Genomic DNA, 57,671 nt, shown 5'->3' on the forward strand with positions numbered 1-57,671 from the left:
CACCAGCACCGCCCCCGTCGGAGGAGCCCCGCCCACCCCCGCCGGAGGAGACCCGTGAGCCCCCGGCGGAGAAGATCCGACCGGCCCTGGACGGCAGGTGCGCTCGGGCCCTCCTTTCGCATAGGGTTGACGGCTGCCCAGTGCCGTTAAGAAGGGGGCCTCGGTGGCCGCGCAGGATGCCGCTGTCGAATCGCTGCGGGACCGGGAAATCGGTGTCGAGCAGGAACATCTCGACCGTGTTTACCGCCGTCTCGAAGAGAAGATCGACGAGGCGGAATTCCTCATGAACGACGCCGTCAAGCGCGGCCAGGTCGGTACCCCCGGCGCGCTCGCGGAGCGGGACGCCCAGGTGTTCCGCGCGGGGATCCACCTCAACCGGCTGAACAGCGAGTTCGAGGACTTCCTGTTCGGGCGGATCGACCTGCTGCTCGGCAAGGACGGCGAGCGCGGCCCCGACGGCGCGTACACCTCCGTCGAACCGGCCGACGACGCCGTGCGCGAGGACGCCACCGCCGACATCGCCGAGACGCTGCACATCGGCCGGATCGGGGTCCTCGACTCCGACTACGCGCCGCTGGTGATCGACTGGCGCGCCCCGGCCGCCGCCCCGTTCTACCGCTCCACGCCGAAGGACCCCGGCCGGGTCGTACGCCGCCGGGTCATCCGGTCCAAGGGCCGCCAGGTCCTCGGCGTCGAGGACGACCTGATGCGCCCGGAGCTGACCGCGTCCCTGGGCGGCGAGAAGCTGCCCGTCATCGGGGACGGCGCGCTGATGGCGGCGCTCGGCCAGGCCCGCAGCCACACCATGCGCGACATCGTCTCCTCCATCCAGGCCGAGCAGGACCTGGTCATCCGGGCCCCCGCCGCCTCCGTCACCGAGGTCACCGGCGGCCCCGGCACCGGCAAGACGGCGGTCGCCCTGCACCGGGCGGCGTACCTGCTCTACCAGGACCGGCGGCGGTACGCGGGCGGCATCCTGATCGTCTCGCCCACCCCGCTCCTCGTCGCGTACACCGAGGGGGTGCTGCCCTCGCTCGGCGAGGAGGGCCAGGTCGCGATCCGCGCGATCGGCTCGCTCTCCGACGACGCGGCGGGCCTCGACGGCGCCACCGCCTACGACGAGCCGCCCGTCGCCCGGATCAAGGGCTCCTCCCGGATGCTCCCCGTGCTGCGCAAGGCGGCCCGGGGCGCGCTGGAGCGGGGCAGGCCCGCGGCCCCCCGCCAGGAGGCCGGCCAGCTCTCCTTCGGCGAGGAGCCCGAGGACGCCCCGGCAGCCGCCGTCGCCACCCCCGACCGGCTGCGCGTCGTCGCGTTCGGCGCCCGGATCGAGCTGGAGGCCGACGAGCTGCGGCGCATCCGCGACAACGTCCTGGGCGGCACCGCGCCGGTCAACCTGCTGCGCCCGCGCGCCCGCAAGCTGCTGCTGGACGCCCTGTGGAACAAGTCGTCCGGGCGCGGCCGGTACACCGATCCCGAGCTGGCCGCCGAGCTGCGCTCCTCGTTCGACGAGGACGTCTCCACCGAGACCCCGTTCCTGGAGTTTCTGGACGCCTGGTGGCCCGAGCTGACGCCCCGCCGGGTGCTGGCGGCGATGGCCGACGAGCGGCGGCTGGCCCGCTGGTCCCGGCGCGTCCTCAACCAGGGCGAGGTGCGCCGTCTGGCCCGTTCCCTGCGGCGGCTCGACGCGGCGGGCGAGGGCCCGCTCTCCGTCCACGACGTGGCGCTGCTGGACGAGCTCCAGGCGCTGCTCGGCACCCCGGCCCGGCCCCGGCGCAAGCGCGAGGCCGATCCGCTGGACCAGCTCACCGGTCTGGAGGAGCTGATGCCGCAGCGCGAGGAGACCCAGTGGGAGCGGGCCGAGCGGCTGGCGGCGGAGCGCACCGAGTACGCGCACGTCATCGTCGACGAGGCCCAGGACCTCACCCCGATGCAGTGGCGCATGGTCGGCCGCCGGGGCCGGCACGCCACCTGGACGGTCGTCGGGGACCCGGCCCAGTCCTCCTGGTCCGACCCGGACGAGGCGGCCGCCGCCCGCGACGAGGCGCTGGGCTCCCGGCCGCGCCGCCGCTTCACCCTGACCGTCAACTACCGCAACCCCGCGGAGATCGCCGAGCTGGCCGCGAAGGTGCTGGCGCTGGCCATGCCCGGCATGGAGTCCCCGACGGCGGTGCGCTCGACCGGCGTGGTGCCGCGCTTCGAGCCCGTACGCGGCGGAGACCTGGCCGCCACGGTCCGCGCCGAGGCGGCCCGGCTGCTCGCCGAGGTGGACGGCACGGTCGGCGTGGTCGTCGCGATGAACCGGCGGGAGCAGGCCCGCGGCTGGCTCGCGGAGCTGGGTGAGCGGGTCGTGGCGCTGGGCAGCCTGGAGGCCAAGGGCCTGGAGTACGACGCCACGGTGGTCGTCTCGCCCGCGGAGATCGCCGACGAGTCCCCGGCGGGCCTGCGGGTGCTGTACGTGGCGCTGACCCGGGCGACCCAGCAGCTCACGGTGGTCTCGGGGGAGCGCGACCTGCCGGACGCGGACGGGGTGCCGGACCTGCTGCGGGACTGACGGGCACCGGCGCCGGGCCCCGCCGGAAAGGGGCCCGAGCGGGTTTCGTACGTCAACCCGTCGCACGGGAATCACTTTTCCGGGGTCTTTGTTACCGTGGTACTGGCACCGGCTCGATCCAAGCCCCCGGGCCCAACCTTCGTCGCTACGAGCGACCACTTGCCGCGAGGCGAGCATGGCGGGCCGGTGCCACCTCAACGGAGAACGAGAAGAACCGAAGAAGACAGACCCGCGTCACCTGTTGGTGGCGCGGGTCTGTTCTCGTTCACGGGTCCCGTCCCGTTCACGGGTCCCGGTGTTCCGCCGGTACGTGCCCCGGCATCCGGTTCCCAGCTCCCGGTTTCCGGCCCCGGTGTCCCGCTTCCGGGCCCTCCGGCCGCGCTTCGGGCCGCTTGGGGGTTCCGCCGAACGGGTGGTTTCTCGTATGGTGGAAACTACTTTCCGAAAGGCGGCAGTCATTACCGGCTACCAGCCGGTAGGTGCGACGATCGGGAAGCACATCCGGAGCGTGGGTTCCGTATGTGCGGCAATGAAGCTCAGGAAAGCGAAGGACTCGGCCATGGCAACGGCGCCCAGCGTCTCGTACTCGATGACGGTCAGGCTGGAGGTGCCCGCGAGCGGCACCGCGGTCTCCCAGCTCACCACGGCCGTGGAGTCGTCCGGGGGCTCGGTCACCGGCCTCGACGTGACCGCCTCCGGCCACGAGAAGCTGCGGATCGACGTCACCATCGCCGCCTCCTCGACCTCGCACGCGGACGAGATCGTCGAGGGTCTGCGCGACATCGACGGCGTGGTGCTGGGCAAGGTCTCCGACCGTACGTTCCTCATGCACCTCGGCGGCAAGATCGAGATGGCGTCGAAGCACCCCATCCGCAACCGTGACGACCTCTCGATGATCTACACCCCCGGCGTCGCCCGGGTCTGCATGGCCATCGCCGAGAACCCCGAGGACGCGCGCCGCCTCACCATCAAGCGCAACTCCGTCGCAGTCGTGACGGACGGCTCCGCCGTGCTCGGCCTCGGCAACATCGGCCCGAAGGCCGCGCTGCCCGTGATGGAGGGCAAGGCGGCCCTCTTCAAGCGCTTCGCCGGCATCGACGCCTGGCCGATCTGCCTGGACACCCAGGACACCGACGCCATCGTCGAGATCGTCAAGGCGATCGCCCCCGGCTTCGCCGGCATCAACCTGGAGGACATCTCCGCGCCGCGCTGCTTCGAGATCGAGGCCCGGCTGCGCGAGGCCCTCGACATCCCCGTCTTCCACGACGACCAGCACGGCACCGCGATCGTCGTGCTCGCCGCCCTCACCAACGCCCTGCGCGTGGTGGGCAAGAACGCCGACGACGTACGGGTCGTCATGTCCGGCGCGGGCGCGGCCGGCACGGCCATCCTGAAGCTGCTGCTCGCGGCGGGCGTCAAGCACGCCGTCGTCGCCGACATCCACGGCGTCGTGCACGCCGGACGCGAGGACCTGGTCGACGCCGACCCCGACTCGCCGCTGCGCTGGATCGCCGACAACACCAACCCCGAGGGCGTCACCGGCACCCTCAAGGAGGCCGTCGTCGGCGCCGACGTCTTCATCGGCGTCTCCGCCCCGAACGTGCTGAACGGCGACGACGTCGCCGCGATGGCGGACGGCGCGATCGTGTTCGCGCTCGCGAACCCGGACCCCGAGGTCGATCCCGCGATCGCGCGCCAGACGGCCGCGGTCGTCGCCACCGGCCGCTCCGACTTCCCCAACCAGATCAACAACGTGCTGGTCTTCCCGGGCGTCTTCCGCGGTCTGCTGGACGCCCAGTCCCGCACCGTCAACACGGAGATGATGCTCGCCGCGGCCGGTGCCCTCGCCGACGTGGTCGCCGAGGACGAGGTCAACGCGAACTACATCATCCCCTCGGTCTTCAACGACAAGGTCGCGGGCGCCGTCGCCGACGCCGTCCGGGCCGCTGCCAAGGCCGCCGGAGTCACCGCGCCCACCTCCTCGCCGACGGTCTGACCCAGGGCCCGGCCGTTCGGATCGGGTCGGGCTCGCGGGGGCCGACCCGATCCGAACGAAGACCCTCGCCGTTTCGGTCCCCTTTCGGGGGGTACGCGCGAAGTACCCCGGGCCGCACCCGCCCGCGCCGCACGGCGCGTCGCGGGTCGCGGCGCCCCAAACGCCCCTTTAGGGTGGGCGGGCAGCGGGCCCCGCGGGGCCCGGCATCCGCTGCGGACCGCTCGGCCAAGTCGACGGAGCGTCACCACGGGCAGACCGTGGCGCTTTTCATTGACCCCGAAGGGTTCCGGATTGGCTTTCCCGCCGCTGGTGGGGGCAGGATGCGTAATCGGGCGAGAGGGTCTGACATCAGACCCGGGTCCGGGGACTGTCAGAGGGCCCTGGCAGCATCGGCTTCGATCTCACGCCTCACAGGCAAGAAGAACACGGGAGTAACAACATGAACCGCAGTGAGCTGGTGGCCGCCCTGGCCGACCGCGCCGAGGTGACTCGCAAGGACGCCGACGCCGTGCTGGCCGCGCTCGCCGAGACCGTCGGTGAGATCGTCGCCAAGGGTGACGAGAAGGTCACCATCCCCGGCTTCCTGACCTTCGAGCGCACCCACCGTGCCGCTCGCACCGCTCGGAACCCGCAGACCGGCGACCCGATCAACATCCCCGCCGGCTACAGCGTGAAGGTCTCCGCGGGCTCGAAGCTCAAGGAAGCCGCCAAGGGCAAGTAGTCCCCAGGGCAGCACCGCCGAGGGCGATCAGCCCCAGGCACCCCGCCGAGGGCGCATGACCCCGAGGCACCACGAGGGCGGCCACTCCCCACCGGGAGTGGCCGCCCTCGCGCATGCCAGAGGCACATGCGCCCCGCACCTGCCCGTCCTGCGAGCGCCCGGGGAGCGCCTGGGGAACGCTCGGGGAACGCCTATGGACGGCCCGGGAGGCGGTGCGTTCCCGTACCGCACCACGAGCGTGAGACGCCCGAGAACTGACGCGCCCGCGGCCCCGGCCCCACCGGCGTGAAGCTCCCGCGCCCGCCGATCTGACGCGCCCGCGGCCCCGCCGGCGTGACGCTCCCGCGAACCCGCCCCCGCCGACGTGAGCCCCCGCCCCCCCGACGTGACGCCCCCTCGACCACGTCCGGCCCGTATCCGCCCCGCGTGCGCGCCCCATACGCGCCCGGTGGCTGCGGATGCATCCGCGCGCCCTCGACGGCCCTGCCCTCCGCGCCGCGCGGCCCGTACACGGCGTATACGGCGTACGCGGCTGGGCCCACCGGATCCGCGTACGCAGCTGGGGCCCGCCGATCCGCGCCGCCCCGGAGCCGCCCGCACGGCCTTCCAGGGCCCCTCTGACGCCCGACAGCCCGCCGCCCCGGCTCCGAGACCGGAACCGGGGCGGCGGGCTGCCACGAGGGCCGCGCGGTGCGCAGTGCTGTGTGCGGCAGCACTGTGCGCCCTACGGGCGCGTGGGAAGGGTCAGACGAGCGAACCGCCCGGCAGTTCGACCTTCGCCCCGAGCTTCTCCAGCTTCTCCATGAAGTTCTCGTAGCCGCGGTTGATCAGGTCGATGCCGTGCACCCGGGAGGTGCCCTGCGCCGCCAGCGCCGCGATCAGGTACGAGAAGCCGCCCCGGAGGTCCGGGATGACCAGGTCCGCGCCCTGCAGCTTGGTCGGGCCGGAGACGACCGCCGAGTGCAGGAAGTTGCGCTGGCCGAAGCGGCAGTCCGAACCGCCCAGGCACTCGCGGTAGAGCTGGATGTGCGCGCCCATCTGGTTGAGCGCGGAGGTGAAGCCGAGCCGCGACTCGTACACCGTCTCGTGGACGATGGAGAGCCCCGCCGCCTGCGTCAGCGCCACGACCAGCGGCTGCTGCCAGTCGGTCTGGAAGCCGGGGTGCACGTCCGTCTCCAGGGCGATGGCGTTGAGCGCGCCGCCCGGGTGCCAGAAGCGGATGCCCTCGTCGTCGATCTCGAAGGCGCCGCCGACCTTGCGGTAGGTGTTCAGGAAGGTCATCATCGAGCGCTGCTGGGCGCCGCGCACGTAGATGTTGCCCTCGGTCGCCAGCGCCGCCGACGCCCAGGAGGCCGCCTCCAGGCGGTCCGGGAGCGCCCGGTGGGTGTATCCGTCGAGCCGGTCGACACCGGTGATCCGGATGGTCCGGTCGGTGTCCATGGAGATGATGGCGCCCATCTTCTGCAGTACGCAGATGAGGTCCTCGATCTCCGGCTCGACGGCGGCGTTGGACAGCTCGGTGACGCCCTCGGCGAGGACGGCGGTGAGCAGCACCTGCTCGGTGGAGCCCACCGAGGGGTACGGCAGCCGGATCTTGGTGCCGCGCAGCCGCTGCGGGGCCTCCAGGTACTGGCCGTCCGCCCGCTTCTCGATGGTCGCGCCGAACTGGCGCAGCACCTCGAAGTGGAAGTCGATGGGCCGGCCGCCGATGTCGCAGCCGCCGAGCCCCGGGATGAAGGCGTGGCCGAGGCGGTGCAGCAGCGGGCCGCAGAACAGGATCGGGATGCGCGACGAACCCGCGTGGGCATCGATGTCGGCGACGTTGGCCGACTCGACGTGCGAGGGGTCGAGGATCAGTTCGCCGGGCTCGTCGCCGGGGCGGACCGTGACGCCGTGCAGCTGGAGGAGCCCCCGGACCACCCGTACGTCACGGATGTCGGGAACGTTGCGGAGGCGGCTGGGCCCGCTGCCGAGCAGCGCGGCGACCATGGCCTTCGGCACCAGGTTCTTGGCGCCTCGGACGCGGATCTCGCCCTCCAGCGGGGTGCCGCCGTGGACAAGCAGGACATCGTCTGTGCCGGTCATGTATCTCGCGTTCCGGAGTGGTCGGGCAGGGGGCCAACGAAAAGGGTAATGGCCTCCTACCCCCGTTCCGTAAGGCGAAGGGGGGTGCGCGGAGATCGTGGATCGGCCGTGACACCCTCCGCGCACCCGATCTTGCGGAGGGTCACCGTCCGGATGGGCGGCCGGGGCGCGCGGCCCGGTGCGCTCCCCGTGCCCCCGTGCGCCCTGAGCTGCGCTCGCTCTTCTGAGGGCGGCATCACGCCCACCCGGCCCCCGCCGCGGGCGAAGATGCGGGATCATTCGTGCCATGACCGAGGTGTCCTCGCTCACAGGGCGACTGCTCGTGGCCGCACCCGCCCTCACGGACCCGAATTTCGACCGCGCGGTGGTGCTGCTCCTCGACCACGACGAGGAGGGCTCCCTCGGCGTGGTCCTCAACCGCCCGACCCCGGTCGGCGTCGGCGACGTGCTCGCGGCCTGGGCCGCCCTGACCGGTCAGCCGGACGTCGTCTTCCAGGGCGGGCCGGTCTCGCTCGAATCGGCGCTCGGTGTGGCGGTGATCCCCGGGGGCGAGGGGCCGCTCGGCTGGCGGCGGGTGCACGGGGCGATCGGCCTGGTCGATCTGGAGACCCCGCCGGAGCTGCTGGGCCCGGCCCTCGGATCGCTGCGGATCTTCGCCGGGTACGCGGGCTGGGGCCCCGGTCAGCTGGAGCGCGAGCTGAAGGAGGGCGCCTGGTACGTGGTCGAGTCGGAGCCCGGCGACGTCTCGGCGCCGCACCCCGAGCGGCTGTGGCGCGCGGTGCTCCGCCGCCAGCGCAGCGAGCTCGCGATGATCGCCACGTATGCGGACGATCCGTCGCTCAACTGACCGGACGCCCCTCCGTTCGAACGGGGGTGACCCTTCCCTCAACCGAAGGCCGTCTCTTTCAGTACCCTTGGCGGTTATGAGCACTCTTGAGCCCGATCGCGGGGCAGGTACGGGGACCCTCGTCGAGCCGACGCCACAGGTGTCGAGGGGCGACGGCGACCACGAGCGCTACGCCCACTACGTCCAGAAGGACAAGATCATGGCGAGCGCCCTGGAGGGCACTCCCGTGGTCGCGCTGTGCGGCAAGGTCTGGGTACCGGGGCGCGACCCCAAGAAGTACCCGGTCTGCCCCATGTGCAAGGAGATCTACGAGTCCATGGGCGCCGGCGGCGACAAGGACAAGGGCAAGGGCGGCAAGGACAAGAAGTAGGTCCGGCCCCTCCGTCCACCGCGAGGCCCCCGGGGGCGTACGACACGTACGCCCCCGGGGGCCTTTCGCGTGCCCGGACACGGAGGGTGACCTTTCCGTCGCGTTGCACGGGCTGCATCCGCTGGTCACAGAGTGGTCGAGACCACTTGTCGTCGCCGGAACGCCGCTCTACTCTCCTGCCAGTTGTGCAGAACGAAACGCACGTTGCACATGTTGCAACGAATGACCGGTAGGGGTTCCGGATGAAGCTTTCTGCCCGAATTGCCGCCCCGGCTGCGGCGCTTGTGCTGGCCGGCCTCACCGCCACCGCCTGCGCGCCGCAGACCTCCGACACGAGTGCGAAGGGTGACGACAAGAGCGGCACGCTCCGCGTCTGGCTCTTCCAGGAGGTCGGCAACAAGCCCAAGGAGAAGGTGGTCGACGCGGCCGTCGCCGACTTCGAGAAGGCCCACAAGGGCGCGAAGGTCGAGATCGAGTACATACCCGTCGACACCCGCGCGCAGCGCATCAAGGCCGCGTTCAACGACCCCAAGAGCGCCCCCGACCTCATCGAGTACGGCAACAGCGACACCGCCGCCTACGTCAAGGACGGCGGACTCGCCGACATCACCGAGGAGTTCGGCGCCTGGGACGAGGCCAGGGACACCGACCCGATCGCCAAGCAGTCCGTCACCGTCGGGGACAAGGTCTACGGCGCGCCCTACTTCGTCGGCGTCCGGGCCCTCTACTACCGCACCGACGTCTTCAAGGACCTCGGCATCAGCGCCCCCAAGACCCAGGCCGAGCTGATCTCCACGGCCAAGAAGATCCACAAGGCGAAGCCCGACCTCTACGGCCTCGCCGTCGGCGGCGCGTACACCTACGGCGCGATGCCCTTCATCTGGGCCAACGGCGGCGAGCTCGCGGGCGAGACCGACGGGAAGTTCACCTCCGGCATCAACAGCGAGAAGGCCCGCAAGGGCATCGAGGCGTACACCTCCCTCTTCGGCGACGACAACTGCCCGGCCGCCAAGTGCGCCTCCATGGGCGGCAACGCCACCGTGACCGCCTTCGCCTCCGGCAAGGCCGCCATGGCCATCGGCGGCGACTTCAGCCACGCGGCCGTCGAGGCCGGCTCCGTCAAGGGCAAGTACGCCGTCGTCCCGCTGCCCGGCATCGCCAAGAACTCCATCGCCCCTGCCTTCGCGGGCGGCAACAACCTCGGCGTCCTCAAGAGCAGTTCGCACCGCACCCTCGCCGTCGACCTGATGAAGACGCTGTCCGGCAAGAAGACCCAGGCCGCGATGTTCGACGCGATGGGCTTCCTGCCCACCTACACCGACGTCCTGGACAACGCCGCGAAGAAGGAGCCCTTCGTCGCCCCGTTCGTCCGGACCCTGGGCGCCGGCGCCAAGTCCGTCCCCGCCTCCCCGGCCTGGGGGCAGATCGACGCCTCACTGGTCCTGCCGACGATGTTCCAGGAGATCGTCTCCGGCCGTAAGGACGTGGCGACCGCCTCGGACGACGCGGCGAAGAAGATTGACGCGGCCTTCACCGAAGCCGGCTGACGATGACCACGCACACTTCTCCGCTCAAGGCCACGCCCCCGGGCGCGGCCGGGGCGGGCGACGGCGCACCCGCCGCCCGCCCGCCCCGGCGCGGCCGGTCCGCCTCGCCCCGGACCCACTCCGGCTGGACCCCCTGGCTCTACCTGCTGCCCGCCCTCGTCCTGCTCGCCGGGCTGCTGGTCTACCCGATCTACCAACTCGGCCTGATCTCCTTCCTGGAGTACACCCAGGCCCAGGTCAGCGGCGGCGAACCCACCACCTTCCAGGGGTTCGGCAACTACACGACCCTCTTCAACGACAGCCAGTTCTGGCAGGTCCTGCTCGCCACCGTGGTCTTCGCCGCGGCCTGCGTGGTCTCCACCCTGTTCGTCGGCTGCGCCCTCGCCGTGCTGCTCACCCGCGTCCGCGCCCTGCCCCGGCTCGCGCTGATGATGGCCGCGCTCGGCGCCTGGGCCACCCCCGCGATCACCGGCTCCACCGTCTGGGTCTTCCTCTTCGACCCCGACTTCGGACCGGTCAACAAGGTGCTGGGGCTCGGCGACTTCTCCTGGACGTACGGCCGCTACAGCGCCTTCGCGCTCGTGCTGCTCGAAGTCCTGTGGTGCTCGTTCCCGTTCGTGATGGTCACCGTCTACGCGGGCATCCGTGCCATCCCCACCGAGGTGCTGGAGGCCGCCGCGCTGGACGGCGCCTCCCAGTGGCGGATCTGGCGCACCATCATGGCGCCGATGCTCAAGCCCATCCTGATCGTCGTCACCATCCAGTCGATCATCTGGGACTTCAAGGTCTTCACCCAGATCTACGTCATGACCAACGGCGGCGGCATCGCCGGCCAGAACCTGGTGCTCAACGTGTACGCGTACCAGAAGGCGTTCGCGTCCTCGCAGTACAGCCTCGGATCGGCCATCGGCGTCGTGATGCTGGTGATCCTGCTGGCCGTCACGCTGGTCTATCTGCGCCTGGTGCGGCGCCAGGGGGAGGAACTGTGAGCGCGACGACCGACCGTGCCGTACCGACGCGTCCGGGAGGCGGCGGTGGCATGCGCGCGCTGCTCCGCGTCAAGCGCCCCGGACGGCTGGCCGCCGAGGCCGCCGCCCTCCTGATCGCCGTCGCGGTCGCCTTCCCGCTGTACTGGATGGTGCTCTCCGCCTTCAAGCCGGCCGGGGAGATCCAGTCCACCGACGCCCGCCCCTGGACGCTCGCGCCCTCGCTCGACTCGTTCCGCCGGGTCTTCGAACAGCAGGACTTCGGCCGCTACTTCCTCAACAGCCTGCTGGTGGCGGGCACGGTGGTCATCCTCTCCGCGCTGGTCGCGTTCCTGGCCGCCACCGCCGTCACCCGCTTCCGCTTCAAGTTCCGCACCACCCTGCTGATCATGTTCCTGGTCGCGCAGATGGTGCCCGTCGAGGCCCTGACCATCCCGCTCTTCTTCCTGATGCGGGACTTCGGCCAGCTCAACACCCTCGGCTCGCTGATCCTGCCGCACCTCGCCTTCTCGCTGCCGTTCGCGATCTGGATGCTGCGCGGCTTCGTCAAGGCCGTCCCCGAGGCCCTGGAGGAGGCCGCCTACATCGACGGGGCGAGCCGCACCCGGTTCCTGTGGCAGATCCTCTTCCCGCTGGTCTTCCCGGGCCTGGTCGCCACCAGCGTCTTCTCCTTCATCACCACCTGGAACGACTTCCTGTTCGCGAAGTCCTTCATCATCAGCGACACCTCCCAGTCGACGCTGCCGATGGCGCTGCTGGTCTTCTTCAAACCCGACGAGAACGACTGGGGAGGGATCATGGCAGGCTCGACGGTGATGACCATCCCCGTACTGGTCTTCTTCGTACTCGTACAGCGACGCCTCGTCTCCGGACTGGGCGGAGCGGTTAAGGACTGACGTCATGACACCCGAGAACCCCCTCGTCGCGGGCGCCGTGGACCCCGCGGCCCTCGGTCTGGTCCCGGCCCCGCGCAGCCTGGCCGCGGCCGCCGCCGGACCGTACCCGCTCGGCTACACCACCCCGCTCACCGCCGGACCCGGCACCCAGGGCGTCGCCCGCTGGCTGCGCGCCACGCTCGGCCCGGCCACCGGGCTGCCCTTCCCCGAGGGCGACGGCACCGGCACCGGCCCCGGCGACGGTTCGGGCACCGGCTCCAACGGGCGGGGCATCGTGCTCGCCCTCGACGAGGCGCTCGCCCCCGAGGGCTATCGCCTGGCCGTCGAGGCGAACGCCGTACGCATCACGGGCGGCACCGCGGCCGGCGTCTTCCGGGGCGCGCAGACCCTCTGCCAGCTCCTCGGCGCGGACGTCTTCCGGCGCGCCCCGCTCACCCCGGGCCGCACCTGGGAGATTCCGCCGGTCGTCGTCGAGGACGAACCCCGCTTCGGCTGGCGCGGCATGATGCTCGACGTCTCCCGGCACTTCCTGCCCAAGGACGACGTCCTGCGCTACCTGGACCTGCTGGCCGCCCACAAGCTGAACGTCTTCCACTTCCACCTCACCGACGACCAGGGCTGGCGCGTCGAGATCAAGCGCTACCCCCGCCTGACCGAGGTCGGCTCCTGGCGCGCCCGCACCAAGTACGGCCACCGGGCCTCCGATCTGTGGGACGAGACCCCCCACGGCGGCTTCTACACCCAGGACGACATCCGAGAGATCGTCGCCTACGCCGCCGAGCGGCACATCCGGGTCGTCCCCGAGATCGACATCCCGGGCCACTCACAGGCCGCGATCAGCGCCTACCCCGAACTCGGCAACACCGACGTCGTCGACACAGGCGCCCTCACCGTCTGGGACACCTGGGGCGTCAACCCGAACGTCCTCGCCCCCACCGACACCACCCTGCGCTTCTTCGAGGGCGTCCTGGAGGAACTGCTGGAACTCTTCCCGGCCGAGACCTCGCCGTTCGTCCACATCGGCGGCGACGAGTGCCCCAAGGACCAGTGGAAGGCGTCCCCCGCCGCCCAGGCCCGGATCGCCGAACTCGGCGTGAAGGACGAGGAGGGCCTCCAGTCCTGGTTCATCCGCCACTTCGACGCCTGGCTCACCGCCCGGGGCCGCCGCCTCATCGGCTGGGACGAGATCCTGGAGGGCGGCCTCGCCGAAGGGGCCGCCGTCTCCTCCTGGCGCGGTTACGCCGGCGGCATCGCGGCCGCCGAGGCCGGGCACGACGTGGTGATGTGCCCCGAGCAGCAGGTGTACCTGGACCACCGTCAGGACGGCGGCCCGGACGAGCCGATGCCCATCGGCTACGTACGGACCCTGGAGGACGTCTACCGCTTCGAGCCCGTCCCGCCGGGCCTGAGCGAGGAGGCGGCCCGGCACGTCCTGGGCGCCCAGGCCAACGTGTGGACCGAGGTCATGCAGAACCGGGACCGCGTCGACTACCAGGTCTTCCCGCGCCTCGCCGCCTTCGCCGAGGTCGTCTGGTCCGCCCTCCCGGCCCCGGCCGACCGGGACTTCGCGGAGTTCGACGCCCGGATGAGCGCCCACTACGCCCGGCTCGACGCGCTCGGCGTCGACTACCGCCGGCCGGAGGGCCCGCTGCCCCGGCAGCAGCGCCCCGGCGTCCTCGGCCGCCCGATCGAGGGGGCCCCGCCGGTCGTCTGACCCCGCACCGGCCCGTCGGCCGCAGCCGTCCCCCGGGACCGCTGCGGCCGACGCGCGTCCGGGGGCGTCCCGTGTCCTGGGTGCGTGGGTGCGTGGGTGCCCGGGTGCCCGGGTGCATGCGTGCCTGGGTGCCGGGCCCGGGGCCGCCGGGGTCGGACCGTCCCGGGTGCGCGAAACGCGTAAGTCGTACAAGCGTCGCTGAAGAGTGGCAATTCACCCTCGGCGCAGAAGACCTGCCAAACCGGAACATCCCGCAGGTCAGGGACGGAACCGCCCTTCGCGGACCCTCGCGTCGGTCCGGTCGGAAGATGTGCCAGAGTTGCCACGTCCGGGCTGTGAACACGTACCGTACGGCGGAACAGGCCAGAGCGCCGGGAGACCGGGAAGGGGCAGCTGGGTTGACCACGCACGCACCGCAGGCGACGCAGTCGGTGACGCTGCCGGCCTCGTTGGACGAGGCCGTGGCGGCACTCGGCGCCATGCCCGCAGCCGTACCGGTCGCCGGGGGCACGGACTTGATGGCGGCCGTCAACAAGGGGCTCCTGCGCCCCTCCGCGCTGGTCGGCCTCGGCCGGATCAGCGAGCTGCGCGGCTGGCACTACCAGGACGGCCACGCCCTCCTGGGCGCCGGACTCACCCACGCTCGCATGGGCCGCCCCGACTTCGCCGCCCTCATCCCCGCCCTCGCCGCCTCCGCCCGCGCCGCCGGACCGCCCCAGATCCGCAACGCGGGCACCCTCGGCGGCAACATCGTCACCTCCGCGCCCACCGGCGACGCCCTGCCGGTGCTGGCCGCGCTGGAGGCCGAACTCGTCGTCGCGGGGCCCGGCGGCGTCCGCCGCGAGATCCCCGTCTCCCACCTGCTGGCCGGCCGCGAGATGCTGGAGCCCGCCGAGCTGATCGGCTTCGTCCGCGTACCGCTGCTGCACGCCCCCCAGGTCTTCCTGAAGGCCACCGGCCGCACCGGTCCCGGCCGCGCCACGGCCTCGGTCGCCATCGTCCTGGACCCGGCCCGGCGCGGCGTGCGCTGCGCGGTCGGCGCGATCGCCCCGATGCCGCTGCGCCCGCTGGAGGCGGAGCACTGGATCGCCTCGCTGATCGACTGGGACGGCGAACGCGGCCTGGCCCCCGACGCGCTGGCCGCGTTCGGCGAGTACGTCGCCGCCGCCTGCGTCCCGGACAACGCACCACCGGCCGACGGTGCAGAGGCCCCGCCGCTGTCCCCGGCCGTCCTGCACCTGCGGCGCACCGTCGCCGCGCTCGCCCGACGCGCGCTGGGGAGGGCACTGTCGTGAGCAATGAGGAAGACCCCCGCCGGCCCGACCGGCACGACCAGTACGGGTGGCAGGGGCACTCCGAGGGCCCGGACTCCGCGTACGGGGGCTGGGAGCCGACCCCGCAGGGCGACGGCTTCGACGCCGACGCGACGGCGGCCGACGCCACCGCGTTCGTGCACATCCCGCCGGAGGACCTGGCGGACATCCCGCTGGCCGCGCCCGGCCACGGCTACGTGCCCCCGATGATCGTCCCGCTGACCCCGGCCGCCGGCCTGGACCCGGCGGCGACGGGCAGTTGGGTGACCCGGACCCGGAGCCAGCAGGCCGAGGCCGAGCAGCGCGCCCAGCAGGCCGCCGACCAGGACACCGGCGCGGTCCACTGGCCCGATCCGAACCAGCAGGGCGGCGTCCCGGGCGACTACCGGGGCCCGTACGAGGACACCTCGCACGCCACGGCGCAGTGGAACTTCACCGACGCCCTGGGCGCGCCGCAGGCCGCCCCGGAGACCGGGCACCACGGGGCCCAGGACGCGTCGGGCCACGAGGGCCACGGCGGGCATGCGGACCACGCGGGGCACGAGAGCCACGGCGGGCATGCGGACCACACGGGGCACGAGGGCCACGGCAGGCACACGGACCACACGGGGCACGAGAGCCACGGCGGGCACACCGGACACGTGGGCTACTCGGGTCTCACGGACGCCTTCGGGCACACCAGCGCCCTCGGCCACACGGGTCACGCCGACCACACGGGTCACGCTGATCACACGGGTCACGCCGACCACACGGGTCACCTCCCGCACCCCGGCGACTTCGGCCCCGCAAGCCCCGGTGGCCCCTCCGACCCCGCAGGCCCCACCGACCTCGCGGGTCCTGCCGACCCCACCGACTCCGCCGGCCGCACCGTGGCGTGGCCGTCCCCCGCGACGGACGGCGACCTCCCCGGGGTGCCGGGCGAGCCGCCGGTCGCGGCGCCCGCGCAGCAGTGGTACCCGGACAGCGCCCGCCCCGCGACGCTGCCCGGCGGCGCCCCCGCGCCCTGGGCCACGCAGATCCCCGAAACGGAACCGGTCCCGGCACCGGAACCGGAGCCCGAAGCCGACCCCGTATCCGCCCCCGAGGCGCGGCAGGCCCCGGAAGCGGAACCCGCAGCGGCCGACCCGGCGGACGACGCGACCGGACAGCCGGACCACGCGGACGACGCGGCGCACCCGACGTCCCCGACAGACCCGGAGGGCGCGGCGGGCTCGGTGGACGCGGAGGACGCTCCCGCCGCCGACGCGTCCGGACCCGACGCCCCCGACCTCCCCGCCGACGCGTCTCCCGCTGAGCCGGGCGTACCGGACGGGGCGGTCGCCGACGCCGAGCCCGACGTGCGGCCGGTACCGGCGGAGGCCCCGGCCATCCCGCACCCGGAACACGGGCCGGGACCGGAAGCGGAAGCGGAACAGCACCACGCACCGGAACACGTACCGGAACCGGAACGCCACCACGGACCGGAAGCGGAAGCCGAACCGGAGACGGAGACGATCCTCACCCCGGCCCCCGCCCCGCTCGACGCCCCGAGCGACCACCCCGCCACCTCCTACGTCCTGCACGTGAACGGCATGGACCGCCCGGTCAGCGACGCCTGGATCGGCGAGTCCCTGCTGTACGTGCTCCGCGAGCGCCTCGGCCTGGCCGGGGCCAAGGACGGCTGCTCGCAGGGCGAGTGCGGCGCCTGCAACGTCCAGGTCGACGGCCGGCTCGTCGCCTCCTGCCTGGTCCCCGCCGCCACCACGGCGGGCAGCGAGGTGCGGACGGTCGAGGGGCTGGCCGTGGACGGCGAACCCTCCGACGTCCAACGCGCCCTGGCCGCCTGCGGGGCCGTCCAGTGCGGCTTCTGCATCCCCGGCATGGCGATGACCGTCCACGACCTGCTGGAGGGCAACCACGCCCCCACGGAGCTGGAGACCCGCCAGGCCCTCTGCGGCAACCTCTGCCGCTGCTCCGGCTACCGGGGCGTGCTCGACGCCGTCGCGGACGTCGTCGCGTCCCGCGAGGCGAGCGCCGAGGCGGCGGCCGCTCCGGACACCGCCCGCATCCCGCACCAGGCGGAGCCGGGCGCCGGCGGCGTACAGCAGGGACCCCACCCGCACGAGGGAGAGGCGCTGTGAGGCACGCCCGCGGCCCCGCCGTACGACAGCGCCACCCGCACCACGCGAACCCAGGGCCCACCTCCCGCCTCCCCGGCGGGGCGAACGACAAGGAGGCGGCGTGAGCGGCGACGCGGCCACCGCGGCCAACGCGACCAGCACCAGCCTGCCCAGGATCGACGCGCTGGCAGGCGCACCGGGCTCCGGCGCCGGCCCGGAGCCGGAGCAGCCCCGGCAGGGCCTCGGCGCTTCGCTGCGTCCGGCGGACACCGGCGCGAAGACCGAGGGCACCTTCCCGTACGCGGCCGACCTCTGGGCCGAGGGCCTGCTCTGGGCGGCCGTGCTGCGCTCCCCGCACCCGCACGCGCGCATCCTGTCCATCGACACCTCGGGGGCCGAGGAGATGCCCGGGGTGCGGGCCGTCGTCACCCATGAGGACGTGCCGGGGGACAGCAACTACGGCCGCCACGTGGTGGACCGCCCGGTGTTCGCCTCCGACCTGGTGCGCCACCACGGCGAGCCGATTGCCGCCGTCGCCGCCGACCACCCGGAGACCGCCCGGCTGGCCGCCGCCGCCATCGCCGTACGGTACGAGGTGCTGGAGCCGGTCACCGACCCGGAGACGGCGTTCGCGGCGGAGCCGCTGCACCCCGACGGCAACCTGATCCGGCACATCCCGCTGCGCTACGGCGACCCGGAGGCGACCGGCGAGGTCGTCGTCGAGGGCCTGTACCGCATCGGCCGCCAGGACCCGGCCCCGATCGGCGCCGAGGCCGGCCTCGCCGTGCCCCGGCCGGACGGCGGCGTGGAGATCTACACCGCCTCCACCGACCCGCACACCGACCGAGACCTGATCGCCGCCTGCTACGGCCTGGAGCCCGAGCGGGTCAAGGTCGTCGTGACCGGGGTACCCGGCGCGACCGGCGACCGCGAGGACCCCGGCTTCCAGATCCCGTTGGGCCTGCTGGCGCTGCGTACCGGCTGCCCGGTGAAGCTGGCCGCGAGCCGCGAGGAGTCCTTCCTCGGCCACACCCACCGCCACCCCACCCTCCTGCGCTACCGCCACCACGCGGATGCCGAGGGCCGGTTGGTCAAGGTGGAGGCTCAAATCCTGCTGGACGCGGGCGCGTACGCCGACGCCTCGTCCGAATCCCTGGCCGCCGCCGTGGCGTTCGCCTGCGGCCCGTACGTCGTGCCGCACGCCTTCATCGAGGGCTGGGCGGTCCGGACGAACAACCCGCCGTCGGGCCATGTGCGCGGGGAGGGCGCGATGCAGGTCTGCGCGGCGTACGAGGGCCAGATGGACAAACTGGCCGCCCGGATCGGCATCGACCCGGCCGAACTGCGCCTGCGCAACGCGCTGTCCACCGGCGACATACTGCCCACCGGCCAGACGGTGACCTGCCCGGCCCCGGTGGCCGGCCTGATCGAGGCCGTCCGCGACGCGCCGCTGCCCGCCCTCCCCAAGGACGGCCCGGAGGACGACTGGCTGCTGCCGGGCGGCCTGGAGGGCGCGGGCGAGCCGGGGGCGGTGCGCCGGGGCGTGGGCTACGGCGTGGGCATGGTCCACATGCTCGGCGCGGAGGGCGCGGATGAGGTCTCCACGGCCACGGTCCGGGTCCACGACGGCGTGGCCACGGTGATCTGCGCGGCGGTCGAGACGGGCCAGGGCTTCACCACGCTTGCCCGCCAGATCGTCCAGGAGGTCCTGGGCGTCGAGGAGGTCCACGTGGCCGCCGTCGACACCGACCAGCCGCCCGCGGGCCCGGCCACCCACGGCCGGCACACCTGGGTGTCGGGCGGGGCGGTGGAGCGCGCGGCGAAGATGGTCCGCACCCAGCTCCTCCAGCCGCTGGCCCACCAGTTCGGCATGTCCACGGAGCTGCTCCAGATCGCGGACGGCAAGATCACCTCGTACGACGGCGTGCTGTCCACGACGGTCAGCGAGACGCTGGACGGCAAGGAGCTGTGGGCCACCGCGCAGTGCCGCCCCCACCCCACGGAGCCGCTGGACGAGTACGGCCAGGGCGACGCGTTCGTGGGCCTCGCGTTCTGCGCGGTACGGGCGGTGGTCGACGTCGACATCGAGCTCGGCTCGGTCCGCGTGGTCGAGATGGCGGTCGCCCAGGACGTCGGCCGGGTCCTGAACCCGGCCCAGTTGGCGACCCGTATCGAGGCGGGCATCACCCAGGGCATCGGCGCGGCCCTCACGGAGAACCTCCGTACCGCGAAGGGCCTGATCCGCCACCCCGACCTGACCGGCTACGCCCTGCCGACCTCGCTGGACGCCCCGGACATCCGGATCGTCCGGCTGATCGAGGAACGCGACGTGGTGGCCCCCTTCGGCGCCAAACCGGCCTCGGCGGTCCCGGTCGTCACGGCCCCCGCCGCGGTCGCCGCAGCGGTCCGCTCGGCAACGGGCCGCCCGGTCAACCGACTTCCCATCCGTCCCCAGGCAGCGGTGGCGACGCCGAAGGGCTGACGTCGGCGCGACGGCCCCGCCCCCGGCGGAGCCGTCGTCGCGGAGCCGCCGAGGCCGCACCGGCCCCGCGGCCGCGACCGCCCGCACGCCGCTCCGGCGCCCGTGCCTCTTCGCCGGTGTTCCCGGCCGACAAGAGGCTCGATTCGTACTCGCCCACGCCTCGGCCTTGACGATACGGTCCCGAAGGACGCCTGTTCGCGTGAGCAAAGACGGGGGAGTACGTGACGTTCGACAAGGAATGGGCCGAACTGCGGTCGGCTGCGGCCCAGCGAAATGCCGTGCAGATCAACAGTGTTCCGGCCGAGGGCAGCGGTGGGGCGGCCGACCTGGTGGTGCACCGCGACGATCTCGGTGCTGTCGGGAGTGACGCCTACGAACTCCGGACGAAGCTGTCGAAGGACGGCGACCACGCCCGCCCCGCCACCTTCGACGCGGCGATCGCCCTGACCGGCGGCAACTTCGCGAGCGGCGCGGCGGTCCTGAAGGTGCACGACCGCTGGCAGAAGCACCTCAAGACGCTGCTGGACTCCTGCGCGCACATCTCGAACCACCTGGACTACACCAAGGCCCAGCACGTGAAGGACAACGTCAAGATCGGCGGGGACCTGGCGGCGATCTCCGCGCTGTCGACGTACATGAAGTAGGGCTCGGGGGAGCGCGCATGCCGAGTTTCGACGACATCGTCGAGGCCCCGCTGGGGAAGCTCAAGGCTGCGGCCGACGACTGGTCGGAGATGGCGGCAAGGCTGGAGAAGCTCGCCGACCAAGCGTTGTACGGGATGAAGGCGAAGGCGTACAAGGCGAACTGGGAAGGTGTCAACGCGGAGGTCACCAAGGCGTTCGTGGGCAAGACCGCGAAGGAGTGCGCGGACGCCGCCGCCGAGGCGAAGGGTGTGAAGGCGCTGCTCGAAGAGGGGTACGCGGCCTTCAAGAAGGCCAAGGACGCCCTGGTCGACATCCAGGACCACGCAGGGCCGGCAGCCGGTATCCGGGTGGACGGCAGGGGCAAGGTCACTGCGCGTTCCCCGGTCTCGGAGAACAGTGCAGCGCGCCACGACCCGGACTTCACCAAGTTCCTCCAGCAGGAGAAGGAGAACATCCAGTCGTGGCAGAAGAAGATCGACCTCATCGTCGACGACTGCAACGACGCCGATGTGGCCTTCAAGAACTCCCTTGAGGCCAACGTCACCGACCGCAGGGACTTCACCGCCCCGAAGTACACCAAGCTCGTCCAGGAGGAGGCGGACCGCGCCGTCGCTCTGGCAGCCAAGGGCCGCAACCTCACGCACGCCGAGCTCCAGGCCCTGAACGAACTGCTGCGGGAGAACGCCAGGTCACGGGAGTTCGCGAAGGCTTTCTACGAGAAGCTCGGCCCTGAGAAGGCGCTCGCCTTCTTCGGTCAGCTCGCCACGGACACCCATGACTACGCGAAGGTCGACAAGGAGCGTCTGGCGGACGTCCAGGAACTCCAGCGCAACCTCGGCCTGAATCTCGCCACCGCCTCTCGCGACAGCGCCTTCACCGCGGAGTGGGGGCCGGAGCTCTGCAAGATGGGAACCCAGCAGATCCCCTTGTCCAAGTACGACACCGGCGGCGCGCCGTACGGCTATCAGCTGCTCGGCGGGATCATGCGGTACGGGAACTATGACCCGAAGTTCCTCCATCCGATCGCTGAGCATGTGGCGCAGCTGCATCAGAAGGACCCCGGCCGGTTCGCCGGTAACAAGCAGGTGAACGGCCTTCTGGACGATCCGTTCAACCCGTCGGGGAAGAACGGTTCCGGCTACGACCCGATGGTCGCCATGCTGGAAGCGCTGGGGAACAGCCCGGACACGGCGAAGAAGTTCTTCACCGATGATCCGACGGCCTACAACGAGGACGGCACGGTCAACCGAGGTGCGACGGCCGACCTCGGCAAGCAGGATGGCGAAGCCATCGACAACTACCTCGATTTCTTCGGGAACGAGAAGTGGGAGTCGTTTCCGGATATCAACTCCAGCGATCCAGACGCGTTGGGACCCACGCTTCAGTACATGCCGGACGCGTTGGGTCATGCCCTGGAGGCGGCGACGCTGGGATACCCGGCCGGTGAGCCGGACGCGCGTGTGCAGCGAGACGCTGACAACGCGGCGATTATGTATGAGGTCATGCAGAAGTACGGGGCGGACGCCGGCCTGCTCAAGCATCAGGAGGGCTTGGCGGACAGCATGGGCGTCATGGGCGCGGGATATATCGACGACATCAACTGGGCTTTGGACAAGGGTGAGGCGAAGAGTGTCTTCGCCCCCACCGCGGGCGTCGAAGGTCATTTCCCCTTCGTCGTCGACCTCGACCAAGAGCAGGGGCAGGAGCGTGCGAACGATCGCCGGCTCCTCATCGACGGGGGGCAGGGGCGCGCGGACGTCCGCCAATTCCTCAGCGCTCTTGGTCAGCATCCGGACGCCTATGCCACCCTCTCCACCGCGGAGCAGGCGTACACCAGGAGCGTTCTGGAGACGCACGTCGGTTCCGACGGAATCGACTCCGATGCCGCACGTACGACGGTTCGGGTCGGTGCCGAGATGCAGGGCATGCTCGACCAGTCCAGAGCTGACCAGGTCGAGGCGGATCACATGAAGACGCATGAGGATTACGAGAAGGCGGTGGCCAAGCGTGCGGGCTGGGTGGAGTTCGGCGCGGGGGTTGGAATCGCGGCCGGTGCCGCGTTCCTGCCGGCGACGGCAGCGGCGGGTGCGGCTGCCGTGCTGATCCCGCTGGCGACCGACACGGCCAGTGGAGCTGCGGAGCAGGTTTTCGGACAGGTTGTCGGGGACATCTCGGATAACTCGGTCGACAAGAGCAAGGAGAAGGCGGAACAGCTCACCGATGAGGAATGGGACAGGATCTTCCGCGCGGGTGAGTCCATGGCGGAGGCTCCGATGGAAGGATTCCTCGCTCTCCACGCGACCGAGGAAGACACAAAGCTCCGTGAGGACCTGAAGCAAGCGATGCTCATCGGCTACGGGGCCGGCAATGACCGGGAGGATCAGCAGGGTGTGAACCCGGAGACAGGCTGAGGCTGATTCGCGCTGCGATGGAAGGCAAGGGTGTGATCCGGAACGGAAAGTCACTGGTCGCTGGTCTGCTCGCGGCAGTCTGCGCTACCGCATGCTCGTCGGACCAGGAGCCTCAGTCGCCGTACGTCAATGCGGCGGAGGTGTGCGAGGGAGTGTTCGCAGGCGACCTGGAGAGGACGGTGGAGACGGTGACGGGCGCGACGTCCTTCGAGCGGCGACCGAGTGGGAGAATGGACCGGCTGATCGAGGCGATCGAGAAAGGGTACTCCTCCGGACGTAGTTGGGCGCCGGGAGGAGAACTCTGCGAGATGGCCGCCAAGGGAAGCCGCAGTAAGAATGAGCCGGTCTTGAGGTTTCACATGTATGCGCCGTACGACGTCAATTACCCGGGGAGCGCTGTAGGTGAACGACGGTTCTCGTTGGGTGAAGAGGCGGTGGCCAACATCCGCTCGGCCGGCATCTATTTTGAATGCGTCAGCCCGCGACTCGATGGCTCGAAGAGCCGCCCGGCGCGGATTTACGGAGGGCTGGGCAACGCCCATTACCGGGGTGACGCCCGGGAGGACTTGATGGATAACCTTCGCGTCGTTCACGCCGCCTCCTTGGCGTTGGCCGAAAAGCTCGAATGCAAGGGCAGCGCCGGTCTCCCCGAGGAACTGGGCCCGGGGCTGCGGGAACTCCCTCCGGTCGGCCGCCCGGCAGAGATCGACTCCTGACGGCGGCGTCGCACGTCGCGGTTCTGGTCCTCAGCGGTCTCCTCTCCGGCTGTTCCGGCGATGTTGATCAGGTGGAAACAGCGCACATGAGGGAATGCAAGTCCGTGCTCGGCATCACGCGTGTGGAATCGGCCATCGCCGCCCTGGGGGGTGCTGACGTCTCGGCTACCGCGGCGCGGCGGGCCTGTGCTGGCCGACATCCTGGTGCGAGGGGCTGAGCGGTGGGAGAAGCCCGCGCTGTTGCACCCCAGCTATGTCGGTTGCCGCCTGGATGTAACCGACGGTGAGCAGTCGAGCGGTTTCATCGAGGCTTCGGTGAGGTGGAATACGTTCCCGCTGAGCGAGGTGGACAAGGTGAAAGCGGGCCGTCGGCTGACCTGAGGGGCCTTCTGATCGTGTCGTCGGCCGTGGGGCGGCCCTTGCGGTACGTAGCCCGCCGGAAGGCCGGAACTCCGTTCCGCGTGCGACCCGTTGCGGTGTGCGGTCCGGTGTCCGGGGGGAAGCCCGGCCGGTACCGTGGCCGTTGACCAGGGGGAGGTGCCGGGGTGATATCCGAGCCGGAGTTGGTGGGGGAGGACGGGCCGGGCTCGTCGCGGGACGTGGTGAGCGGGTTCGATCCGGAGCAGGGAGCCGCCGGCGGGCGGCGGAGGTCCCGTGCGGTGTGGGCGGTCGCCGGGGCGCTGGTGGCCTCGGCGGTGTGGGCGTCGGCGGTGTTCGGGTACGGGATCGGCCGCGACGGGAAGCCCGACCCCCGCGGCTACCGCGTGGAGTCCGACTCCTGCACGGCGATGCGACTTCCGGCGCTCACCAAGGTGCTGGGGGAGCAGGTGTCCGAGCCGGCGACCGAACTCGACGGCATCGAGCACCCCGCGCTCCACCGCATCCGCTGCACCGTCGCCTTCCAGACGAGGGACACGCCGGTCGGCGAGAACGGGACGAGGGGGAGCGTGGAGTTCGGGGTGTCGCTGACGGCCGAGCTGCACAAGGAGACCGACCCGCGTCCCGAGTTCGAGGCGAGCAGCACGCTGACGGAGATCGACGGTTCGGTCGTGGAACGGGTGGAGCGCGTGCCCGATCTCGGAGACCAGGCGTACCTGCTGACCCTGGAGGCCGGCGGCCTGCGCCTGAACGTGGTCGAGGGCGGGGCCGTCGTCCGGCTCGCGCTGACCGGCTGGACGTTCACCGAAGACGACAGTGACGACGAGAACGGCCCGCCGGACGACATGGCCGAACCCGACGTCCTCGCGTACCGGGCCGAGCTGATCAACGACATGCGCGAGGTGATGAAGGCCCTCAAGGCCGGGTGAGCGGGCGACGGACGGCGGCCGCAGGGCAGGACACGCGGGGCGCGGGAAACGGGACCGGCCGCCCCCGTGGCGGGAGCGGCCGTTTCGCGCTGGAGACCGTGACCGGATTCGAACCGGTGTAACTCGAGTTGCAGTCGAGCCCCTGAGCCTCTCGGGCACACGGTCGGGGGGTGGTGCGGTGTTCCTCGTCGCCTTGTCGGCGGCGTTCCTGCTGTGACAACGACGCTACGGGCCGTCGTCCCCCGCCTCAAGGGTTCAGGCCCGCGCGCAATGCGACTGCCATACGCCGTTCACACCCGAGTACGGAGCGCGGCAGGTACCGGAGCCCGGGACCTACGACCAAGGGCCGATCCCGGGGCCGTCCAACGACAGGGTTCACAGCGCCCTACGCCCCTTACGCTGAGGGCATGACCGCCCTGGAACCCCGCGACGGCACCGACGCCGCCCATCTCGCGCCGCCCGCGAACGACGCCCCCTCCCCGGACCCGCTGTCCGACCTCCCCCGCGAAGCCGTCGAAGGGGTCCTCGGGCGCACCTACCGGGCGCTGAGCATCGGCATCGTCTCCGTGGTGTTCCTCATCGCGTTCGAGGCCACAGCGGTCGGCACGGCCATGCCGGTCGCCGCCCGCGAGCTGAACGGCATCCCGCTCTACGCGTTCGCCTTCTCCGCGTACTTCACCACCAGCCTCTTCGCCATGGTCCTCTCCGGTCAGTGGGCCGACCGGCGCGGACCGCTCCAGCCGCTCGCCACCGGCATCACCGCGTTCGGCGCGGGCCTGCTGCTCTCCGGGGCCGCCACCGGCATGTGGGTCTTCATCGCCGGCCGCGCCGTCCAGGGCCTCGGCGGCGGGCTGGTGATCGTCGCCCTGTACGTGGTCATCGGGCGCGCCTACCCCGAACGCATCCGGCCCGCGATCCTGGCCGCCTTCGCCGCGAGCTGGGTGATCCCCTCCGTCGTCGGGCCGCTCGCCTCCGGAACGGTGACCGAGCACCTCGGATGGCGCTGGGTCTTCGTCGGCATCCCCGCCCTCATCGTGATCCCGCTCGCCCTGGCCCTCCCCGCGATCAGACGCACGGCCTCCGGGCCGGCCGACCCGGCCGCAGCCGCGGAGCCGTACGACCGCCGTCGCATCCGGCTCGCCCTCGGGATCTCGGCCGGGGCGGGGCTGCTCCAGTACGCGGGGCAGGAGCTGAACTGGTTCGCCCTCCTGCCCGCCGCCGCCGGCGCCGCCCTGCTTGTGCCCGCCGTCCGCGGACTCCTGCCCACCGGGACCGTACGGGCCGCGCGCGGACTGCCCTCGGTGGTCCTGCTGCGCGGGGTCGCCGCTGGGTCGTTCATCGCCGCCGAGTCCTTCGTACCGCTGATGCTGGTCACCCAGCGCGGACTGTCCCCGACGATGGCCGGACTGTCCCTGGCCGTGGGCGGGGCGACCTGGGCGCTCGGCTCGTTCGTCCAGTCCCGGCCGCGCATGGAGGCGCACCGGGAGCGGCTGATGGTGACCGGCATGCTGCTCGTCGCCGCCTCGATCGCCGTCGCCCCCTCCGTACTGATCGAGGGCGTCCCCGTCTGGACCGTCGCCGTCGCCTGGGCGTTCGGCTGCTTCGGCATGGGCATCGTGATCGCCTCCACCAGCGTGCTGCTGCTCAAGCTGTCGGCCCCCGAGGAGGCGGGCTCCAACTCCGCCGCCCTCCAGATCTCCGACGGCCTCTCCAACGTCCTGCTGCTGGCCATCGGCGGCGCGGCCTTCGCGGCTCTCGGCGGCAAGGCCCTCGGCGCGGCGGCCCACAGCGCGGTGGAGGCCACCGCCACCGGTTCGCATCCGGGCGCGTTCGCGGCGGTGTTCCTGCCGATGGCGGGGGTGGCGCTGGTGGGGGCGTGGGTGGCGACCCGGGTGCTCGTACGGGAGGAGTAGCGGTGGGGCGAGGTTTCGGTACCGCGTGGTACCACGCGGTACCATCGGACCATGGCTGGTCTGAATCTGCGATTCACCGACGAAGAGCTGGACTCCCTGCGCGCCCGCGCCGAAGCGGAGGGGAAGAGCATGCAGGCGTTTGCCCACGACGCGGTGATCACCGCCATAAACGAGCACTCCCGGCTCTTCAACGAGGCCGCGGACCATGTTCTGAAGGTCAGTGAGGAGCTGAACCGGAGGCTCGCCTGATGCAGTACCTGACCCTGCCCGAGCTGTTGAACCTGACGCGACGGCTCGGCACTCCGGAAGTTCGTGACTACGGACTGCTGGAATCCGCACTGGCCAGACCGCAGGCGAGCGTGTTCGGCCAGGACGCGTATCCGGATGTCTGGCAGAAGGCCGCCGCTCTCATGGAGTCCCTTGCCCGAAACCACGGGCTGGTGGATGGCAATAAGCGGATCGCGTGGTATGCGACCTGGGTCTTCCTTCACATGAACGGCCATCCGCTCGATGCCGACTTCGATGTCGACGCGGCGGAGCGGTTCGTGTTGGCAGTGTGCCAGGGTGTCTTGGACATGCCCAAGATCGCCGAGCAGCTTCCGGTGTTCGCCCGATAGCCGCACCTGTGAAGAGCGTCTCAACGGGCTTGGGCCACGGCTCGTCCGTACGTGGCCCGGGCCGCCCCACCGGTAGGGTGGCCCGGTTGTCGTATCGCGGGTCGGGCCGATCGGGCCGGGCCCGGTGCGGACAGCGCCCCACGCACCCGAGAGCCCCGAACCGGAGACCGTGACTACTACCACCGCCTCCCACCACCTCTCACCCGCCTTTCCCGGCCGCGCCCCCTGGGGCACCGCCGGCAAGCTGCGAGCCTGGCAGCAGGGCGCCATGGAGAGGTACGTCCAGGAGCAGCCGCGCGACTTCCTCGCCGTCGCGACGCCCGGAGCCGGCAAGACCACCTTCGCGCTGACCCTCGCGTCGTGGCTGCTGCACCACCATGTCGTCCAGCAGGTCACGGTCGTCGCCCCGACCGAGCACCTCAAGAAGCAGTGGGCGGAGGCGGCCGCCCGGATAGGGATCAAGCTCGACCCCGACTACAGCGCCGGTCCGCTGAGCAAGGAGTACCACGGGGTCGCCGTGACGTACGCGGGTGTCGGGGTCCGCCCGATGCTGCACCGCAACCGGTGCGAGCAGCGCAAGACGCTCGTGATCCTGGACGAGATCCATCACGCCGGTGACTCGAAGTCCTGGGGCGAGGCGTGCCAGGAGGCGTTCGACCCGGCGACGCGGCGGCTCGCGCTGACCGGTACGCCGTTCCGGTCGGACACCAACCCGATCCCGTTCGTCCAGTACGAGGAGGGGAACGACGGCATCCGCCGCTCCTCCGCCGACTACACCTACGGCTACGGCAACGCCCTCGCCGACGGCGTCGTCCGCCCGGTGATCTTCCTCAGCTACAGCGGCAACATGCGCTGGCGTACGAAGGCCGGGGACGAGATCGCCGCCCGGCTCGGCGAGCCGATGACCAAGGACGCCATCGGCCAGGCATGGCGTACCGCGCTCGCCCCCACCGGCGAGTGGATCCCCAACGTGCTCGCCGCCGCCGACAAGCGGCTCACCGAGGTCCGCAAGGGCATCCCCGACGCGGGCGGCCTGGTCATCGCGACCGACCAGGACTCGGCCCGCGCGTACGCCAAGATCCTGAAGAAGGTCACCGGGGAGTCGGCGACCGTGGTCCTCTCCGACGAGAAGGCCGCGTCGAAGAAGATCGACCAGTTCAGCGCCGACGAATCCCGCTGGATGGTCGCGGTCCGGATGGTGTCCGAAGGCGTCGACGTGCCGCGCCTCGCCGTCGGCGTGTACGCGACCACCATCTCGACGCCCCTGTTCTTCGCCCAGGCAGTCGGCCGCTTCGTGCGCTCCCGCCGGCGCGGCGAGACCGCCTCCGTTTTCGTGCCGACCATCCCGATGCTGCTCGACTTCGCCAACGAGATGGAGGTCGAGCGCGACCACGTGCTCGACAAGCCGAAGAAGGGGAGCGACGAGGAGAACCCGTTCTCGGAGGAGGACAAGCTCCTCGCCGACGCGGAGCGGCTGGAGGACGAGGAGACCGAGGACCAACTGCCCTTCGAGGCGCTGGAGTCCGACGCCGTCTTCGACCGGGTGCTGTACGACGGCGCCGAGTTCGGCATGCAGGCCCACCCGGGCTCCGAGGAGGAGCAGGACTACCTCGGCATCCCCGGGCTCCTGGAGCCGGACCAGGTGCAACTGCTCCTCCAGAAGCGGCAGAGCCGGCAGATCGCGCACAGCCGCCAGAAGCCGGCGGAGGAGGCCGACCTCCTGGAGAAGCCCGCCGACGCCCGGCCCGTGGTCACCCACAAGCAACTGCTGAGCCTGCGCAAGCAGCTCAACACGATGGTCTCCGCCTACACCCATCAGAGCGGCAAACCGCACGGCGTGATCCACAACGAACTGCGCCGCGTCTGCGGCGGCCCGCCGAGCGCGGAGGCCACCGCCCACCAGATCCAGACCCGCATCGCGAAGGTCCAGGAGTGGGCGACGCGGATGAAGTGAGCGGGAGGACGGGCCCGGGGATGGGAGAGGGCGGGACGCGGAAGCTGCGTCCCGCCCTCTCCCCATCCCCCTTGAGGCCGGGAGCCGTCCGGCCGTCAGGCAGTCGTGGGTGCGGGGACGCGGGCGGGCAGCGCGGCTTCGTCCGCGCAGGCGAGTTGCCTGGCCAGGCCGCGGGCCACGTCGTTGAGGATGGCCATGCGGTCGTCAGGTGCAGAGCCGGGGGCCAACTGTCCCCCGGACGAGTACATCCTCGCCCTGACATAGCGCGAGGTGCCCTCCGGCCCATGGGTTGAGCAGGCGAAATACAGGTTTGCCCCGCTGTCGCCGTTGATCTCGGCGTAGGAACCCAGAGGGAAAACGATCCGGTCCCTGTCCGCTGTCCGTGCTTCCTCTTCCGGTACGGGGTGACTCTCCGTGGGCTCGAACTCAATCTTGAGCAACGGGATCCCGCTGTCATCGCCCGCCTTGTAGACCATGCAGATATTGCGTTCCTTCACCTCTCCGTAGAGCCTCTTCGCGGCCAGTTCCAGAGAGAACTTGTTCGGGTCTCCCTGCTGGTTGGTGCCGGTGAGTTCGTTGAAACGCTCGGTCGATGCCAGGTTCTCAAGGGCTTTCGCCGAAGGCGGGGTGAGTGTGGCGTCACACACGTGTGATGCCGAGAGCGTCGCTTCCTTGCCGCTCTCACCATCGGTGCAGGCGGTGGCCATGAGGAGTATCAGGCTCCCGCAGAGCATCCGGTGCGGTCTGTTGCGCATGGCGTTTGCTGCCTTAAGAGAGATTCGGAGGAGCGGGCGTCAGTCCTTGTGGGCGGGACGCGTAACCGTGCGGGTCCCGCCCTCTCCCCTCTTCTCCGTTCCGGTCCGGCCGTCAGCCGTTCGTGGGGGAGGGGACCCGGGCCGGCAGTCCGGCCTCGTCCGCACAGCCGAGCTCCTCAGCCAGGCCGCGGGCGACGTCATTGAGGACTGCCATGCGGTCGTCGGGAGTGGAGCCGGGGTGGGTCTGGGCCTTCGGGACGAAGAGGGAAGCCATGACGTGGGAAGACTCTCCGTCAGGGCCCTGCGTCGGACAGGCGAAGTACAGGGTCGCATAGGTGCTACCCGGCTTGGAGTTCACCGACGCGAATGCGCCCAAGGGGTAGAACAATTCCTTGGCGCCCGGATCGGAGACCTTTTTCGGGGCCGCAAGGCTGGGTTTGAAGTTGATGTCGAGGAGTGGGAAGTCGTTCTCCCCGTCGGCTCTGTACACCGCGCACTTATTGCGTTTGGAGAATTCGGAGTGAAGTCGCTTCGCGGCCAAGGAGACGGAGAATCGATAGGGCTCTCCATTCTGCCGGTTCCCGGCGAGCTCCGTATAGCGGTCTGTTCCGCCGATGCTTTTCAGGGCTGCCTGCCCCGACGACTTCAAAGTGTTGTCACATACCTGCGCCGAGGAACGCACAGTCTGTCCTGTCCGGCCGTCACCGCCATCGCTGCACCCAGTTGCTCCGACAAGGAGCGCGGCCCAGCAGGCGACCCAGCGCAATGAGGTTCTCGCCGATGCCTCGTTTTTCGAGGTTCTTGGTGCCATTTTCAGTCCTTGTAGGCAGGGAGGCCGCGTGTGTCACCCTGGCCCGATCCGGTGTCGTAGGCGTTCTTGACGTCCTGGGTCCAGTCCGCCCGGTCGGAGGCAACGTCCATCCGGGGGTTTTCCTTCAGGTAGCTCCCGTAGGCTGCCCCCAGCTCGGCAGCGCCCTTTTCGTAGAACTGCTGACTGGTGAGTTGCGCCTTTTCCCTCGGATCCTCCTCGGCCTCGTCGAATTCTTTGTCGACCTGGTGTCCGATGAAGGTGCTGACCGCGTTGCCGATCGTTTCCGCGGCCACCGGCGCGATCGCGATGGCCACCCCGGTCGAACCAGGCACGGGCAGCGCCGCGATACCGCCCCCCACTACAGCGCCGACGCCCAGCTTGACCCAGTCACCGGAGCGTCCCAGCGACTTGTTTACTTCCTCCGCGTTCTCCTTGTACGTCTCCTCCGCTTGCTGTACGCGGGAGTGGTCGAGGATGCCTCGCGCCTCGGCCCCCGTTGTCAGGGCGTCGTGCGCGTTGTCGATGCTCTGTGCGCTCGTGGCGGGGTTGGCGTCCAACGCGCTCAGCGTGTACAGATGTTGCGCCATGGTGGCGACTGCGTGTGAGCTTTCGTTCTGACCCAGCACGCTCAAGAAATTGATGGCGCCCTGGTTTCCGAATTCGGCACGTCCGGCGTACTTCGCGGGGAACGCGCCCGAGTCCTTCGCGTTGTCGCCGACACCCGTCAGGCTGTAGTCGATGTCATCGATGTATGCGGCCCCCATCTTGCCCAGACTGTCGGCGAGCTGGGATTGCTCATGAAGCATCTTCGGCCCGTCCTCGCTCCCGTACAGGAACGCGACCTGCTCCATGACTCCGGCCGTCTCCGCAGTGCGCATATCGCGGTTGCCGGGGATCATCGGATCCTTGGCAGCCATGGGATCGGCGTCGTAGGCGTACCCGGTGGTGGCCGCCTCCAGTGCGTGGCCGAGGGAGTCATGCCCGGCGATGACCTTGTTGTCGCCGCCCATGATGTAGGCATCGGACAGCCAGATACGTTCTTTGGTCAGGTATTTCAGGTTTCCGTTGAGTTCGGATTCCTTGTCGACACCCGATCCGGTGCCGGTCGGTTGGGAGAAGAACTCCGTTGCGGCCCCGGGGTTGTGGCCGAGTGCTTCCATGAGGCCGGTCATGGGGTCGCGGCCCCGGTCGTTCTTGCTGTAGAAGTTCAGGTCGCCGTTGTTCCAGTTGTTGATCCACGGGCTTATGTTCTTGACGTTGCGTTCCTTGTCGAACGCCACGAGCTGTTCGCCGTATTCGTTGAGGAACTGGTCGTCGTAGTCGCCGAACCGCATGAGGTTGCTCATGACAGCGAATCCGCGGGGATTGTTCGCATGATCGGTGCCGAGTTCTTCCGGGCCGAGCTTGACCATCTTCTGTTCCCAGGACCGCATGGCGGCGCTGTCCGACAGGGTGGCTGTTCCCAGAGCGACGCCCAGGTTCTTCTGGAGGAGCTTGGCCTGCTTGAGTCGATTGGGGTCGGCACCGAAACCCTGGTAGGGATCGGCGACGCCGGCGTAGAACGTCAGCAGCCCGTCGGGAGTCGTGGAGGTGGCCAGCTTCTCCGCGAACAGCGGATCCTTCCCGTACGTGGCGAGCGTCGCATTGACCGCGTTCAGCTCGGTCGCCGTGACCTCGGACGGGTCCTTCCTGAGAGTCTTGGCGAGCGCCTCGGCCGCCGCCAGCGCCTTGGCCGCGGAGTCGCGGTCCGCGTAGTCCGCGCCCGAGAACCCGCGTTCGGCCTGGTCCACGATGAGGCGCAGGGCTTCGGCGGCGGTGGTGTCGCTGCGCGTGGCCTGCCGCAGGATCGCCTGGACCCGGTCGCGCAGGCCCTCCATGTCGCTCTGGCTGTGCTCGGGGAGTGTGGTGCCCTTCGCGGCGCGGTCAGGGTGGATGTTCATCGTGACGGTGAACGATCCGTCGCCGGTGTCTCTCACCGTCAGGTTCTTCTTGGCGGCCCGCGAGATCTCTTCGGTGAGGTCGTCGCGGAAGGCGACCAACTCGTCCCGGGTGTCGGCGAGGATGCGGGCGACGGTCCGTGCCTGGGTGTGGGCATCGGCGAACTCCGCTGCGGTCTTCTCCACGAAGGAACGGGTGACCGCGGCGTTCTCCCCGGTCCACCGGGCCTTCGCCGCCTTGCCGCCCAGGTTGTCCTTGGCGTCCTTCTCGAGGGTCGCCAGCTTCTTGGCCATCTCTTCCCAGTCGGTGATCGCTTGGCCGAGTTGGGAGAAGTTGCCGAAGCGGAGGGCATCGAGGTCCATCAGGAGCTCTTCCTCTCGCTGAAGCCCGCGTCGAGCGTGGCGATGCTGCTGACGGTCCCCGCGATGTGGACCTCGTCACCCGCGTGGGCGCCCTTGGTGAAGTCGAGGTGATTGGAGATGTGGGCGGTGGCGTCCAGCAATGACCTGCACTGGTCGATCCAGCGCGAGGCCACGTGGTCCAACGCGCCGCCGAGCGCGAAGCCCTGGCTCTTCAGCCCTCCTGCCGCCTTCTGGGAAGCCGCTCGCGCGTGCTTGCCGGCCTGGCCGAAATGTTGACGGAGTTCGAAGGCGGCGTCTCCGATCGCGGCCAGATCCGTCTGGTTGACCGCTAGATCCCCTTGAGGGTTGCCTCCTCCTCCGCTCGGTTCGGGTGGCAGATGATTCAGCTGCGTGCGCGTCGGCTGGCGGGTGGCCGCGTCGGCTTTCAACTGCTCCCATTCGTCCCAAGCCATGGACCGAACTCCTCTCCTGAGCACGGCCATTCACGGTGGAAGACGGCCGCGTGCCAGGAAGCTACCAAGCGGCGTGGTCCGAGGCGTTTCGGAGCGGGGCGCGCTGTCCGGTTCGCGCCATGCCGGGTCGGCGTACAGAAACACAGGCCGTCCGTTCACGGAGCGTTAACGGGCGTTCGCCCCGGTGGGGGCATCGGTGCGGCGCCGTCGTGACACGTGGACGCGCGTAGATGTTCGTTTACCGGACGTCGCCGCGCTGACCGGCCGCTATGCGCGGGCCGTTTCCGGCGGCGAAGTCCGGAGACCGGATTCTGGACGAGCACTTCCGCTGAGCGGACTGGCTCGCTACTGTCCCCGCCATATGAACGCCCCGTGGCAACGCCGCCGCGGAGCGCAGCCGGTGCCTGCCAGACCGGCGGCCTCTTCGTGCGTCGCCGCTGGGACCGGCGTCGCAACCGCCGGAGCAGGGCCGTCGTCGCTCACCCCGAAGAGGAGAGGGCGTCGTGACAGCGGAGACCTCCCAGACGCTCGACCGAGGACTGCGCGTCCTCAAACTGCTCGCCGACACCGACCACGGCCTGACCGTCACCGAGCTGTCCAACAAGCTCGGCGTCAACCGGACCGTCGTCTACCGGCTGCTCGCCACCCTGGAGCAGCACGCCCTGGTACGCCGCGATCTGGGCGGCCGCGCCCGGGTGGGCCTCGGTGTGCTGCGGCTCGGCCGTCAGGTGCACCCGCTCGTCCGGGAGGCGGCGCTGCCCGCGCTGCGCTCCCTGGCCGAGGACATCGGGGCCACCGCCCATCTCACGCTCGTCGACGGCAGCGACGCCCTCGCGGTCGCCGTCGTCGAGCCCACCTGGACCGACTACCACGTCGCCTACCGGGCCGGCTTCCGCCACCCGCTGGACCGGGGCGCGGCGGGCCGGGCCATCCTGTCCGCCCGGCAGACGGCCGACCCCTCCCACCCCGGGTACACCCTCACCCACGGCGAGCTCGAAGCCGGGGCCAGCGGGGCGGCGGCGCCCCTGGTCGGGGTCTCCGGAGTGGAGGGCAGCGTCGGCGTCGTCATGCTCACCGACGCCGTGCCGGAACGGGTCGGACCCCGGGTGCTCGACGCCGCCCGGGAGGTCGCGGACGCGCTGCGGTAGGCGTACGCGGAAGGTCGCGGACGGGCAGCGGTAGGCGTACGCGGAAGGTCGCGGACGGGCTGCGGTAGGCGTACGCGGGAGGCCGCGGACGGGCTGCGGTAGGCGTACGCGGAAGGTCGCGGACGAGCTGCGGTAGGGGTACGCGGGAGGCCGTCAGCCCGCCGCGGGGGACGGGGCCGGAAGGCCGCGGTCGCTCCGCGAGCGGGCGTACGCCTGGCGCGTCGCCGCTCCGGCGCGGCGGTTAGATTGGGTGCGTGCTCTCTCGTCTCTCGCGCCCCCGCTTCCTCGCCCTCTGCGCGCTGCCGGTCCTCGCCCTGTTCGGTACGGCGGCCTTCGCGCCGCTGCCGTTCACCGTGGCGCGGCCCGGCCTGACCGCGGACGTGCTCGGCGAGGACGACGGCCGGCCGGTGATCACCATCACGGGCGCCGAGACCCGTCCCACCGACGGCCAGCTGAGGATGACGACGATCCTCGCCACCGGGCCGAAGGCGGACGTCCGGGTCGGTGACGTGTTCGACGCCTGGTTCCGGACCGACCGGGCGGTGATGCCGCGCGACTCCGTCTACCCCACCGGCGGCACCGAGAAGGAGATCTCGCAGCACAACCTCGACGACATGAGGCAGTCGCAGAACGTCGCCGTGGACGCGGCCCTCGACTACCTGGACCGCGCGCCCGGTTCGATGCGCGTGAACGTCGACCTCGGCGACGTCGGCGGCCCGAGCGCCGGGCTCTTCCTCTCCCTCGGCATCATCGACAAGCTCGACGGCGACGGTTCCGGCGGCGACCTCACCGGCGGCCGCACCATCGCCGGTACGGGGACGATCACGGCGGACGGCCAGGTCGGCGCGGTCGGCGGCGTGGCGATGAAGGCCCAGGGGGCCCACCGCGACGGGGCGAGCGTCTTCCTCGTCCCCGAGGCCGAGTGCTCCCAGGCGGAGGCCGAGGCGCCGGACGGGCTCCGGATCGTGCCCGTCCACACGCTCAAGGACGCGGTCGGCTCGCTGAAGGCCCTCCAGTCGGGCGGGAAGGTCCCGAGCTGCTGACCCGCGGCGCTCCCGACCCGCTGCCAGGCGACGGCGGCAGAGACGCCGAGCCGCTGACGGGTGGCGCCGGCGAGGGCTCCGAGCCGCTGACGGGCGGCGGTGCGGGGGACGCGTCGGGCTTCGGGGCTTGCCCCGCCTCCTCCGCCACCGGCCCGTCGTCCAGCGTGCGCCACGACGGGAACACCAGCGGGCTCAGCGTGGCCAGGAAGTAGACCCCGCCCATCGCCAGCAGCGCCCCCGTCGCCCCCGCGCCCTCCACCAGCAGCCCCGCCGCGAGTCCGCCCAGCGGCATGGCGAACTCGCACCCGGCCGTCAGCGCCCCCGACACCCGGCTGCGCAGCCGGTCCGGCACCTGTTCGTAGACCACGGTCGTCAGGATCGGGTTCAGGACCCCGCCCGCGATCCCGCCGAGCAGCATCGTCACCGCCAGCGGGAGCGTCGTCCCGGTCACCGCGGCGACCAGGAACCTCGGCGCACCGCACAGGACCACGCACACCGTGAACACCGCCCGGCGCGAGAAGCGGTGCCCCACCGTCCCGTACAGCAGGGCCCCCGTCAGGCCGCCCGCCCCGAACAGCGCGGTGAGCAGGCCGATGGCGGTCGCGCCGCCCAGCTCCGCCTCGGCGTGCACGGGGAGGAGGACGGCGTACCAGCCCTGGTCGGTGCCGTTCATGAACATCACCATGACCACGACGGCCAGCAGCAGCCGGTTGCCGAGCAAGTAGGTGTATCCCTCGCGGAGTTCGGTTCCGTAGACGCGCAGCGAGACCGGAGCTTCCGCCTTCTGCGGTTCGGCCGCTCGTACGCCCCGTACCCCCGCGGCGACCAGCAGGGCCGACAGGCCGAAGGTGGCCGCGTCCAGCAGCAGGGCCGTCTCCGCGCCGGCGAAGGCGATAAGGACGCCGGCCAGGGCCGCGCCGACCATCCGGGCCCCGCGCGAGACCGCGTCGAAGAGGCTGGCGGCCCGGGGGAGCGTGGTCCCGGCGTGCTCGGCCAGATCCGGGATCAGGACGTAGCGCGCGGTGTTGCCCGGGGTGTGGGCGAAGCCGTTGAGGGCCATCAGCGCGCACAGCACCCAGAAGTCGAGGGCGCCCGCGAAGTGCAGCAGGGGGATCGCCGCGATGGCGGACGCGCACACGGCGTCGGACGCGACGGCCGTGCGCCGGCGGCCGATCCGGTCGATGACGGGTCCGCCGATCAGCGCGGCGACGACGATGGGCAGCGTGGCGCAGAACGCCACGACTCCGGCCCGGGCCGCGCTGCCGGTGGTCTCCAGGACGAACCAGGGGACTCCGATCAGGGTGAGTGAAGTGCCCGCTGTGGAGATCGCGTTGGCGGCGAGCGTGGCGGCCAGCGGTGTGCGGTTCCTCATGGTCTGTTCTCCCCCGAGCCGTCGGTCACGCCGGATGGAAGGCGGTGGCGGCGCGGGGCGCGGGTGCGGCCGTCTCCCGGCCCTGGGCGGTCAGTCGCAGGCCCACCTCGACCAGCGTCCAGCCGATCCGGGTGCGCAGCGTGGCCCGAGGGATACGGAACTCGCCCGCACCGGAGCGGAGTTCGGCGGACTCGAAGGTGTGCAGGAGGTGGTGGACGTCGGCGTGCATGGCGGTCTTCCCTTCAGGAGGCGGGGTGTCGGGGTGTCCGTGCGGTCACTCGGAACGGCGTGGGAAGAGGTGCAGGTGCGTGCGGACGACCGCCGAGTCCTCGGTGTCCTCGGGCACGGTGTCCCGGTAGCTCTCCACCAGCTCGTGCATCTTCCGGGACAGCTCCATCGCCAGCTCCGGGGTGAGACGGATCTTGAAGTCGCTCATGTCCCAGCTGCGTTGCCACGCGTCCGACCAGTCGCCCACGGTGCCCAGCCAGGCGTTCAGCTCCTCGGCGTGGGAGGTGGCCGTCTCGTGCAGGACGAAGTCGATGGCCCCGCGCACCGCCGGGTCGGCGTGCTGCCGGAAGGCGGAGCTCTCGAAGACCGAGCCGTCGTGGACCGAACGCCACCAGCGCTCGCGACCCTTGCCCAACTCCGGTGCGTCCTCCACCAGTCCGGCCTCCGCCATCTGGCGCAGGTGGTAGCTGGTCGCTCCGCTGGACTCGCCGAGGCGCTCGCCGAGCCCGGAGGCGGTGGCCGGGCCGAACTCGCGCAGCGCGTTCAGCAGCCGCAGCCGCAGGGGATGGGCGACGGCGCGCAGGGTGCGGGCGTCCACGTTGTGGATCCGGCGGTCGGTGCCGTCGTGGCGGTAGGGGCGGGGGTCGGACTCGTTCTCGGGCATGCTGCGACCTTAGAGTTGCAAAGGAAGCTTTGCAAGGCTTTTTTGCAACGTGTCCTTTGCAACTCTTCTGCGGCTCCTCCAGGCTCCCGGTTCCTCCCGGCGGCTCCTCCCGGCGGCTCCTCCCGGCCCAGCCGGCACCCGCCGCCCCGCCGCCCCCGCGCCGCCTCATCCGCCCCCGAAGCCCGTCCGCGGCCTCACCCCTCCTCGATGAACCCCTCCTCCACCAGCCACTCCTTCGCCACCTCGTGCGGATCCTCCCCGTCCACGTCCACCTTGGCGTTGAGTGTCTGCGCGACCTCGGTCGTCAGCTTCCGGGCGAGCGGGTCCAGCAGCTCGGCGATCACCGGGTACTTCTCGAACGTCGCCTCGTGGACGACCGGGGAGGCGTTGTAGTTGGGGAAGAAGTTCTTGTCGTCCCGCAGCACGTCCAGGTCCATCGCCTTGATGCGCCCGTCGGTGGTGAACACCTCGCCCAGCAGGCAGGAGTCGGACTCGGAGACCTGGGTGTAGATGATCCCCGCGTCCATCTTCCGGATGTTGCCCGCCGGGATCTTCATCCCGTACTTCTTCTCCATGCCCGGCAGCCCGTCGTCGCGGGAGGCGAACTCGTTCTCCACGCAGATCGTCACCGCCCCCGGGTCCTTCTTCGCCAGCGCGGCCACGTCCGAGAGCGTCTTCAGCCTGTACTTCGCGTTGTTCTTCTTGCTGATGGCCAGCGCGTACGTGTTGTCCAGCGGGGCCGGCGGCAGCCAGATCACCCCGTTGCCCTTGTCCTCGTCCCGTACCGCCTCGTACTGCTTCTTCGGGTCGACGATCGGGTTCGCGTGGCCCAGGAAGGTGATCCAGCCGGTGCCGGTGTAGTCCCACTGGGCGTCGGCGTCGCCGTTGATGATGGCCTCGCGGGCGCTGATCGAGCCGGGCAGGTTCGTCCGGTCGATGACCTCCGCCCCGGCCGCCTTGAAGACCAGGCCGGTCATCTGGCCCAGGATGATGTTCTCGCTGAAGTTCTTCGACGTCACCGTCAGGGTCGCGCCCTTGAGCGGCTCGCCCCGGCCGACCGAGCCCGGCGACACGTCGTCCACCATCGGCGAACCGCTCTTGAGCCCGCAGCCGCCGAGCAGCAGGGCGAGGGACAGGGCGACGGAGCCGCCCGCGAAGGCCCCGCGCCGGGGACCGTACGTACGCCTCATCGCTCCTCCAACCCGCGCGGGGTCAGCGCCAGTTCGGCCAGCGACGCCAGCCAGTCCACCAGCAGCGCCAGCACCACCGTGAGCACCGAGCCGATGATCAGTACCGGCATCCGCTGCGTCTGGATGCCCGAGGTGATCAGGTCCCCGAGCCCGCCGCCCCCGCCGAACGTGGCCAGCGTCGCCGTACCGACGTTCAGCACGAGCGCCGTCCGGACGCCCGCCAGGATGAGCGGGATCGCCAGCGGCAGCTCCACCCGCAGCAGCACGCCCCGCCCGGACATCCCCATCCCGCGCGCGGCCTCGATCATGTTCGGGTCGATCGCCCGCAGCCCCGCCACCGTGTTGGAGAGCACCGGGAGCACCGCGTAGATGACGATGCCGATGATCGCCGTACGCGGGCCGATGCCCAGCCAGATCACCAGCAGCGCCAGCAGGCCGATCGCCGGGGTCGCCTGCCCGATGTTGGCCAGCGCCGTGAACGCCGGGGCCGCCCTGCGCAGCCGCCGGCGGGTCAGCGCGATGCCCAGCGGGATCGCGATGATGAGCACCCAGAACGTCGAGATCGCCGTCAGCCGGACGTGCTGCCACCAGCGCAGCTGCACATTGCCGCCGGTCAGCGAGTTCTTCGCGATCGAGTCCAGGTGGACGTTGGTGATCCACACGTACGTGAGCGCCAGCACGACCACCAGCACCACCGGCAGGACCACCAGCTTCCGCCAGGTGATCCGCCGGGCCGGCGCGGCCGGGGCGGGGGAGGGGTCGCTCTCCTCGTCGTGGAACGCGTGGCCCTTGACGTCGTGTTCGCCCGGCGGCCGGGTCGGCGACGGCTCCTTGCCGGAGCGGGCCTGGTGGCTGGGGCTCATACTCCGCCGCCACCCCCCTCCATCTTCTGCTCCGTCCGGTGGACGCGCTGCTCCTCCAGCTCGTGCTGGTGCTCCATCGCCGTGAGCCGGTCGGCCTCCAGCAGCTCCTGCACGTTGTCCATCAGCGTCTTCATGTCGACGACCCCGATGAACTCGCCGCGCCGCCCGGTCACCGCCACCCGGCCCCCGCTGTCCGTCAGCACCGCCTCCAGCGCGTCGTGCAGCGTGGCGTCCCGGGTGACCGTGTCGTGCACCAGCTGCCCGGCCCGCGCCAGCGAACCGCGCGCCCGCATCAGATCGCCGCGCCGCAGCCACTTGTACGGGCGGTTGCGGCGGTCCAGCATCAGCAGCTCGTTGTGCGGGCCGTTGCGCAGCTTGTTGAAGATCGTCTGGAGCGGGTCCTCGACCGTCACCGTCGGGAAGTCCGCGATCCCCACGTCCCGTACGCGGGTCAGGTTCAGCCGCTTCAGGGCCGCGCCCGCGCCGACGAACCCGGAGACGAAGTCGTCCGTCGGATTGGTCAGGATCGCCTCCGGGGTGTCGAACTGCGCGATGTGCGAACGCTCCCGCAGCACCGCGATCCGGTCGCCCAGCTTGATCGCCTCGTCGAAGTCGTGGGTGACGAACACGATCGTCTTGTGCAGCTCGTGCTGGAGCCGGATCAGCTCGTCCTGGAGGTGGTCGCGGGTAATCGGGTCGACCGCGCCGAACGGCTCGTCCATCAGCAGGACGGGCGGGTCGGCGGCCAGCGCCCGCGCCACGCCCACCCGCTGCTGCTGGCCCCCGGAGAGCTGGCGCGGATAGCGGCCGTGGAACTCGCGCGGGTCCAGGCCCACCAGGTCGAGCATCTCCTCCACCCGGTCCTTCACCCGCGCCTTGGACCAGCCGACCATCTTCGGGACCAGCGCGATGTTGTCCGCGACCGTCATGTGCGGGAAGAGCCCGGAGGACTGGATCGCGTACCCGATCTTGCGGCGCAGCTTTACCGGGTCGATGTCGGTGACGTCCTCGTCGTCGATCCGGATGCGGCCCGACGTCGGCTCGATCAGCCGGTTGATCATCTTCAGCGTGGTGGACTTCCCGCAGCCGGACGGGCCGACGAAGACCACGGTCTCGCCCGCCCGGATGTCCATCGACACGTTCTCGACGGCCGGGTTCGGGTTCCCCGGATAGCTCTTGGTGAGGTTCTCCAGCTGGATGGAGGCCCCGGAGGCGGCGCCCACGTCCGCCACGCGAACGGCCTCGGTCTCGGTCTCAGGCACGGATCCCCCTCGGGATGGTCAGCCGTCCCAGCAGGACGTACGCGGCGTCGAAGAGCAGGGCGAGGACGACGATGCCGAGCGTGCCCGCGAGGACCTGGTTGATCGCGTTGGCGCTGCCCAGCGAGGCGATGCCCCGGAAGATCTCGTTGCCGAGGCCGGGCCCGGAGGCGTACGCGGCGATGGCGGCGATGCCCATCAGCATCTGGGTGGAGACCCGGATGCCGGTCAGGATCGGCGGCCAGGCCAGCGGCAGCTCCACCCGGCACAGCCGTGCGATGCGCGACATCCCGATGCCCGTCGCCGCGTCCACCAGCGACGGATCGACGCCCCGCAGCCCGACGATGGAGTTCCGGACGATCGGCAGCAGCCCGTACAGGGTCAGTGTGATCACGGTCGGTGCGACGCCGAGGCCCACCAGCGGGATCAGCAGACCGATCGCGGCGAGGGAGGGGATGGTCAGGATCGTCGCCGTGGAGGTGATCGCCAGCGAGCCGCCCCAGCCGCTGCGATAGCTCAGCACGCCGATGACCACGCCCAGTACGGTGGCGATGACCATGCACTGGAAGACCGCGCTGACGTGCTGGAACGCATCCGTCAGCAGCTGCTGGTGCCGGGTGTTCAGATACTCCCAGAAGCTCACACGGCACTCCCTCGGGTCGGTCGGCGTTCAGGCGTCCGGGTCATCCACTGCCCGGATTCCCCCAGCTCAGTCGGGGTCCCCGGCCGCCTGTTCCACCAGCGGGATGATCCGCAGCGGGACCGGGTTCTCCATGACGATCGCCGTGGAGGCCCGGACGATGCCATCAAATCCGACAACCCGGTCGATCACCCGTTGGAGATCGGCGTTGGAACGGGCCACCAGGCGGCAGAACATGTCGCCGTGCCCGGTCGTGGTGTGCAGCTCCAGTACCTCCGGAACGCCGCCCAAGTGCGCCCGTACGTCCGCCCCTTGGCCCTGCTTGATCTCCAGCGTGGCGAACGCGGTGACCGGGTATCCGAGCGCCGCCGGGTCCACGTCCGGCCCGAATCCCCGGATGACGCCATTCGATTGAAGCCGGTCCAGCCGCGCCTGCACGGTCCCGCGCGCCACCCCGAGCCGCCGGGATGCTTCGAGGACGCCGATCCGCGGTTCCCGTGCCAGGAGCACGATGAGCCGCCCGTCCAGATGATCGATCGCCATGACGCCGCCTCCGGTGGTCAGCCTGTACAGATAGTCCGGCCATCATGGCGACCGGCTGCGCATATTGACCAGTGAATGCGCAAACTATTGCGCACCTTGCGATGTGGGGAGAGCCTTCGAACATGACTGAGACTCTGCACACCAGCCCCGAAAACGCCCGGCAGGCCGATCCCTTCCCGGTGAAGGGAATGGACGCGGTCGTCTTCGCCGTGGGCAACGCCAAGCAGGCCGCGCACTACTACTCGACCGCCTTCGGCATGAAGCTGGTCGCCTACTCCGGACCGGAGAACGGCAGCCGCGAGACCGCGAGTTACGTCCTGACGAACGGCGCCGCCCGGTTCGTGTTCACCTCCGTGATCAAACCGTCCACGGAGTGGGGCACGTTCCTCGCCGACCACGTGGCCCAGCACGGCGACGGCGTCGTCGACCTCGCCATCGAGGTCCCGGACGCGCGGGCCGCGTACGCGTACGCCGTCGAGCACGGCGCGCGCGGCATCACCGAGCCGCACGAGGTCAAGGACGAGAACGGCACGGTCGTCCTCGCCGCCATCGCCACGTACGGCAAGACCCGCCACACCCTGGTGGAGCGCTCCGGCTACGACGGCCCCTACCTGCCCGGCTTCTCGGCCGCCTCGCCGATCGTCGAGCCGCCCGCCAAGCGCACCTTCCAGGCGATCGACCACTGCGTCGGCAACGTCGAGCTGGGCCGGATGAACGAGTGGGTCGGCTTCTACAACAAGGTCATGGGCTTCACCAACATGAAGGAGTTCGTGGGCGACGACATCGCCACCGAGTACTCCGCCCTCATGTCGAAGGTCGTCGCGGACGGCACGCTCAAGGTCAAGTTCCCGATCAACGAGCCGGCCATCGCGAAGAAGAAGTCGCAGATCGACGAGTACCTGGAGTTCTACGGCGGCGCCGGCGTCCAGCACATCGCGCTCGCCACGAACGACATCGTCGCCTCGGTCCGCGCGATGCGCGCCGCCGGTGTGCAGTTCCTGGACACCCCGGACTCGTACTACGACACCCTCGGCGAGTGGGCCGGCGAGACCCGGGTGCCGGTCGAGACCCTGCGCGAGCTGAAGATCCTCGTCGACCGCGACGAGGACGGCTACCTGCTGCAGATCTTCACCAAGCCGGTCCAGGACCGGCCGACCGTCTTCTTCGAGATGATCGAGCGCCACGGCTCCATGGGCTTCGGCAAGGGCAACTTCAAGGCCCTGTTCGAGGCGATCGAGCGCGAGCAGGAGAAGCGCGGCAACCTCTGACCCGTACCCCGGTACGGAACGCGCCGCCGCGGCCCGGGGCAGTACCCCGGACCGCGGCGGCGTCCTCCCGTCATGAGCGCCCGCCGCCGCGCCGGACTCACGCGCCCCGCGCCACCGGGGCCGCGCCGTCCGACCCGGACTCCTCGGGCCTCCCCGGCGTCTCCCGCGACGCGGAGGGGGAGGGGGAAGAGGAGGGGGCGGCGGGCGCGGAGGCCGTGCGGGACGGCGCCGGCGCCGGGGCCTGGGGCTTCTTCGGCTCGGGCGTCACCTCGCGCCTCACCTCCGGTTCGGGGGCCGGCGGCGGAGACGGCCGCATGTCGCCCGGACCGCCCGCCGGCGGCTCGCCCAGCGCGTCCAGGGCGTCCCGGGCCAGCGGCGCGGCGAGCGGCGAGAACGCCGGATTGGTGCGCACCGCCTGCTCCAGGTTCCGGCGCGCGGGGCCGTAGCTGCCCAGCTCCCGCTGGATCGCCCCCAGGTGGTACGCGTACGAGGCGTTCCGCACGCCCGTGTCGGCGGCCCGCCGGGCGTACTCCAGGCCCTCCTCGGACTCCCCCGCCCGGTGCAGCGCCCAGCCCAGCGCGTCCGCCACCGCCGCGCTGCGGTGCTGCCCCCGCCACTGGGCGCGCAGCAGCTCCACCGCCGCGTCCGGGTCCCCGTGGTCGGCCTCGAACCGGGCCAGCACCAGGGACTCGTCCACCCCGGCCCTCTTCGCCGCGGCCACCATCTCGCGCAGCCTCGCGTACTGGGTGCGGGCGTCCCCGTCCAGCCCGAGCGACGCGTACAACTCGCCCAGCTCCAGCGCGTACTCGGGGCGCGGCAGCTTCTCCAGCGCGCTCTGGTACGCGGACAGCGCCTCGTCGGTGCGCTCCAGCGCCACCAGCGCCCGCGCCCGGCCCGCCGACGACGCGTGGTGGCCGGGATCGGTGCGCAGGGCCGCGTCGAACTGGGCCAACGCCTCCGCCGCCTCGCCCCGCTCCCAGGCCAGCTCGCCCAGGCGGTGCAGCGCGTCCGCCTTCTCGGCCGGCCGCACCGCCCGGTCCGCCGCCTCCCGGGCGGTGGCCAGGGCGTCCTCGCGCCAGCCCTGGCCCCGGTACAGGTCGGCGGTGCGGGCCAGCGCCGGGACCCCCTTGCGCAGCTCGCCGAACTTCTCGGTCGCCGCGGTCGCCGCCTGCTGGTCGCCGAGCCCGGTGTAGGCGTCGATGAGGGCCGGGTACACGCTCCAGGTCTTCGGCTGCCGCTTCTCCACGCTCTCGCCCCACCGCTTCGCCGCGAGGAAGTCGTGCCGGGCGTTGGCCAGGGCCGCCAGCCCCACCCACGCCTCCCCGTTCCCGCGCTCGCCCGGCCGCGCCTCCAGCGACTGCTCCAGGGCCCGTTCGGCCCGCGCGTAGTACGCCGGATCGCCCGACCGCCGCGCCCACTCCACGTACGCCGAACCCAGCACCGCCAGGGACGGGGCGTCCTCCGGATGGGACTCCACCCACTTCTGCCGGTCCCCGATCAGCGCCGTCAGGTCGGAGAGCGAGGCGGGGGAGCCCGCGGCCGCCGCCGCCTCGGCCCGCTCGACCGGCCCCGGTTCCGCCGGCTTCCCGCCCTCCCGGCCGTCCACCGCCACCAGCGCCCCGGCCAGCAGCACCCCGGCCGCCACCGCGCCGAACGCGGCCCGGCGCAGCGTCGTGCGCAGGGTGGGCGGCGGCGGAGGCACGGCGGTGGCGCCTTCGGCGGGCAGCGCGTAGGGGTCCCCGGGGGGCGGCTCGGGCGGCTGGCGGGACTCCGGACCCTGTTGCGGCATGACATCCATGGCCATCACTCTGCGTCAGTCATACGAGCACACTGCGCGTTGGGATCGTCTCCTGCTCACGGGTTCACACCATTGGCCCCGGGTGCCACGCTTGGATCATGAGCGATCTCCTCGAACGGCTGCGCACGGGACTGCCCCCCGAGGCGCTGATCACCGACCCGGACGTCACCGCGTCCTACGCCCACGACATGGCGAGCTTCTGCGCGGCCGGCACCCCGGCCGTCGTGGTCCTCCCGCGCACGGTCGAGCAGGTCCAGCACGTCATGCGCACCGCGACCGCGCTGCGCGTCCCGGTCGTCCCGCAGGGCGCCCGCACCGGCCTGTCCGGCGCGGCCAACGCCACGGACGGCTGCGTCGTGCTCTCCCTGGTGAAGATGGACCGCATCCTGGAGATCAGCCCGGTCGACCGGATCGCCGTCGTCGAACCGGGCGTCGTCAACGCGGTGCTGTCACGCGCTGTGAACGAACACGGGCTGTACTACCCGCCGGACCCCTCCAGTTGGGAGACGTGCACCATCGGCGGCAACATCGGCACCGCGTCCGGCGGCCTGTGCTGCGTGAAGTACGGGGTCACCGCCGAATACGTCCTGGGGCTCGACGTCGTCCTCGCCGACGGACGGCTGCTGACCACCGGCCGGCGCACCGCCAAGGGCGTCGCCGGATACGACCTCACCCGGCTCTTCGTCGGCTCGGAGGGCAGCCTCGGCATCGTCGTCAAGGCCGTCCTCGCCCTCAAGCCGCAGCCGCCGCAGCAGCTCGTCCTCGCCGCCGAGTTCCCCTCCGCCGACGCCGCCTGTGACGCTGTGTGCCGGATCATGGAGCGCGGTCACACGCCGTCACTCCTCGAACTGATGGACCGTACGACCGTGCGTGCCGTCAACGCGCTGGCCTCCATGGGCCTGCCCGAGACCACCGAGGCGCTCCTCCTCTGCGCCTTCGACACGCCGGATCCCGCCTCCGACCTCGCCGCCGTCGGAGCGCTCTGCACCGCCGCCGGGGCCACCGAAGTGGTCCCGGCCGATAATCCGGCCGAGTCCGAACTCCTGCTCCAGGCGCGGCGGCTGGCCCTCACCGCGCTGGAGGCCGTCAAGTCCGCCACGATGATCGACGACGTCTGCGTACCGCGCTCACAACTCGGCGCCATGCTCGCGGGCACGGCGGCCATCGCCGAGGAGTACGGCCTCACCATCGGCGTCTGCGCCCACGCGGGCGACGGCAACACCCACCCCACCGTCTGCTTCGACCAGGCCGACCCCGACGAGTCCCGCCGGGCCCGCGCCTCGTTCGACGCGATCATGGCGCTCGGCCTGGAACTGGGCGGCACCATCACCGGCGAACACGGCGTCGGCGTCCTCAAGAAGGAGTGGCTCGCCCGCGAACTCGGCGACACCGGCGTCGAACTGCAACGCTCCATCAAGGCCGCCTTCGACCCGCTGAACCTCCTCAACCCCGGCAAGCTCTTCTGACACCCCCCGTCCCCGGCAGCCCTCACGCCTCGCCGTCCTGCGAGGACGCCTCGTCCGACGACGACCACGGGTCGCTCAGCCACAGGTCGTCGGCGGGCAGCGGAGCCAGCAGCTCCGCCAGCGCCTCGTCCATCCCGAGCCGGTCGCTCTCGGTGCCCGGCGGCACCACGCGCAGCGTCCGCTCCACCCAGGCGGCCACGGCGGCCGACGGCACCTCCAGCAGCGCGTTGCCGTCGGGGGAGGTGAGGGCCACGCAGATGACGCTGCGGCCCGCGACCTTCGTCGGCCAGATCCGCACGTCCCCGTGCCCGCACGGCCGGAACACGCCCTCCACCAGCAGCTCCCGGGCGAACGTCCAGTGCACGGGCGACTCGGAGCCGATGTGGAAGGCGACGTGCACGGCGAACGGGTCGTCCGTGCGGTACGTCAGCCGGGCGGGCACGGGAATGGACCGCTCGGGGGACAGGACCAGCTTCAGCTCCAGCTCACGTTCCACGATGTTCATCATCGATCCGCACGACCTTCCGGTACTCATGGGCCGGTCCCGTGACCGTCCCGCACCAGGAGAGAGCGCCCTGCCCGCCAACTATGACGCGACTTCTCAAAAAAACTTTCCGGCGGTCCCGAAAGGGGCCCAAAGAGGCGGACCGGCCCGGGGGCGGGCGGCTGTCTGATAGATGTGGACCCTTGTATTGAGGCCGTCCGCCCGCAGCACCGGGGACGGCCTGTGGCCTCGAAGAGATACGGGACCCGCTGATGAGCGCGCCAACCCCGGCACCCGGTGACGAAAGCCCGCGCGAGGGCTACTACCCCGACCCCTCCATCCCCGGGTACGTCCGCTACTGGAACGGCGCCTCCTGGGTCCCCGGTACGAGCCGCCCCGCGCCCGCCGCGCCCGCGCCCGCCGTGCGGGACGCCCCGGCTGAGGAGACGGGCCCGATCTTCTTCGACGAGGAGGAGGCCGCCCTCCAGGACGGCCCGGGTGCTGCCTCCCCGGCACAGGAGCCGTCGGCAGCGGGCTTCCCGGCACAGGAGCCGCCGGGCGCGGGCTTCCCGGGGCAGGCGTCGTCGGGTGCGGTCGCGGGCGGATCGGGCGAACCCGCCGCGCGCCCGGGGGAGTCGGCCTCCGTGTGGCAGGCCGACACCGCGCGCCAGACCGGGTTCGGCGGCGAACGGGACCACCGGGTCGACTGGCCCGATCCGGCCGGGGAGCCCGCACCCGAATCCGACCGGTCCACGCCGCCGGCCGACCCGCGCGCACCGCTCTCCCCGGACCCGGCCGCCGGCGGGGCGCTGCCGGGGATGCGGGACGGGGGCGGCCGGCCCGCCGTGGAGCCCGTTGCGACGCGCCCGCCGGCCGAGGGGACGGTCACGCTCCGCGCGTCGGGCGCCCGTAACAGCGCCCCGGGGTCCGACGTCGTACGGTTCGGCTCCCCGCAGCCCGTGCCCGAACCGGCCGCCCCCGCGCCGGCCGCCCCCGCGCCGGCCGCCCCGGCCGAGCCCGCCGCGCCGCAGGGTCCGCAGAACCTGAGCGCGGCCCGGCACAGCATCGCCCCGGCGCCCGAGCCCCGGGCCCTTCCGGCCCCGGCGCGGCCGACGTCCCCTCAGGCGCTCCCGGCCCAGGCGCAGGACCGGCCGACACCGCATCAGGCGCAGGGGGCGCAGGCGGCTCAAGCGCACGCGGCACACCAGGCCCCACCGCACCGTCAGTCCCACCTGCCCGCACAGTCGCACACACCCCAGCAGTCGCACGCGCCCCAGCAGCCCCAGCAGCACCAGCCGTCCCTCGCGCCTCAGCAACCGCAGATGCCTCAACCGTCCCACCCATCACCGGCACCCCAGCAGTCACAGCCACCACACCAGGCGCACCAGCCGCAGCAGGCGCTTCCGCCAAGCCGGCCCCAGTACCCCCAGCCGTACGCCCCCGTGCAGCAGGCGTCCCTGCCGCAGGCGGCGGCCCCCGGCCAACTCCCCGCAGCCGCGCCCGCCCTCCCCGATCCCGTACGGACGCCGTCCGCCGCGCCCGCGCCCCACGCGGCCCCGCACACCCCGGGACCCGGCGGCGGTCCGGTCTCGTGGGCGCAGCAGGGCCCCGGGCCGGGCCGGCCCGAACAGCCGCACCTCCAGGGCGCCGACCAGCCCGTCGTGCCCTGGAAGCCCCCGGTCGACGACCCCTTCCAGCGGCTCGCCCGCGACCAGGCGTCGGCCCGGCCCGCCGGGCTCGGCAAGCGGTTCGCCGCCCGGCTGGTCGACAACCTGGTGCTCGGCGCGGTCGTCGGGGCGGCGGCGATCCCGCTGACCGTCCGCGCGCTCGACCACATCGACCGCAAGATCACCGCGGCGAAGGAGACCGGAGAAACCGTCACCGTCTGGCTGCTGGACTCCACCACCGGGTCCCTGCTGGGCGCTCTGCTCGCCGCCTTCCTGCTCCTCGGCTTCCTCCTGGAGGCGCTGCCGACCGCCAAGTGGGGCCGCACGCTGGGCAAGAAGCTGTTCGGACTCGACGTACGGGACATCGAGTCGCACGAGACGCCGTCGCTGGGCGCGGCCCTGCGCCGCTGGCTCGTCTACGGCGTGCTGGGACTGGTCGTCCTCGGCGTGGTCAACGTGCTGTGGTGCCTGTTCGACCGCCCCTGGCGGCAGTGCTGGCACGACAAGGCGGCCCGGACGTTCGTGGCGGGCTGAGCCCGCGTCAGACCGCCGCCCGCCCACCGGACAGGCGGAGTCGTCCTATATGACGAACCGGCCGGACGGGTGGAGACATGCCGGTGGATACCCGTATGCCACCGCCCGTCCCCCGAACGCCCCTGAGCCGTTGCGGGCCCCCGGGGTGCGGGATGCACTGCCCCCATGAGCAACGACCAGCCGACGCCCGGCCAGCCGCCCGAGGACGACGATCCGTTCCTCAAGAAGCCGCAGGAGCCCCCGCCGCCGTCCTCCGGTCAGCCGTACGGCAGCGCACCGCCCCCGCCCCCTCCGCCGCCCCCGCCGAACGACCCGTACGGCGGTGGCGGCGGCTTCGGCGCCCCCGATCCGCTGGCCGGGATGCCGCCGCTCGCGGAGCCGGGCAAGCGCATCCTGGCGCGGCTCATCGACTTCCTCGTCATCTCCATCCCGCTGTACCTGATCTCGCTGCCCTGGGGCGGCGCGGTCGACGTCAACGGGGACGGCGACGACGGCTTCGGGGACGCGGTCGCCAACGGGTACAGCGGGCACCAGCTCGTGTGGTCGCTCATCGGCCTGGTGGTGTACGTCGCCTATGACACCTACTTCACGCACAAGGACGGCCGCACGCTGGGCAAGCGGTTGCTGAAGATGCGGGTCGCGATGCTCAACGACGGCCGGGTGCCCGACACCGGGGCCGCGCTGATGCGGGCCGTCGTGCTGTGGGCTCCGGCGCTGCTCTGCTGCCCGTGCCTGTGGTGGCTGATCAACATCGTGCTGATGTTCACCGACAAACCCTACCGGCAGGGGTTGCAGGACAAGGCGGCCAAGACGGTCGTCGTCACCGTCCGCTGACGACCGCCCGGCGCCCGGCCGCTCAGCGGCGCAGCGAGTGCTCGTCGACCCGCGTCGGCGGGCGTCCCGCCGGGACCCGCTCCCGCACTCCGACGGGCCGCGGGGCGTGGCGCGTCGGGTCGGCGGTCCGACCGGACGTCCCCGCCCCGGCCTCCGCCGTCGCGGGGCGCGCGGCCGGCAGGCGCAGCGCCACCAGGAGGCCGAGGACCAGCGCGACCGCCCCGGCGGCGGCCACGGCGGCGACGGACTGGGCGCGGAACAGCAGCAGCAGGGCGAGCGTCGTGACGACGACGGTGGCCGAACCGTAGGCGAACTGTGCGGCAGTCGGACGCGGCATGGCGGGTTCCGTCCTCGGGACGTCGGATGGGCGGATCGGTCGGCACGATCGTGCGCACCGAACGACCCTACGACGGTGGGTGCCCGCCTCGGACCGGTAGTAAGCGTGACCTAACGCACGGTACCGGTGCACAGGGGGCGCACAGAGTCACGCCTCTCACCAACCGGACGGCGCGACGCGCCCGTTGGCACCGGTCCGGCGGCCGGATCCGGACGCCCGACGTTCCTTTACCGTTCCCATACCGTCCGCATACCGGAAATGCCCTCCGCATAGTGCACTTGGCCTGTTCAAGTCAAGGTCTGTCTTTTCTCTCATAACTCCGATCGAATGTCGTCACTTGTGACGCGTTGACGCGCGCGGCCCTCTTCACACCCCCCTGGCCGCAGCGCGGAACGCCCGGGGAGGACTGCTTCAAGTGACCAATCAGAGACGGGCGCTTCGCGCCGCCGCCGTTGTCGTGGCCATGGCCGCGAGCGCGGCGACGGCGTCGACCTTCGCCACCGCCCAGGCGCATGACAGCTCATCAGGTTCCGGTGTCTCCACCGTCGACCGCCGTGACCCGGCGCCGGCCAAGGGGCATGTGGAGCACAACCTGGAGGGCCCCTTCAGCGAGCAGCAGGCCGAGCAGCGCGAGGCCGCGCTGGAGCAGGTGCTGGCCGGGGACAAGAAGGTCGCGAACCGGAGCGGCTCCAAGGTCGTCAAGCTCGGCGACAAGAAGTACGTGGAGCTCGGCCGGGAGAAGACCGACAAGATCTTCACCATCCTGCTGGAGTTCGGCGACCAGGTCGACGACACCACGATGTTCGACCCGGACGGCGACGGCCCCAAGCCGCCCGTCAAGAAGTACGGCGGCGCCCCCGGCCCGGCGCACAACAAGATCGCCAAGCCGGACCCGAAGAAGGACAACAGCACCGCCTGGAAGTCCGACTACAACCAGAAGCACTTCCAGGAGCTGTACTTCGGCGAGGGCAAGGGCGTCCACTCGCTCAAGACCTACTACGAGAAGACCTCCTCGGGTCGCTACTCGGTCGAGGGCGAGGTCTCCGACTGGGTCAAGGTCCCCTACAACGAGGCCCGTTACGGCTCCAACTACTGCGGCCAGTCCAACTGCGCCAACGTGTGGGACGCGGTCCGCGACGGCGTGAACGCCTGGGTCGCCGACCAGAAGGCCAAGGGCCGCACCGACGCCCAGATCAAGGCGAACCTGGCCGAGTACGACCAGTGGGACCGCTACGACTTCGACGGCGACGGCAACTTCAACGAGCCCGACGGCTACATCGACCACTTCCAGCTGGTCCACGCCGGTGAGGACGAGTCCGCCGGCGGCGGCGCCGAGGGCACCAACGCCATCTGGGCGCACCGCTGGTACGCGTACGGCACCAACGCCGGTGCGACGGGCCCCGCGAACAACAAGGCCGGTGGCGCGCAGATCGGCGACACGGGCGTCTGGGTCGGCGACTACACCGTCCAGCCCGAGAACGGCGGACTGGGCGTCTTCGCCCACGAGTACGCCCACGACCTCGGTCTGCCGGACCTGTACGACACCTCCGGCGGCGGCGAGAACTCGGTCGGCTTCTGGTCCCTGATGTCGGCGGGCTCCTGGCTCGGCACCGGCAAGGGCGAGATCGGCAACCTGCCCGGCGACATGACCTCGTGGGACAAGCTCCAGCTCGGCTGGCTCGACTACGACAAGGCCAAGGCCGGCAAGACCTCGCTGCACAAGCTGGGCGTCTCGGAGTACAACACCAAGGACCCGCAGGCGCTCGTCGTCGAGCTGCCGAAGAAGGCCGTCACCACCACCGTCGTCAAGCCCGCCGAGGGTGCGAAGCAGTGGTGGAGCGACATGGGCGACGACCTGTCGAACACCCTGACGCGCGCGGTCGACCTCACCGGCAAGTCCAAGGCGACGCTGGACCTTTCGGGCTGGTACGACATCGAGGCCGACTACGACTACCTCTACACCGAGGTGTCGGACAACGGCGGCACGAGCTGGACCGCGCTCGACGGCACCGCCGACGGCAAGGCCCTCCCGCGTGACGCCAGCGACAAGCCGGCCCTGACCGGCGTCTCGGGCGCCCACCAGAAGCTCTCCTTCCCGCTGGACGCCTACGCGGGCAAGAAGATCGACCTCCGCTTCCGCTACCAGACGGACGGCGGCGCGGGCGGCAAGGGCTTCACGGCCGACGCCATCACCGTCACCGCCGACGGCGCCGCGCTCTTCTCGGACAACGCCGAGGGCGACGACAACGGCTGGACCGCCAAGGGCTTCTCGCGGATCGGTGAGTCCTTCACCCAGGACTACCCGCAGTACTACATCGCGGAGAACCGCCAGTACGTCTCCTACGACGAGACGCTGAAGGTCGGCCCGTACAACTTCGGCTTCTCCACCACCCGTCCGGACTGGGTCGAGCACTACGCCTACCAGAACGGTCTGCTGGTCTGGCTCTGGGACACCTCCCAGAAGGACAACAACACCTCGGTCCACCCCGGCCAGGGTCTGATCCTGCCGATCGACGCGCACGCCAAGCCGCTCAAGTGGAAGGACGGCTCGCTCCTGCGCAACAAGATCCAGCCGTTCGACGCCCCGTTCAGCTGGTACCCGAACAAGGGCTTCACGCTCCACAACGCGGACGTGCCGCTGTACATCAAGCCGACCCTGGGCAACCCGGTCTTCGACGACCGCAAGGGCACCTACTGGTACAAGGAGAACCCCACGGGCAGTGTCAAGGTTTCTGACACGAACACCCGCATCTCCATCGTCCACGAGCCGCTCGACGGCCGGACGATGAGCGTGCTGGTCAGCCCCTCGGGTCGCTGATCCGGTAAAACCGCAGGTCACAGCATGATCGGCCGTCGCCCCCTAGCGGGCGGCGGCCGATCGTGTTTAGGTGCGTCTTGTCCACATCCTTATTGACACGACGTCTCACGGGGGAGCGCGGAGCATGGCAGGCGGAGGTTTCTGCAGGTTGCCGAACGGCACGGTGGTGGTCGCCCTGACCCTCACCAGACCGGCCGACGGATCGGGCCCGTACGGCGGTACGGGAACGGCTCCCGGGGCCCCGGTACGGGTGCTCGTGCACGCGGCGAACCGGGCGCGCGCCCTGACCAGGCTGCGCAATCTGGGGCTGCGGGCGGTGTACCTGCGCGGCAACGACCGGCCGCCCACCCCGGACGAGGTCACGGCGGTGCTGCACCACCCGGACGGGCTGCTGTGGCGGGGCGCCCCGCAGGAGGGCCCGACCGCCGTTCCGCCGGGCGGCCCGGGGCCGCAAGGGGGCCAGGCGGCTCCCCAGGCGCTGCCGTCGTGCCAGGAGCTGTGGCGCCCGATCAGGGCGCTGCTGGGCCCCACCGGGTACGCCGGACCGGCCCGCCCGGCCGCTTAGGGCGCGTCCGGCGGAGCCGCCGGACCGCGACCGGCCCACGGCGCACCCGGCGGACCGCGACCGGCCCACGGCGCGCCCGGCGGATCAGGACCGGGCGGGCCGCGGCTCGGAGGGCCGTGCGGAGGCGTCCGCGGCTACTGCGGCGGCGGGAGCGCGGGGGTGCCGGAGAGCTTCACGCCGGCCGTCCGCAGCTCCGTGAGTGCGCGCTCGGTGGTGGCGCCGGACACTCCCGCGGTCAGGTCGAGCAGCACCTGGGTGACGAAGCCCTCGCGGGCCGCGTCCAGCGCGGTGGCCCGTACGCAGTGGTCGGTGGCGATGCCGACCACGTCGACCTCGGTGACCTCGCGGTCGCGCAGCCACTGGGCGAGGCCGATGTCGTTCTCGTCGGTGCCCTCGAATCCGCTGTACGCGGCCGAGTACGCCCCCTTGTCGAAGACCGTGTCGATCGCCCCGGAGGCGACGGCGGGGGCGAAGTTCGGGTGGAAGCCGACGCCCTCGGTCCCGGCGACGCAGTGCACCGGCCAGGAGTCCACGTAGTCCGGGGTGGCCGAGAAGTGGTCTCCCGGGTCGACGTGGTGGTCGCGGGTGGCCACCACGTGGTGGTAGGCGGGCTGGGCGGCGCCGATCAGGTCGGTGATGGCTGCGGCGACGTCGGCACCGCCCGCCACCGCGAGGCTGCCGCCCTCACAGAAGTCGTTCTGAACGTCCACGACGATCAAGGCGCGGTGCATGGCGGGTGTCCTTCGGTGGGGGCGGGAGCGGGGCGGGGACGGTGGGCGGGGATGGTTGACGGGCGGGGTGTTCGAGGCTTTCGCGGGTTCGAGCCTAGGCACTGAAACGTCACAATCAAGCCCGTCCGCGAAACCGCCGGTTCCGGGCCCGGCCGGTCCGGAGACGTGTTTCCGGCCGCATCGACCGGAAACGTGCCGTATCACGCGTACGCGGTCGGAACCGGGCCGAGCCGGGCGGTGGCCGCGCACGACCGGAGCCGGGCGCGCTCGTGGGGGACCGGGCGCGTGCGGCCCGGTCCCCGCCGGTCAGGCGTACTCGGTCGGGATCACCGGCTCGCCGCGCGACAGCTGGATCGCCGACATCGGCAGCGTCGCGCGCGCGGCCACGTGCCGGTCCCGGACCGCGTCCAGCGGCTCCCGGGCGACGACCTCGCCGTCCCGCACCAGCTCCACCAGCAGTTGCCGGTCCGCCAGCGCCTCAGGGACCGGTCCGGTGCCGATCACCTCGGCCTCGGCGACGCCGTGCCCGTCGACCCGGCGGGCGGCCCACTTGCGGCCGCCCTTCGACGCCTTCGCGCCGAGCGACTTCTTGGCCACCGGGACCAGCGGGGCGTCCGGCTCCCCCGAGCCGGCGCGGGCCACCAGCTTGTAGACCATCGAGCAGGTGGGGTGGCCGCTCCCGGTGACGAGCTGGGTGCCCACCCCGTACGCGTCCACCGGCGCGGCGGCCAGTGAGGCGATGGCGTACTCGTCCAGGTCCGAGGTCACCACGATCTTCGTGCCCGTCGCCCCCAGCTCGTCGAGCTGCTGGCGGACCCGGTGCGCGACCAGGAGCAGGTCCCCGGAGTCGATCCGTACGGCGCCCAGCTCGGGGCCCGCGATCTCGACGGCCGCCCGGACCGCCTCGGTCACGTCGTACGTGTCGACCAGCAGCGTCGTGCCCCGGCCCAGCGAGTCCACCTGGGCCCGGAACGCGTCGCGCTCGGTGTCGTGCAGCAGTGTGAAGGCGTGGGCGCTCGTGCCGACCGTCGGGATCGCCCAGCGGAATCCGGCCGCCAGGTCGGAGGTGGCGTCGAAGCCGCCGACGTACGCCGCGCGGGCCGAGGCCACCGCCGACAGCTCGTGGGTGCGGCGCGCGCCCATCTCGATCAGCCGGCGGCCTCCGGCGGCGGCCGACATCCGTGAGGCGGCCGCGGCGATCGCCGAGTCGTGGTTGAGGATCGAGAGGATCACCGTCTCCAGCAGCACGCACTCGGCGAAGGACCCCTCCACCCGCAGGATCGGGGAGCCGGGGAAGTAGACCTCGCCCTCCGGGTAGCCCCAGATGTCGCCGCGGAAGCGGTAGCCGGCCAGCCATTCGAGGGTCGGCTCGTCCACGATCTCCTGCTGGCGCAGGAAGCCGATCATCTCGTCGTCGAAGTGGAAGTTCTCCACCGCGTCCAGCACCCGGCCGGTGCCGGCGACGACGCCGTAGCGCCGCCCCTCGGGCAGCCGGCGCGTGAACGCCTCGAAGACGGAGTGCCGGTCGGCGGTGCCGGCCTTGAGGGCCGCCTGCACCATGGTCAGCTCGTACTGGTCGGTGAAGAGCGCGGTCGACGGAACGCCGACCCGTCGCCCGAGGTCCGCTGTGTTCATGGCTGGGATGCTACCCCCTATTCGTCAAAGTGACGAGATGTGGGGTCCGTTTGTGCGCGGGGGCCGCCCGGGTGGCAGCATGGGTCAGGTGAGCGTTGCTACTCCGCTGGAGATCGAACGACCTGATTCCGCCGAGGAGGCCTTCCAGGTCCCCGAGCCGGACGTCCCGTGGGTGACGCTCGTCCACAACGACCCGGTCAACCTCATGAGCTACGTGACCTATGTCTTCCAGGCCTACTTCGGCTACTCGAAGGACAAGGCCCAGCGGCTCATGATGGACGTGCACCACAAGGGCCGCGCCGTCGTCTCCAGCGGAAGCCGCGAGGAGATGGAGCGCGACGTCCAGGCCATGCACGGCTACGGACTGTGGGCCACCCTCACCCAGGACCGCGACTAGCCGACCCGGCCGACGTGCGGGCGGGCGGGCGTCGCGTCCCGGCGCCCCCGCCCGCACCGCCCGGCCCGTACCGTCTCCGTCGTCCGTACGGCGACTGCCCGTACCGCCCTGCCCGCACCATCCGTCGTACTGCCCCCCGCCCCGTTCGACCCACCATCGGAGAACCCATGGCCGGCCATTTCGAGGCCACCCCAGGCGGCGGCGCGGCCGTCGCGCTCGACGAGGTCGAGATCTCCATCCTGCGCTCCCTCGCCGTCCAGCTCCTGGAGCTGATCGGCCCCGGCGACCAGCCCGCCGAGGACGCGGACCCGCTCGCCGCCCTCTTCGCCGAGGGGCCCAGCAAACCGCCGTGCGATCCGGCGCTCGCCCGCCTCTTCCCCGACGCCTACGGGGGGCCCGGCGAGCCCGCCGAGGGCGGGAAGCCGGAGGAGGAGCTGCGCGAGTTCTCCTCCGAGTTCCGCCGCTTCACCGAGATGGACCTGCGCTCCGGTAAGCGCGAGGACGCCCTCACCGTCGTCCGCACCCTGGACGCGCTCTCCCCGGTCGGCGACGGCGGCGCCGTGCTCACCCTCACCGCCGACGAGGCCCTGAGGTGGCTGCGCACCCTCAACGACCTGCGGCTGACCATCGGCACCCGGCTGGAGGTGTCCGACGAGGACCAGGGCGAGGAGGGCTCGCTCTACCGCCTCCCCGACAGCGA

The 57,671-nt window shown here is 71.4% G+C and carries 49 protein-coding genes and 1 tRNA gene (1 of these 50 running past the window's edge); 31 read left to right on the plus strand and 19 right to left on the minus strand.

Annotation, left to right across the window (positions count from 1 at the left end; translation table 11 throughout):
* Positions 1–163 precede the first annotated feature (163 nt).
* From IF19_RS0125635 to IF19_RS0125645, 3 genes are all read left to right on the plus strand, one after another.
* Positions 164–2,551: a HelD family protein gene (locus tag IF19_RS0125635; protein ID WP_030113281.1), complete on the plus strand. Its 2,388-nt coding sequence runs from the start codon at positions 164–166 to the stop codon at positions 2,549–2,551.
* A 559-nt stretch (positions 2,552–3,110) separates the two neighbouring features.
* Complete coding sequence (locus IF19_RS0125640) at positions 3,111–4,547, plus strand: NAD-dependent malic enzyme (RefSeq protein WP_030113280.1); 1,437 nt, start codon at positions 3,111–3,113, stop codon at positions 4,545–4,547.
* 439 nt (positions 4,548–4,986) lie between these two features.
* Positions 4,987–5,268, plus strand: coding sequence for an HU family DNA-binding protein (locus IF19_RS0125645; RefSeq protein ID WP_003968811.1), 282 nt, complete (start codon positions 4,987–4,989; stop codon positions 5,266–5,268).
* Positions 5,269–6,012: 744 nt separating this feature from the next.
* Here the strand turns inward: IF19_RS0125645 and murA are convergent.
* Positions 6,013–7,353 carry a UDP-N-acetylglucosamine 1-carboxyvinyltransferase gene (murA, locus tag IF19_RS0125650; protein WP_030193138.1) on the minus strand — a complete coding sequence of 447 codons (1,341 nt, stop codon included), beginning with the start codon at positions 7,351–7,353 and terminating at the stop codon, positions 6,013–6,015.
* 286 nt (positions 7,354–7,639) lie between these two features.
* On the opposite strand from murA, the gene IF19_RS0125655 reads away from it, so the two are divergent.
* From IF19_RS0125655 to IF19_RS0125725, 14 genes are all read left to right on the plus strand, one after another.
* The gene (locus IF19_RS0125655) at positions 7,640–8,200 is read left to right on the plus strand and encodes a YqgE/AlgH family protein (protein WP_030113277.1); all 561 of its coding nucleotides are present in this window, start codon (positions 7,640–7,642) and stop codon (positions 8,198–8,200) included.
* 76 nt (positions 8,201–8,276) lie between these two features.
* Complete coding sequence (locus tag IF19_RS0125660) at positions 8,277–8,570, plus strand: DUF3039 domain-containing protein (RefSeq protein ID WP_003968816.1); 294 nt, start codon at positions 8,277–8,279, stop codon at positions 8,568–8,570.
* A gap of 242 nt (positions 8,571–8,812) precedes the next feature.
* Entirely contained in the window at positions 8,813–10,117 is a 1,305-nt protein-coding gene (locus tag IF19_RS0125665) for an extracellular solute-binding protein (RefSeq protein ID WP_030113276.1), read from the plus strand.
* Between the two features lie 2 nt (positions 10,118–10,119).
* Positions 10,120–11,106: a carbohydrate ABC transporter permease gene (locus IF19_RS0125670; protein WP_030113275.1), complete on the plus strand. Its 987-nt coding sequence runs from the start codon at positions 10,120–10,122 to the stop codon at positions 11,104–11,106.
* A gap of 50 nt (positions 11,107–11,156) precedes the next feature.
* Complete coding sequence (locus IF19_RS0125675; RefSeq protein WP_030113274.1) at positions 11,157–11,999, plus strand: carbohydrate ABC transporter permease; 843 nt, start codon at positions 11,157–11,159, stop codon at positions 11,997–11,999.
* Between the two features lie 4 nt (positions 12,000–12,003).
* Entirely contained in the window at positions 12,004–13,713 is a 1,710-nt protein-coding gene (locus tag IF19_RS0125680) for a beta-N-acetylhexosaminidase (RefSeq protein WP_030277197.1), read from the plus strand.
* A gap of 398 nt (positions 13,714–14,111) precedes the next feature.
* Positions 14,112–15,008 carry an FAD binding domain-containing protein gene (locus IF19_RS0125685; RefSeq protein WP_030113271.1) on the plus strand — a complete coding sequence of 299 codons (897 nt, stop codon included), beginning with the start codon at positions 14,112–14,114 and terminating at the stop codon, positions 15,006–15,008.
* Positions 15,005–17,146: a 2Fe-2S iron-sulfur cluster-binding protein gene (locus IF19_RS01000000135000; RefSeq protein WP_050493964.1), complete on the plus strand. Its 2,142-nt coding sequence runs from the start codon at positions 15,005–15,007 to the stop codon at positions 17,144–17,146. The genes IF19_RS0125685 and IF19_RS01000000135000 overlap by 4 nt, the downstream gene beginning before the upstream one ends.
* A gap of 100 nt (positions 17,147–17,246) precedes the next feature.
* Entirely contained in the window at positions 17,247–19,607 is a 2,361-nt protein-coding gene (locus IF19_RS0125700) for a xanthine dehydrogenase family protein molybdopterin-binding subunit (RefSeq protein WP_030113270.1), read from the plus strand.
* Between the two features lie 221 nt (positions 19,608–19,828).
* Positions 19,829–20,251 carry a hypothetical protein gene (locus IF19_RS0125705; RefSeq protein WP_030113269.1) on the plus strand — a complete coding sequence of 141 codons (423 nt, stop codon included), beginning with the start codon at positions 19,829–19,831 and terminating at the stop codon, positions 20,249–20,251.
* A 17-nt stretch (positions 20,252–20,268) separates the two neighbouring features.
* Positions 20,269–22,662: a hypothetical protein gene (locus tag IF19_RS0125710; protein WP_030277200.1), complete on the plus strand. Its 2,394-nt coding sequence runs from the start codon at positions 20,269–20,271 to the stop codon at positions 22,660–22,662.
* Between the two features lie 17 nt (positions 22,663–22,679).
* Positions 22,680–23,378, plus strand: coding sequence for a hypothetical protein (locus tag IF19_RS0125715; RefSeq protein ID WP_128647693.1), 699 nt, complete (start codon positions 22,680–22,682; stop codon positions 23,376–23,378).
* A gap of 186 nt (positions 23,379–23,564) precedes the next feature.
* Positions 23,565–23,759 (plus strand): hypothetical protein, encoded by a 195-nt coding sequence (locus tag IF19_RS0125720; protein ID WP_030113266.1) that lies wholly within the window; start codon positions 23,565–23,567, stop codon positions 23,757–23,759.
* Between the two features lie 164 nt (positions 23,760–23,923).
* On the plus strand, positions 23,924–24,685 hold the full coding sequence (locus IF19_RS0125725; RefSeq protein WP_030113265.1) for a hypothetical protein: 762 nt from the start codon (positions 23,924–23,926) through the stop codon (positions 24,683–24,685).
* A gap of 90 nt (positions 24,686–24,775) precedes the next feature.
* On the opposite strand, the gene IF19_RS0125730 is transcribed toward IF19_RS0125725, so the two are convergent.
* A tRNA-Cys gene (locus tag IF19_RS0125730) sits at positions 24,776–24,850 on the minus strand.
* Between the two features lie 242 nt (positions 24,851–25,092).
* Here IF19_RS0125730 and IF19_RS0125735 point away from each other — a divergent pair.
* The 4 genes from IF19_RS0125735 to IF19_RS0125750 all read left to right on the plus strand — a co-directional run bounded on the left by IF19_RS0125735 (position 25,093) and on the right by IF19_RS0125750 (position 29,169).
* On the plus strand, positions 25,093–26,598 hold the full coding sequence (locus tag IF19_RS0125735) for an MFS transporter (protein WP_030113264.1): 1,506 nt from the start codon (positions 25,093–25,095) through the stop codon (positions 26,596–26,598).
* Positions 26,599–26,649: 51 nt separating this feature from the next.
* On the plus strand, positions 26,650–26,847 hold the full coding sequence (locus IF19_RS0125740; RefSeq protein ID WP_030113263.1) for a hypothetical protein: 198 nt from the start codon (positions 26,650–26,652) through the stop codon (positions 26,845–26,847).
* Positions 26,847–27,215: a type II toxin-antitoxin system death-on-curing family toxin gene (locus IF19_RS0125745; protein ID WP_030113262.1), complete on the plus strand. Its 369-nt coding sequence runs from the start codon at positions 26,847–26,849 to the stop codon at positions 27,213–27,215. The genes IF19_RS0125740 and IF19_RS0125745 overlap by 1 nt, the downstream gene beginning before the upstream one ends.
* A gap of 169 nt (positions 27,216–27,384) precedes the next feature.
* Entirely contained in the window at positions 27,385–29,169 is a 1,785-nt protein-coding gene (locus IF19_RS0125750; protein ID WP_032757610.1) for a DEAD/DEAH box helicase, read from the plus strand.
* A 95-nt stretch (positions 29,170–29,264) separates the two neighbouring features.
* Here IF19_RS0125750 and IF19_RS0125755 read toward each other — a convergent pair whose 3' ends face one another.
* The 4 genes from IF19_RS0125755 to IF19_RS0125770 form a co-directional block, all read right to left on the minus strand.
* Positions 29,265–29,924, minus strand: a complete 660-nt coding sequence (locus IF19_RS0125755; protein WP_128647692.1) for a hypothetical protein — start codon at positions 29,922–29,924, stop codon at positions 29,265–29,267.
* Between the two features lie 112 nt (positions 29,925–30,036).
* The gene (locus IF19_RS0125760) at positions 30,037–30,606 is read right to left on the minus strand and encodes a hypothetical protein (protein WP_136975147.1); all 570 of its coding nucleotides are present in this window, start codon (positions 30,604–30,606) and stop codon (positions 30,037–30,039) included.
* Positions 30,607–30,737: 131 nt separating this feature from the next.
* On the minus strand, positions 30,738–33,035 hold the full coding sequence (locus tag IF19_RS0125765) for a hypothetical protein (RefSeq protein WP_030290124.1): 2,298 nt from the start codon (positions 33,033–33,035) through the stop codon (positions 30,738–30,740).
* Entirely contained in the window at positions 33,035–33,487 is a 453-nt protein-coding gene (locus tag IF19_RS0125770; RefSeq protein WP_030113257.1) for a hypothetical protein, read from the minus strand. The genes IF19_RS0125765 and IF19_RS0125770 overlap by 1 nt, the downstream gene beginning before the upstream one ends.
* 503 nt (positions 33,488–33,990) lie before the next feature.
* Between IF19_RS0125770 and IF19_RS0125775 the strand changes: the two genes are divergently transcribed.
* Together IF19_RS0125775 and IF19_RS0125780 are read left to right on the plus strand one after the other, a co-directional pair.
* Positions 33,991–34,635: an IclR family transcriptional regulator gene (locus tag IF19_RS0125775; RefSeq protein ID WP_030193161.1), complete on the plus strand. Its 645-nt coding sequence runs from the start codon at positions 33,991–33,993 to the stop codon at positions 34,633–34,635.
* Positions 34,636–34,889: 254 nt separating this feature from the next.
* Positions 34,890–35,678 carry a S16 family serine protease gene (locus tag IF19_RS0125780; protein ID WP_030113254.1) on the plus strand — a complete coding sequence of 263 codons (789 nt, stop codon included), beginning with the start codon at positions 34,890–34,892 and terminating at the stop codon, positions 35,676–35,678.
* Here the strand turns inward: IF19_RS0125780 and IF19_RS0125785 are convergent.
* The 8 genes from IF19_RS0125785 to IF19_RS0125820 form a co-directional block, all read right to left on the minus strand.
* Positions 35,617–37,050, minus strand: coding sequence for an MFS transporter (locus tag IF19_RS0125785; protein ID WP_030277206.1), 1,434 nt, complete (start codon positions 37,048–37,050; stop codon positions 35,617–35,619). The two genes, IF19_RS0125780 and IF19_RS0125785, sit on opposite strands and share 62 nt — an antisense overlap.
* A gap of 25 nt (positions 37,051–37,075) precedes the next feature.
* Positions 37,076–37,279, minus strand: coding sequence for a hypothetical protein (locus IF19_RS0125790; RefSeq protein WP_030113252.1), 204 nt, complete (start codon positions 37,277–37,279; stop codon positions 37,076–37,078).
* 45 nt (positions 37,280–37,324) lie between these two features.
* Positions 37,325–37,942, minus strand: a complete 618-nt coding sequence (locus IF19_RS0125795) for a winged helix-turn-helix domain-containing protein (protein WP_030113251.1) — start codon at positions 37,940–37,942, stop codon at positions 37,325–37,327.
* Between the two features lie 194 nt (positions 37,943–38,136).
* A complete protein-coding gene (locus IF19_RS0125800) occupies positions 38,137–39,132 on the minus strand; it encodes a glycine betaine ABC transporter substrate-binding protein (RefSeq protein WP_050492994.1) in 996 nt (331 codons plus the stop codon).
* Positions 39,129–39,995, minus strand: coding sequence for an ABC transporter permease (locus IF19_RS0125805; RefSeq protein ID WP_030121300.1), 867 nt, complete (start codon positions 39,993–39,995; stop codon positions 39,129–39,131). Before IF19_RS0125805 ends, IF19_RS0125800 begins: the two co-directional genes overlap by 4 nt.
* The gene (locus tag IF19_RS0125810) at positions 39,992–41,257 is read right to left on the minus strand and encodes a betaine/proline/choline family ABC transporter ATP-binding protein (protein WP_030113247.1); all 1,266 of its coding nucleotides are present in this window, start codon (positions 41,255–41,257) and stop codon (positions 39,992–39,994) included. The genes IF19_RS0125805 and IF19_RS0125810 overlap by 4 nt, the downstream gene beginning before the upstream one ends.
* Positions 41,250–41,897, minus strand: coding sequence for an ABC transporter permease (locus IF19_RS0125815; RefSeq protein WP_030113246.1), 648 nt, complete (start codon positions 41,895–41,897; stop codon positions 41,250–41,252). Before IF19_RS0125815 ends, IF19_RS0125810 begins: the two co-directional genes overlap by 8 nt.
* Positions 41,898–41,963: 66 nt before the next feature.
* Positions 41,964–42,437: an Lrp/AsnC family transcriptional regulator gene (locus IF19_RS0125820; RefSeq protein WP_030113245.1), complete on the minus strand. Its 474-nt coding sequence runs from the start codon at positions 42,435–42,437 to the stop codon at positions 41,964–41,966.
* A 122-nt stretch (positions 42,438–42,559) separates the two neighbouring features.
* On the opposite strand from IF19_RS0125820, the gene hppD reads away from it, so the two are divergent.
* A complete protein-coding gene (gene hppD / locus IF19_RS0125825) occupies positions 42,560–43,705 on the plus strand; it encodes a 4-hydroxyphenylpyruvate dioxygenase (RefSeq protein WP_030113244.1) in 1,146 nt (381 codons plus the stop codon).
* Between the two features lie 97 nt (positions 43,706–43,802).
* Here hppD and IF19_RS0125830 read toward each other — a convergent pair whose 3' ends face one another.
* Complete coding sequence (locus IF19_RS0125830; protein ID WP_030113243.1) at positions 43,803–45,503, minus strand: tetratricopeptide repeat protein; 1,701 nt, start codon at positions 45,501–45,503, stop codon at positions 43,803–43,805.
* A gap of 98 nt (positions 45,504–45,601) precedes the next feature.
* On the opposite strand from IF19_RS0125830, the gene IF19_RS0125835 reads away from it, so the two are divergent.
* Positions 45,602–46,969 carry an FAD-binding oxidoreductase gene (locus IF19_RS0125835; RefSeq protein ID WP_030113242.1) on the plus strand — a complete coding sequence of 456 codons (1,368 nt, stop codon included), beginning with the start codon at positions 45,602–45,604 and terminating at the stop codon, positions 46,967–46,969.
* Positions 46,970–46,991: 22 nt separating this feature from the next.
* On the opposite strand, the gene IF19_RS0125840 is transcribed toward IF19_RS0125835, so the two are convergent.
* Complete coding sequence (locus tag IF19_RS0125840; protein WP_030113241.1) at positions 46,992–47,477, minus strand: SsgA family sporulation/cell division regulator; 486 nt, start codon at positions 47,475–47,477, stop codon at positions 46,992–46,994.
* Positions 47,478–47,725: 248 nt separating this feature from the next.
* Between IF19_RS0125840 and IF19_RS0125845 the strand changes: the two genes are divergently transcribed.
* Both IF19_RS0125845 and IF19_RS0125850 read left to right on the plus strand, forming a co-directional pair.
* Positions 47,726–49,654 carry an RDD family protein gene (locus IF19_RS0125845; RefSeq protein WP_030113240.1) on the plus strand — a complete coding sequence of 643 codons (1,929 nt, stop codon included), beginning with the start codon at positions 47,726–47,728 and terminating at the stop codon, positions 49,652–49,654.
* 165 nt (positions 49,655–49,819) lie between these two features.
* Positions 49,820–50,488 carry an RDD family protein gene (locus tag IF19_RS0125850; RefSeq protein WP_030193178.1) on the plus strand — a complete coding sequence of 223 codons (669 nt, stop codon included), beginning with the start codon at positions 49,820–49,822 and terminating at the stop codon, positions 50,486–50,488.
* A 22-nt stretch (positions 50,489–50,510) separates the two neighbouring features.
* On the opposite strand, the gene IF19_RS0125855 is transcribed toward IF19_RS0125850, so the two are convergent.
* Positions 50,511–50,825, minus strand: coding sequence for a hypothetical protein (locus IF19_RS0125855; protein WP_030113238.1), 315 nt, complete (start codon positions 50,823–50,825; stop codon positions 50,511–50,513).
* Between the two features lie 415 nt (positions 50,826–51,240).
* Here IF19_RS0125855 and IF19_RS0125860 point away from each other — a divergent pair, with 415 nt between their 5' ends.
* Positions 51,241–53,643: an immune inhibitor A domain-containing protein gene (locus tag IF19_RS0125860; RefSeq protein WP_030113237.1), complete on the plus strand. Its 2,403-nt coding sequence runs from the start codon at positions 51,241–51,243 to the stop codon at positions 53,641–53,643.
* Between the two features lie 124 nt (positions 53,644–53,767).
* Entirely contained in the window at positions 53,768–54,208 is a 441-nt protein-coding gene (locus IF19_RS0125865) for a hypothetical protein (RefSeq protein WP_030277209.1), read from the plus strand.
* Positions 54,209–54,342: 134 nt separating this feature from the next.
* Here IF19_RS0125865 and IF19_RS0125870 read toward each other — a convergent pair whose 3' ends face one another.
* Positions 54,343–54,939 carry an isochorismatase family protein gene (locus IF19_RS0125870; RefSeq protein WP_030113235.1) on the minus strand — a complete coding sequence of 199 codons (597 nt, stop codon included), beginning with the start codon at positions 54,937–54,939 and terminating at the stop codon, positions 54,343–54,345.
* 306 nt (positions 54,940–55,245) lie between these two features.
* A complete protein-coding gene (locus IF19_RS0125875; protein ID WP_030277211.1) occupies positions 55,246–56,574 on the minus strand; it encodes a nicotinate phosphoribosyltransferase in 1,329 nt (442 codons plus the stop codon).
* Between the two features lie 79 nt (positions 56,575–56,653).
* On the opposite strand from IF19_RS0125875, the gene clpS reads away from it, so the two are divergent.
* Both clpS and IF19_RS0125885 read left to right on the plus strand, forming a co-directional pair.
* Complete coding sequence (clpS, locus tag IF19_RS0125880; RefSeq protein WP_030113232.1) at positions 56,654–56,971, plus strand: ATP-dependent Clp protease adapter ClpS; 318 nt, start codon at positions 56,654–56,656, stop codon at positions 56,969–56,971.
* Positions 56,972–57,138: 167 nt separating this feature from the next.
* A protein-coding gene (locus tag IF19_RS0125885; protein ID WP_030113231.1) for a DUF2017 domain-containing protein crosses the window boundary here: on the plus strand, positions 57,139–57,671 show its 5' portion. Its footprint extends 79 nt past the window's final position; the window shows 533 of its 612 coding nt (coding positions 1–533); the start codon lies at positions 57,139–57,141; its stop codon lies beyond the right edge, outside the window.

The organism is Streptomyces californicus, assembly GCF_000717645.1.
GTDB classification, from domain to species: Bacteria; Actinomycetota; Actinomycetes; order Streptomycetales; family Streptomycetaceae; genus Streptomyces; species Streptomyces californicus.

Bases quoted from the DNA above. Each gene is read 5' to 3' on its own strand.
- IF19_RS0125640 (WP_030113280.1), top strand. From the start codon at position 3,111: ATGGCAACGGCGCCCAGCGTCTCGTACTCGATGACGGTCAGGCTGGAG.
- IF19_RS0125645 (WP_003968811.1), top strand. From the start codon at position 4,987: ATGAACCGCAGTGAGCTGGTGGCCGCCCTGGCCGACCGCGCCGAGGTG.
- murA (WP_030193138.1), bottom strand. From the start codon at position 7,353: ATGACCGGCACAGACGATGTCCTGCTTGTCCACGGCGGCACCCCGCTG.
- IF19_RS0125655 (WP_030113277.1), top strand. From the start codon at position 7,640: ATGACCGAGGTGTCCTCGCTCACAGGGCGACTGCTCGTGGCCGCACCC.
- IF19_RS0125660 (WP_003968816.1), top strand. From the start codon at position 8,277: ATGAGCACTCTTGAGCCCGATCGCGGGGCAGGTACGGGGACCCTCGTC.
- IF19_RS0125665 (WP_030113276.1), top strand. From the start codon at position 8,813: ATGAAGCTTTCTGCCCGAATTGCCGCCCCGGCTGCGGCGCTTGTGCTG.
- IF19_RS0125670 (WP_030113275.1), top strand. From the start codon at position 10,120: ATGACCACGCACACTTCTCCGCTCAAGGCCACGCCCCCGGGCGCGGCC.
- IF19_RS0125675 (WP_030113274.1), top strand. From the start codon at position 11,157: ATGCGCGCGCTGCTCCGCGTCAAGCGCCCCGGACGGCTGGCCGCCGAG.
- IF19_RS0125680 (WP_030277197.1), top strand. From the start codon at position 12,004: ATGACACCCGAGAACCCCCTCGTCGCGGGCGCCGTGGACCCCGCGGCC.
- IF19_RS0125710 (WP_030277200.1), top strand. From the start codon at position 20,269: ATGCCGAGTTTCGACGACATCGTCGAGGCCCCGCTGGGGAAGCTCAAG.
- IF19_RS0125715 (WP_128647693.1), top strand. From the start codon at position 22,680: ATGGAAGGCAAGGGTGTGATCCGGAACGGAAAGTCACTGGTCGCTGGT.
- IF19_RS0125735 (WP_030113264.1), top strand. From the start codon at position 25,093: ATGACCGCCCTGGAACCCCGCGACGGCACCGACGCCGCCCATCTCGCG.
- IF19_RS0125740 (WP_030113263.1), top strand. From the start codon at position 26,650: ATGGCTGGTCTGAATCTGCGATTCACCGACGAAGAGCTGGACTCCCTG.
- IF19_RS0125745 (WP_030113262.1), top strand. From the start codon at position 26,847: ATGCAGTACCTGACCCTGCCCGAGCTGTTGAACCTGACGCGACGGCTC.
- IF19_RS0125755 (WP_128647692.1), bottom strand. From the start codon at position 29,924: ATGCGCAACAGACCGCACCGGATGCTCTGCGGGAGCCTGATACTCCTC.
- IF19_RS0125765 (WP_030290124.1), bottom strand. From the start codon at position 33,035: ATGGACCTCGATGCCCTCCGCTTCGGCAACTTCTCCCAACTCGGCCAA.
- IF19_RS0125770 (WP_030113257.1), bottom strand. From the start codon at position 33,487: ATGGCTTGGGACGAATGGGAGCAGTTGAAAGCCGACGCGGCCACCCGC.
- IF19_RS0125785 (WP_030277206.1), bottom strand. From the start codon at position 37,050: ATGAGGAACCGCACACCGCTGGCCGCCACGCTCGCCGCCAACGCGATC.
- IF19_RS0125790 (WP_030113252.1), bottom strand. From the start codon at position 37,279: ATGCACGCCGACGTCCACCACCTCCTGCACACCTTCGAGTCCGCCGAA.
- IF19_RS0125795 (WP_030113251.1), bottom strand. From the start codon at position 37,942: ATGCCCGAGAACGAGTCCGACCCCCGCCCCTACCGCCACGACGGCACC.
- IF19_RS0125800 (WP_050492994.1), bottom strand. From the start codon at position 39,132: ATGAGGCGTACGTACGGTCCCCGGCGCGGGGCCTTCGCGGGCGGCTCC.
- IF19_RS0125805 (WP_030121300.1), bottom strand. From the start codon at position 39,995: ATGAGCCCCAGCCACCAGGCCCGCTCCGGCAAGGAGCCGTCGCCGACC.
- IF19_RS0125820 (WP_030113245.1), bottom strand. From the start codon at position 42,437: ATGGCGATCGATCATCTGGACGGGCGGCTCATCGTGCTCCTGGCACGG.
- hppD (WP_030113244.1), top strand. From the start codon at position 42,560: ATGACTGAGACTCTGCACACCAGCCCCGAAAACGCCCGGCAGGCCGAT.
- IF19_RS0125830 (WP_030113243.1), bottom strand. From the start codon at position 45,503: ATGGATGTCATGCCGCAACAGGGTCCGGAGTCCCGCCAGCCGCCCGAG.
- IF19_RS0125835 (WP_030113242.1), top strand. From the start codon at position 45,602: ATGAGCGATCTCCTCGAACGGCTGCGCACGGGACTGCCCCCCGAGGCG.
- IF19_RS0125840 (WP_030113241.1), bottom strand. From the start codon at position 47,477: ATGATGAACATCGTGGAACGTGAGCTGGAGCTGAAGCTGGTCCTGTCC.
- IF19_RS0125845 (WP_030113240.1), top strand. From the start codon at position 47,726: ATGAGCGCGCCAACCCCGGCACCCGGTGACGAAAGCCCGCGCGAGGGC.
- IF19_RS0125850 (WP_030193178.1), top strand. From the start codon at position 49,820: ATGAGCAACGACCAGCCGACGCCCGGCCAGCCGCCCGAGGACGACGAT.
- IF19_RS0125855 (WP_030113238.1), bottom strand. From the start codon at position 50,825: ATGCCGCGTCCGACTGCCGCACAGTTCGCCTACGGTTCGGCCACCGTC.
- IF19_RS0125865 (WP_030277209.1), top strand. From the start codon at position 53,768: ATGGCAGGCGGAGGTTTCTGCAGGTTGCCGAACGGCACGGTGGTGGTC.
- IF19_RS0125870 (WP_030113235.1), bottom strand. From the start codon at position 54,939: ATGCACCGCGCCTTGATCGTCGTGGACGTTCAGAACGACTTCTGTGAG.
- IF19_RS0125875 (WP_030277211.1), bottom strand. From the start codon at position 56,574: ATGAACACAGCGGACCTCGGGCGACGGGTCGGCGTTCCGTCGACCGCG.
- clpS (WP_030113232.1), top strand. From the start codon at position 56,654: ATGGGTCAGGTGAGCGTTGCTACTCCGCTGGAGATCGAACGACCTGAT.